This window comes from Citrobacter sp. Ct235, assembly GCF_030332305.1.
Lineage (GTDB): Bacteria > Pseudomonadota > Gammaproteobacteria > Enterobacterales > Enterobacteriaceae > Citrobacter_A > Citrobacter_A telavivensis.
The window spans coordinates 1-57,671 of record NZ_JAOWIC010000036.1 but is presented as its reverse complement, the minus strand read 5'-3'; the positions used below and the strand labels follow the sequence as shown (position 1 = coordinate 57,671).

Annotated in this window: 51 protein-coding genes and 2 pseudogenes (1 of these 53 running past the window's edge); 32 read left to right on the top strand and 21 right to left on the bottom strand. The window is 55.4% G+C overall.

The window, feature by feature from the left end; all coding sequences use genetic code 11:
• The 6 genes from adiA to pmrB all read left to right on the top strand — a co-directional run.
• On the top strand, positions 1–1,935 hold the 3' portion of the coding sequence (gene adiA / locus OGY35_RS03375) for an arginine decarboxylase (RefSeq protein WP_286631456.1). The gene continues 333 nt to the left of window position 1, outside the view; 1,935 of the gene's 2,268 nt are visible here — the last part of the coding sequence; its start codon lies off the left edge, out of view; the stop codon is at positions 1,933–1,935.
• 335 nt (positions 1,936–2,270) lie between these two features.
• A complete protein-coding gene (locus tag OGY35_RS03370) occupies positions 2,271–3,032 on the top strand; it encodes an AraC family transcriptional regulator (protein WP_286631416.1) in 762 nt (253 codons plus the stop codon).
• A gap of 128 nt (positions 3,033–3,160) precedes the next feature.
• Positions 3,161–4,498, top strand: a complete 1,338-nt coding sequence (gene adiC / locus OGY35_RS03365; protein WP_046494030.1) for an arginine/agmatine antiporter — start codon at positions 3,161–3,163, stop codon at positions 4,496–4,498.
• A 101-nt stretch (positions 4,499–4,599) separates the two neighbouring features.
• Positions 4,600–6,243: a phosphoethanolamine transferase EptA gene (eptA, locus tag OGY35_RS03360; protein ID WP_286631415.1), complete on the top strand. Its 1,644-nt coding sequence runs from the start codon at positions 4,600–4,602 to the stop codon at positions 6,241–6,243.
• Positions 6,240–6,914 (top strand): two-component system response regulator BasR, encoded by a 675-nt coding sequence (basR, locus tag OGY35_RS03355; RefSeq protein ID WP_125370199.1) that lies wholly within the window; start codon positions 6,240–6,242, stop codon positions 6,912–6,914. Before eptA ends, basR begins: the two co-directional genes overlap by 4 nt.
• Positions 6,915–7,997, top strand: coding sequence for a two-component system sensor histidine kinase PmrB (gene pmrB, locus OGY35_RS03350; protein ID WP_286631414.1), 1,083 nt, complete (start codon positions 6,915–6,917; stop codon positions 7,995–7,997).
• On the opposite strand, the gene pmrR is transcribed toward pmrB, so the two are convergent.
• Together pmrR and proP are read right to left on the bottom strand one after the other, a co-directional pair.
• The gene (gene pmrR, locus OGY35_RS03345; RefSeq protein WP_152401524.1) at positions 7,994–8,083 is read right to left on the bottom strand and encodes an LpxT activity modulator PmrR; all 90 of its coding nucleotides are present in this window, start codon (positions 8,081–8,083) and stop codon (positions 7,994–7,996) included. The genes pmrB and pmrR overlap by 4 nt on opposite strands.
• 62 nt (positions 8,084–8,145) lie before the next feature.
• Complete coding sequence (gene proP / locus OGY35_RS03340; protein WP_286631413.1) at positions 8,146–9,648, bottom strand: glycine betaine/L-proline transporter ProP; 1,503 nt, start codon at positions 9,646–9,648, stop codon at positions 8,146–8,148.
• Between the two features lie 701 nt (positions 9,649–10,349).
• On the opposite strand from proP, the gene kdgT reads away from it, so the two are divergent.
• The gene (kdgT, locus tag OGY35_RS03335; RefSeq protein ID WP_286631412.1) at positions 10,350–11,348 is read left to right on the top strand and encodes a 2-keto-3-deoxygluconate transporter; all 999 of its coding nucleotides are present in this window, start codon (positions 10,350–10,352) and stop codon (positions 11,346–11,348) included.
• Between the two features lie 17 nt (positions 11,349–11,365).
• Here kdgT and OGY35_RS03330 read toward each other — a convergent pair whose 3' ends face one another.
• Together OGY35_RS03330 and crfC are read right to left on the bottom strand one after the other, a co-directional pair.
• A complete protein-coding gene (locus tag OGY35_RS03330; RefSeq protein ID WP_286631411.1) occupies positions 11,366–12,256 on the bottom strand; it encodes a diguanylate cyclase regulator RdcB family protein in 891 nt (296 codons plus the stop codon).
• On the bottom strand, positions 12,253–14,607 hold the full coding sequence (gene crfC, locus OGY35_RS03325; protein ID WP_152401516.1) for a clamp-binding protein CrfC: 2,355 nt from the start codon (positions 14,605–14,607) through the stop codon (positions 12,253–12,255). Before crfC ends, OGY35_RS03330 begins: the two co-directional genes overlap by 4 nt.
• A gap of 525 nt (positions 14,608–15,132) precedes the next feature.
• On the opposite strand from crfC, the gene OGY35_RS03320 reads away from it, so the two are divergent.
• The 16 genes from OGY35_RS03320 (at position 15,133) to phnP (ending at position 27,092) form a co-directional block, all read left to right on the top strand.
• Complete coding sequence (locus OGY35_RS03320; protein ID WP_042321205.1) at positions 15,133–15,468, top strand: zinc ribbon domain-containing protein YjdM; 336 nt, start codon at positions 15,133–15,135, stop codon at positions 15,466–15,468.
• 81 nt (positions 15,469–15,549) lie between these two features.
• Complete coding sequence (yjdN, locus tag OGY35_RS03315; protein WP_178828204.1) at positions 15,550–15,996, top strand: VOC family metalloprotein YjdN; 447 nt, start codon at positions 15,550–15,552, stop codon at positions 15,994–15,996.
• Positions 15,997–16,128: 132 nt separating this feature from the next.
• Positions 16,129–16,917 (top strand): phosphonate ABC transporter ATP-binding protein, encoded by a 789-nt coding sequence (gene phnC / locus OGY35_RS03310; protein ID WP_286631410.1) that lies wholly within the window; start codon positions 16,129–16,131, stop codon positions 16,915–16,917.
• 55 nt (positions 16,918–16,972) lie between these two features.
• A complete protein-coding gene (phnD, locus tag OGY35_RS03305) occupies positions 16,973–17,989 on the top strand; it encodes a phosphonate ABC transporter substrate-binding protein (protein ID WP_286631409.1) in 1,017 nt (338 codons plus the stop codon).
• Between the two features lie 144 nt (positions 17,990–18,133).
• Positions 18,134–18,913: a phosphonate ABC transporter, permease protein PhnE gene (gene phnE, locus OGY35_RS03300; protein WP_152401509.1), complete on the top strand. Its 780-nt coding sequence runs from the start codon at positions 18,134–18,136 to the stop codon at positions 18,911–18,913.
• A 20-nt stretch (positions 18,914–18,933) separates the two neighbouring features.
• Positions 18,934–19,659 carry a phosphonate metabolism transcriptional regulator PhnF gene (gene phnF, locus OGY35_RS03295; protein WP_152401507.1) on the top strand — a complete coding sequence of 242 codons (726 nt, stop codon included), beginning with the start codon at positions 18,934–18,936 and terminating at the stop codon, positions 19,657–19,659.
• Positions 19,660–20,112: a phosphonate C-P lyase system protein PhnG gene (phnG, locus tag OGY35_RS03290; protein WP_286631408.1), complete on the top strand. Its 453-nt coding sequence runs from the start codon at positions 19,660–19,662 to the stop codon at positions 20,110–20,112.
• Positions 20,109–20,693 (top strand): phosphonate C-P lyase system protein PhnH, encoded by a 585-nt coding sequence (gene phnH, locus OGY35_RS03285; RefSeq protein WP_286631407.1) that lies wholly within the window; start codon positions 20,109–20,111, stop codon positions 20,691–20,693. The genes phnG and phnH overlap by 4 nt, the downstream gene beginning before the upstream one ends.
• The gene (locus tag OGY35_RS03280) at positions 20,693–21,760 is read left to right on the top strand and encodes a carbon-phosphorus lyase complex subunit (protein ID WP_286631406.1); all 1,068 of its coding nucleotides are present in this window, start codon (positions 20,693–20,695) and stop codon (positions 21,758–21,760) included. Before phnH ends, OGY35_RS03280 begins: the two co-directional genes overlap by 1 nt.
• A gap of 46 nt (positions 21,761–21,806) precedes the next feature.
• Positions 21,807–22,598 (top strand): alpha-D-ribose 1-methylphosphonate 5-phosphate C-P-lyase PhnJ, encoded by a 792-nt coding sequence (gene phnJ, locus OGY35_RS03275; protein ID WP_286631455.1) that lies wholly within the window; start codon positions 21,807–21,809, stop codon positions 22,596–22,598.
• Positions 22,595–23,353, top strand: coding sequence for a phosphonate C-P lyase system protein PhnK (phnK, locus tag OGY35_RS03270; RefSeq protein ID WP_152401496.1), 759 nt, complete (start codon positions 22,595–22,597; stop codon positions 23,351–23,353). Before phnJ ends, phnK begins: the two co-directional genes overlap by 4 nt.
• A gap of 119 nt (positions 23,354–23,472) precedes the next feature.
• Complete coding sequence (phnL, locus tag OGY35_RS03265; protein ID WP_286631405.1) at positions 23,473–24,159, top strand: phosphonate C-P lyase system protein PhnL; 687 nt, start codon at positions 23,473–23,475, stop codon at positions 24,157–24,159.
• Entirely contained in the window at positions 24,156–25,292 is a 1,137-nt protein-coding gene (phnM, locus tag OGY35_RS03260) for an alpha-D-ribose 1-methylphosphonate 5-triphosphate diphosphatase (RefSeq protein WP_286631404.1), read from the top strand. Before phnL ends, phnM begins: the two co-directional genes overlap by 4 nt.
• 2 nt (positions 25,293–25,294) lie before the next feature.
• The gene (gene phnN / locus OGY35_RS03255; RefSeq protein ID WP_286631403.1) at positions 25,295–25,849 is read left to right on the top strand and encodes a ribose 1,5-bisphosphokinase; all 555 of its coding nucleotides are present in this window, start codon (positions 25,295–25,297) and stop codon (positions 25,847–25,849) included.
• Positions 25,836–26,270 carry an aminoalkylphosphonate N-acetyltransferase gene (gene phnO, locus OGY35_RS03250; protein ID WP_286631402.1) on the top strand — a complete coding sequence of 145 codons (435 nt, stop codon included), beginning with the start codon at positions 25,836–25,838 and terminating at the stop codon, positions 26,268–26,270. The genes phnN and phnO overlap by 14 nt, the downstream gene beginning before the upstream one ends.
• Positions 26,271–26,333: 63 nt before the next feature.
• Positions 26,334–27,092 carry a phosphonate metabolism protein PhnP gene (phnP, locus tag OGY35_RS03245; protein ID WP_152401485.1) on the top strand — a complete coding sequence of 253 codons (759 nt, stop codon included), beginning with the start codon at positions 26,334–26,336 and terminating at the stop codon, positions 27,090–27,092.
• A 21-nt stretch (positions 27,093–27,113) separates the two neighbouring features.
• Here phnP and yjdP read toward each other — a convergent pair whose 3' ends face one another.
• On the bottom strand, positions 27,114–27,443 hold the full coding sequence (gene yjdP / locus OGY35_RS03240) for a DDRRRQL repeat protein YjdP (RefSeq protein ID WP_286631401.1): 330 nt from the start codon (positions 27,441–27,443) through the stop codon (positions 27,114–27,116).
• Positions 27,444–27,786: 343 nt separating this feature from the next.
• Between yjdP and fdhF the strand changes: the two genes are divergently transcribed.
• On the top strand, positions 27,787–29,934 hold the full coding sequence (gene fdhF / locus OGY35_RS03235) for a formate dehydrogenase subunit alpha (protein ID WP_286631400.1): 2,148 nt from the start codon (positions 27,787–27,789) through the stop codon (positions 29,932–29,934).
• 102 nt (positions 29,935–30,036) lie between these two features.
• Positions 30,037–30,726: a Sel1 family TPR-like repeat protein YjcO gene (gene yjcO / locus OGY35_RS03230; protein ID WP_286631399.1), complete on the top strand. Its 690-nt coding sequence runs from the start codon at positions 30,037–30,039 to the stop codon at positions 30,724–30,726.
• A gap of 105 nt (positions 30,727–30,831) precedes the next feature.
• Here yjcO and gltP read toward each other — a convergent pair whose 3' ends face one another.
• The 8 genes and pseudogenes from gltP to nrfA all read right to left on the bottom strand — a co-directional run bounded on the left by gltP (position 30,832) and on the right by nrfA (position 39,067).
• Complete coding sequence (gene gltP, locus OGY35_RS03225; protein WP_152401477.1) at positions 30,832–32,142, bottom strand: glutamate/aspartate:proton symporter GltP; 1,311 nt, start codon at positions 32,140–32,142, stop codon at positions 30,832–30,834.
• 334 nt (positions 32,143–32,476) lie between these two features.
• Entirely contained in the window at positions 32,477–33,097 is a 621-nt protein-coding gene (gene nrfG, locus OGY35_RS03220) for a heme lyase NrfEFG subunit NrfG (protein ID WP_286631398.1), read from the bottom strand.
• Positions 33,094–33,576 carry a heme lyase NrfEFG subunit NrfF gene (gene nrfF / locus OGY35_RS24525; RefSeq protein ID WP_371895984.1) on the bottom strand — a complete coding sequence of 161 codons (483 nt, stop codon included), beginning with the start codon at positions 33,574–33,576 and terminating at the stop codon, positions 33,094–33,096. Before nrfF ends, nrfG begins: the two co-directional genes overlap by 4 nt.
• A pseudogene (locus OGY35_RS03215) lies at positions 33,558–35,317 on the bottom strand (heme lyase CcmF/NrfE family subunit); the annotation flags it as partial. The gene nrfF and the pseudogene OGY35_RS03215, both read right to left, overlap by 19 nt.
• A gap of 26 nt (positions 35,318–35,343) precedes the next feature.
• Complete coding sequence (gene nrfD / locus OGY35_RS03210) at positions 35,344–36,300, bottom strand: cytochrome c nitrite reductase subunit NrfD (protein ID WP_152401469.1); 957 nt, start codon at positions 36,298–36,300, stop codon at positions 35,344–35,346.
• Positions 36,297–36,968, bottom strand: a complete 672-nt coding sequence (gene nrfC, locus OGY35_RS03205; protein ID WP_042999063.1) for a cytochrome c nitrite reductase Fe-S protein — start codon at positions 36,966–36,968, stop codon at positions 36,297–36,299. Before nrfC ends, nrfD begins: the two co-directional genes overlap by 4 nt.
• Positions 36,965–37,528: a cytochrome c nitrite reductase pentaheme subunit gene (nrfB, locus tag OGY35_RS03200; RefSeq protein WP_046493984.1), complete on the bottom strand. Its 564-nt coding sequence runs from the start codon at positions 37,526–37,528 to the stop codon at positions 36,965–36,967. Before nrfB ends, nrfC begins: the two co-directional genes overlap by 4 nt.
• A gap of 102 nt (positions 37,529–37,630) precedes the next feature.
• Positions 37,631–39,067 carry an ammonia-forming nitrite reductase cytochrome c552 subunit gene (nrfA, locus tag OGY35_RS03195; RefSeq protein WP_178826287.1) on the bottom strand — a complete coding sequence of 479 codons (1,437 nt, stop codon included), beginning with the start codon at positions 39,065–39,067 and terminating at the stop codon, positions 37,631–37,633.
• 432 nt (positions 39,068–39,499) lie between these two features.
• On the opposite strand from nrfA, the gene acs reads away from it, so the two are divergent.
• The 3 genes from acs (at position 39,500) to actP (ending at position 43,660) form a co-directional block, all read left to right on the top strand.
• Positions 39,500–41,458, top strand: a complete 1,959-nt coding sequence (acs, locus tag OGY35_RS03190; protein WP_286631397.1) for an acetate--CoA ligase — start codon at positions 39,500–39,502, stop codon at positions 41,456–41,458.
• A gap of 241 nt (positions 41,459–41,699) precedes the next feature.
• Positions 41,700–42,014 carry a DUF485 domain-containing protein gene (locus OGY35_RS03185; RefSeq protein ID WP_042321140.1) on the top strand — a complete coding sequence of 105 codons (315 nt, stop codon included), beginning with the start codon at positions 41,700–41,702 and terminating at the stop codon, positions 42,012–42,014.
• Complete coding sequence (gene actP / locus OGY35_RS03180; protein WP_286631396.1) at positions 42,011–43,660, top strand: cation/acetate symporter ActP; 1,650 nt, start codon at positions 42,011–42,013, stop codon at positions 43,658–43,660. The genes OGY35_RS03185 and actP overlap by 4 nt, the downstream gene beginning before the upstream one ends.
• A 42-nt stretch (positions 43,661–43,702) precedes the next feature.
• Here actP and OGY35_RS03175 read toward each other — a convergent pair whose 3' ends face one another.
• Both OGY35_RS03175 and OGY35_RS03170 read right to left on the bottom strand, forming a co-directional pair.
• Positions 43,703–44,392 (bottom strand): LrgB family protein, encoded by a 690-nt coding sequence (locus OGY35_RS03175; protein WP_286631395.1) that lies wholly within the window; start codon positions 44,390–44,392, stop codon positions 43,703–43,705.
• On the bottom strand, positions 44,385–44,795 hold the full coding sequence (locus tag OGY35_RS03170; RefSeq protein ID WP_178823771.1) for a CidA/LrgA family protein: 411 nt from the start codon (positions 44,793–44,795) through the stop codon (positions 44,385–44,387). The genes OGY35_RS03175 and OGY35_RS03170 overlap by 8 nt, the downstream gene beginning before the upstream one ends.
• A gap of 103 nt (positions 44,796–44,898) precedes the next feature.
• Here OGY35_RS03170 and OGY35_RS03165 point away from each other — a divergent pair, with 103 nt between their 5' ends.
• Entirely contained in the window at positions 44,899–45,792 is an 894-nt protein-coding gene (locus OGY35_RS03165; RefSeq protein WP_286631394.1) for a LysR family transcriptional regulator, read from the top strand.
• A gap of 419 nt (positions 45,793–46,211) precedes the next feature.
• Here OGY35_RS03165 and OGY35_RS03160 read toward each other — a convergent pair whose 3' ends face one another.
• From OGY35_RS03160 to soxR, 4 genes are all read right to left on the bottom strand, one after another.
• Entirely contained in the window at positions 46,212–47,858 is a 1,647-nt protein-coding gene (locus tag OGY35_RS03160; RefSeq protein WP_152401454.1) for a Na+/H+ antiporter, read from the bottom strand.
• Between the two features lie 148 nt (positions 47,859–48,006).
• Positions 48,007–49,356 carry a guanine/hypoxanthine transporter GhxP gene (gene ghxP / locus OGY35_RS03155; RefSeq protein ID WP_152401452.1) on the bottom strand — a complete coding sequence of 450 codons (1,350 nt, stop codon included), beginning with the start codon at positions 49,354–49,356 and terminating at the stop codon, positions 48,007–48,009.
• Between the two features lie 346 nt (positions 49,357–49,702).
• Complete coding sequence (locus OGY35_RS03150) at positions 49,703–50,371, bottom strand: glutathione S-transferase family protein (RefSeq protein WP_152401450.1); 669 nt, start codon at positions 50,369–50,371, stop codon at positions 49,703–49,705.
• Positions 50,372–50,625: 254 nt separating this feature from the next.
• Complete coding sequence (gene soxR / locus OGY35_RS03145; RefSeq protein WP_042321119.1) at positions 50,626–51,090, bottom strand: redox-sensitive transcriptional activator SoxR; 465 nt, start codon at positions 51,088–51,090, stop codon at positions 50,626–50,628.
• 85 nt (positions 51,091–51,175) lie between these two features.
• Between soxR and soxS the strand changes: the two genes are divergently transcribed.
• A complete protein-coding gene (gene soxS, locus OGY35_RS03140; protein WP_042321117.1) occupies positions 51,176–51,499 on the top strand; it encodes a superoxide response transcriptional regulator SoxS in 324 nt (107 codons plus the stop codon).
• 2 nt (positions 51,500–51,501) lie between these two features.
• On the opposite strand, the gene pdeC is transcribed toward soxS, so the two are convergent.
• On the bottom strand, positions 51,502–53,088 hold the full coding sequence (pdeC, locus tag OGY35_RS03135) for a cyclic di-3',5'-guanosine monophosphate phosphodiesterase PdeC (RefSeq protein WP_152401448.1): 1,587 nt from the start codon (positions 53,086–53,088) through the stop codon (positions 51,502–51,504).
• Positions 53,089–53,682: 594 nt separating this feature from the next.
• Here pdeC and OGY35_RS03130 point away from each other — a divergent pair.
• Positions 53,683–53,964: a YjcB family protein gene (locus tag OGY35_RS03130; protein ID WP_042999048.1), complete on the top strand. Its 282-nt coding sequence runs from the start codon at positions 53,683–53,685 to the stop codon at positions 53,962–53,964.
• A 555-nt stretch (positions 53,965–54,519) separates the two neighbouring features.
• On the top strand, positions 54,520–57,228 hold the full coding sequence (locus OGY35_RS03125) for a cation-transporting P-type ATPase (RefSeq protein ID WP_286631454.1): 2,709 nt from the start codon (positions 54,520–54,522) through the stop codon (positions 57,226–57,228).
• Positions 57,229–57,284: 56 nt separating this feature from the next.
• Here the strand turns inward: OGY35_RS03125 and OGY35_RS03120 are convergent.
• Positions 57,285–57,671: pseudogene (locus OGY35_RS03120) on the bottom strand (IS4 family transposase); the annotation flags it as partial.

Below are 57,671 nucleotides of genomic sequence, written 5' to 3'. Positions count from 1 at the left end.
TTCGCCTGGATCCTCGAAGACACCGCTGACTTTATCGCAGGCCGCGCCGTTGCGGCGATGACCCGTTATCGCCAACAACTATTACCGCCGCTGTTCAATGCGCTGATGAAGTACAGCGATATCCACGAATACTCCTGGGCCGCGCCGGGCCACCAGGGCGGTGTGGGTTTTACCAAAACGCCTGCCGGTCGCTTCTATCATGATTATTACGGCGAAAACCTGTTCCGCAGCGACATGGGGATTGAGCGTGCATCGCTGGGCTCCCTGCTCGATCACACCGGTGCCTTTGGCGAAAGTGAAAAGTACGCCGCACGGGTATTTGGCGCAGACCGCTCCTGGTCCGTAGTGGTCGGGACCTCCGGTTCTAACCGTACCATTATGCAGGCCTGTATGACCGATAACGATGTGGTGGTACTGGACCGTAACTGCCATAAATCGATCGAACAGGGGCTGATCCTGACCGGGGCGAAACCGGTGTATATGGTGCCGAGCCGTAACCGCTACGGCATCATCGGCCCTATCTACCCACAGGAAATGCAGCCGGAAACGCTACAGCAAAAAATCAGCGAAAGTAAACTAACCAAGGATAAAGTGGGACAAAAGCCCTCTTACAGCGTCGTAACCAACTGCACTTATGACGGTGTCTGCTATAACGCGAAATCCGCACAGGCGTTACTGGCGCAAACCACCGACCGTATCCACTTCGATGAAGCCTGGTACGGGTATGCTCGCTTCAATCCGATTTACGCCGATCACTATGCAATGCGCGGCGAACCGGGCGATCACAGCGGTCCTACCGTTTTTGCCACCCACTCCACGCACAAACTGCTGAACGCGCTCTCTCAGGCCTCTTACATTCATGTGCGGGAAGGTCGCGGCGCAGTGAATTTCTCCCGCTTCAACCAGGCATACATGATGCATGCCACCACCTCGCCGCTGTATGCCATTTGCGCATCCAACGACGTCGCGGTCTCGATGATGGACGGCAACAGCGGCCTGTCGTTGACTCAGGAAGTGATCGACGAAGCCATCGACTTCCGCCAGGCCATGGCGCGTCTGTATAAAGCGTTCAGCGCCGACGGCGACTGGTTCTTCAAGCCGTGGAACAAAGAGGTGGTCACCGATCCACAGACCGGTAAAACATTCGATTTTGCTGATGCTCCGGCGAAACTGCTGGCCACTGACCAGAACTGCTGGGTGATGCGTCCAGGCGAATCCTGGCACGGCTTTAAGGACTTACCCGATAACTGGAGTATGCTCGACCCGATCAAGGTCAGTATCCTTGCACCGGGTATGGGCGACGATGGCGAACTGGAAGAGACGGGTGTGCCTGCTGCTCTGGTCACCGCCTGGCTTGGACGTCACGGTATCGTACCGACCCGTACCACCGATTTTCAGATTATGTTCCTGTTCTCGATGGGCATCACCCGTGGGAAATGGGGGACGCTGATCAATACGCTGTGCTCCTTCAAACATCACTACGATGCCAACACCCCGCTGGCGCAGGTCATGCCGGAACTGGTGGAGGAACATCCCCAAACCTATGCCAACATGGGGATCCACGATCTGGGCGACCAGATGTTTGCCTGGCTGCGTGAGAACAACCCAGGCGCGCAACTGAACGCCGCCTATTCCGGGCTGCCGGTTGCCGAGATCACGCCGCGTGAGGCTTATAACGCCATCGTTAACGACAACATCGAAATGGTTGCCATTGAGAATTTGCCGGGACGTATCGCGGCGAACTCCGTCATCCCTTACCCGCCGGGAATTCCGATGCTGCTCTCCGGCGAGAACTTTGGTGATGAAAACAGTCCGCAGGTTGCTTATCTTCGCGCTCTGCAATCCTGGGATCATCACTTCCCTGGCTTCGAGCATGAAACCGAAGGCACTGAAATCATTGATGGCGTCTATCACGTGATGTGCGTGAAAGCGTAAGTCTATTCCGACGACTGCGTCATGAAATGGCCATCCTGATGCAGCCTGGTTTTGGCCACAAGGTGATGACGTGCGTTTCCTGAGTATTGCTGAAAAAAACTAACATTGTCATACCTTTTTGCGCGGGTGCCCCCCGCGCTTTTTTTTATCCACAATGCAGGGTTTCCACCGCGTAAAAATTTCTGTACATAGTATTTAGCTGGCGCCTATTGTAATTTTAACCAAAACCATTATTTTATTGTGGACTTCATTCGTCATACAAATCAAAATATCTGTTTTATCTCTCCCCTTTGGCGAGAACGGGTATTTTATGTTCATATTTCGGGAGTTGGGGTATGAGAATTTTCAGCAATAATCCTTGCATCATAGTGTTAACTGAAAAAGACGTCTGGCTACGTGTAAATGGTAAAGAGGCTATCAATTTAAAAGCTAATCATATGGCACTCATCGCCTGTGAAAATAACATCGTCGATATATCATCAATTAATAACGCACTGGTCGCACATATTAACCGCGATATAATTAAAGACTACCTTCGTTTCTTAAATAAAGATCTCACGGCTATTCCACTCTGGCAACGGAGCGCCTCCCCGGTATTAACCGCCGATTGTCTGACCCCCGATGTTTTTCGGGTAGCGGCGCAACACAGCATTGCGCATACCGACAGTCCAGGTGAAGAGGAACGCACGCGCGCCCTGCTGTTCACCGTGTTATCACGTTTCCTCGACAGTAAGAAGTTCATGCCCCTGCTCATGTATATGCTGCGAAGTCGCGTCAGCGACAGCGTTTATCATATTATTGAGAGTGATATTCATAAAGCCTGGAATCTTAACCAGGTCGCCCGTTGCCTCTGTCTTAGCCCGAGTTTGCTAAAGAAGAAACTCAAAAGCGAAAATACCAGCTACAGTCAAATCATCACCACTTGCCGCATGCGCTACGCCGTTAATCAGCTCCTGATGGATGGCAAGAATATATCCCAGGTCTCCGAACTGTGTGGTTATAACAGTACATCTTACTTTATCTCTGTGTTCAAAGAGTATTATGGCATGACCCCATTGCATTATGTCAGCCAGTTTAAAGACCGTGCAGTAGCGTGATTTTTGATCGCTTTACAATGAGCCACGATAATATCAGCATTAGCGATAACCCGTACCGGACATAATTCAACCGACTCCTGAAGGCGTATTATAGAACATCATTTGTTGTTCCTTTCAGGAGTCTATTTATGTCCTCGGATGCTGATGCTCACAAAGTGGGCTTAATCCCCGTCACCTTAATGGTGTCGGGGAATATAATGGGTTCAGGGGTTTTCCTGCTGCCTGCTAACCTGGCCGCCACCGGCGGGATTGCAATCTACGGATGGTTAGTCACGATTATTGGCGCGCTGGCGCTGTCGATGGTCTACGCGAAAATGTCGTCCTTAGATCCCAGTCCCGGCGGTTCTTACGCTTACGCACGCCGCTGCTTTGGGCCGTTCCTCGGTTATCAAACCAACGTGTTGTACTGGCTGGCCTGCTGGATCGGTAACATCGCGATGGTCGTTATCGGCGTCGGTTACCTAAGCTACTTCTTCCCGATTCTGAAAGACCCGCTGGTGCTGACGCTGACCTGCGTGGTGGTACTGTGGATCTTCGTTCTGCTCAATATTGTCGGTCCGAAAATGATCACCCGCGTTCAGGCCGTCGCCACCGTGCTGGCGCTGGTCCCCATCGTCGGTATCGCGGTGTTTGGCTGGTTCTGGTTTCGTGGCGAAACCTATATGGCCGCCTGGAACGTGAGCGGTATGAACACCTTTGGTGCGATTCAGAGCACCCTTAACGTCACACTATGGTCGTTCATCGGGGTCGAAAGCGCTTCGGTCGCGGCAGGGGTGGTCAAAAACCCGAAACGCAACGTGCCGATTGCCACCATTGGCGGCGTGTTGATTGCTGCCGTGTGCTACGTGCTCTCCACGACCGCCATCATGGGGATGATCCCCAACGCTGCGCTGCGCGTCTCCGCATCACCGTTCGGTGACGCGGCACGCATGGCGCTGGGCAATACCGCCGGCGCGATTGTCTCCTTCTGCGCGGCAGCAGGTTGTTTAGGCTCACTGGGTGGCTGGACGCTGCTGGCCGGGCAGACCGCAAAAGCCGCCGCCGATGACGGTCTTTTCCCGCCCATTTTTGCCCGCGTGAATAAGGCCGGTACGCCGGTTGCCGGGCTGATTATCGTCGGTATTCTGATGACGGTCTTCCAGTTCAGCAGCATGTCGCCCAACGCCGCGAAAGAGTTTGGTCTCGTCTCCTCGGTGTCCGTCATCTTTACGCTGGTGCCGTATCTGTACACCTGCGCTGCGCTGCTGTTGCTCGGCCACGGACACTTCGGCAAAGCGCGTCCGCTCTATCTGCTGGTGACCTTTGTCGCCTTTATCTACTGCATCTGGGCGGTGGTCGGTTCCGGCGCGAAAGAGGTGATGTGGTCGTTTGTGACCCTGATGATCATCACCGCGCTGTACGCCCTGAACTACAACCGGATCCACAAAAACCCCTTCCCGCTGGATGCGCCGGTTAACCGGAACTAACCCCCGTCATTTTCCCCCCATTAAGCCAACCTTAAGTTCTTAAGGTTGGCTTAACTTTACTTTGCGAGGATCGGCGCTACTTAGTCTACGGAAGCTCCACCATGTTAAAGCGCATTATCAAAAGACCCATTCTCAGCCTGTTGGCCTGGTTACTACTGGTTTCATTCTATTTGTCTGTTTGTCTGAACATCGCATTCTACAAGCAGGTTGTGCAGGCCCTGCCGCTGGATTCCCTGCGTAACGTACTGGTCTTCTTATCAATGCCGGTGGTGGCGTTCAGCGTCATCAATATTGTCCTGACGCTGGCCTCTTTCCTGTGGCTAAACCGCCTGCTGGCCTGCCTGTTTATTCTGATGGCCGCGTCGGCGCAGTACTTCATCATGACCTACGGCATCATCATCGACCGCTCGATGATTGCCAATATGGTGGATACCACGCCTGCCGAAACGTTTGCCCTGATGACGCCGCGAATGGTTCTCACACTCGGTCTTAGCGGCATTCTGGCGGCGTTCGTCGCCTGCTGGATCAAAATCAAACCGACCACGCCGGCCCTGCGCAGCGTGCTGTATCGCGCCGCCAACGTGCTGGTGTCGGTATTATTGATTGTTCTGGTGGCGGCCTTTTTCTATAAAGATTACGCCTCGCTGTTTCGCAACAATAAGGAACTGGTCAAAGCCCTCAGCCCGTCAAACGGCATTGTCGCCAGTTCGTCCTGGTACTCCCATCAACGCCTCGCGCACCTGCCGCTGGTACGTATCGGTGAAGATGCACATCGCAATCCGCAGATGCCGCAAGAGAAGCGTAAAAATCTGACCATCCTGATCGTCGGTGAAACCTCACGTGGCGAAAACTTCTCGCTTGGCGGTTACTCACGTGAAACCAACCCATTGTTAGCAAAAGATAATGTGGTCTACTTCCCGCGCACCACGTCGTGTGGTACCGCCACGGCGGTGTCTGTGCCATGCATGTTCTCCAACATGCCGCGCAAGCACTACGACGAAGAACTGGCGCAGCATCAGGAAGGCATGCTCGATATTATCCAGCGCGCGGGGATTAACGTGCTGTGGAACGACAACGACGGCGGCTGTAAAGGCGCTTGCGATCGCGTACCGCATCAGAATATGACGGCGCTAAACCTGAAAGGTGAATGCATCGACGGCGAATGCTATGACGAGGTGCTGTTCCACGGTCTGGAGGAGTACATCAACAGCCTGAAGAGCGACGGGGTGATCGTGCTGCATACCATTGGTAGCCACGGCCCCACCTATTACAACCGTTACCCGCCGCAGTTCAGGAAATTTACCCCGACCTGCGATACCAATGAAATCCAGACCTGTTCACAGGAACAATTAGTGAACACGTACGATAATACCGTGCTGTATGTCGACTATATTGTTGATAAAACGATTAATCTCCTGAAAGCGCATCAGGACAAATTTACCACCAGCCTGGTTTATCTTTCCGACCACGGCGAGTCGCTGGGCGAAAACGGCGTCTATCTGCACGGCCTGCCGTATGCCATTGCGCCAGATGCGCAGAAGCATGTGCCGATGCTGCTGTGGCTGTCAGAGGATTATCAGCAGCGCTACCAGGTTGATGCAAACTGCCTGCAAAAACAGGCGCACGATCGGGACTACTCGCAGGACAATCTTTTCTCGACCATGCTGGGACTGACCGGCGTACAGACCACGCAATATCAAGCCGCAGATGATATTCTGCAGCCTTGCAGGAGAACCACTGAATGAAAATATTGATTGTTGAAGACGATACGCTGCTTTTGCAGGGCTTGATTCTGGCGGCGCAAACCGAAGGGTATGCCTGCGATGGCGTGTCGACCGCCCGCGCGGCTGAGCAATGCCTGGAGACCGGTCATTACAGTCTGGTGGTGCTGGATCTCGGCCTGCCTGACGAAGATGGCCTGCATTTTCTTACCCGCATCCGGCAGAAAAAATATACCCTGCCGGTGCTGATCCTCACCGCGCGCGACACGCTCGGCGATAAGATTTCCGGGCTGGACGTCGGCGCGGATGATTATCTGGTGAAGCCTTTTGCGCTGGAAGAGTTGCACGCCCGTATTCGCGCGCTGCTGCGTCGTCACAATAACCAGGGCGAGAGCGAACTGGTCGTCGGCAATCTGACGCTGAACATGGGCCGTCGGCAGGTGTGGAAAGAGGGAGAAGAGTTAATCCTCACCCCCAAAGAGTACGCGCTGCTGTCACGCCTGATGTTGAAATCGGGAAGTCCGGTGCACCGGGAAATTCTCTATAACGACATCTATAACTGGGATAACGAACCGTCGACCAACACCCTGGAAGTGCATATCCACAACCTGCGCGATAAAGTTGGAAAGTCACGTATTCGTACCGTGCGCGGTTTTGGCTACATGTTGGTGGCGACCGCGACTGAGGAAAGCTAATTGAATCTGAAGCGTTTTCTGCGCCAGCCAATGACCCTGCGTCGGCGGTTGATGATAACCATCGGCATGATTTTGCTGGTTTTCCAGCTTATCAGCACCTTCTGGCTCTGGCACGAAAGCACTGAGCAGATCCAGTTGTTTGAACAGGCGCTGCGGGATAACCGCAATAACGATCGCCACATCATGCATGAAATCCGCGAGGCGGTCGCCAGTCTGATCGTCCCCAGCGTGTTTATGGTGGGGTTAACGCTGTTCATTTGCTATCAGGCCGTTCGCCGCATCACCCGTCCGCTCGCCAATCTGCAACAAGAGTTAGAGACCCGCACGGCGGATAATCTCTCCCCCATCGAAATTCACAGTTCGACGGTCGAAATTGAAGCGGTTGTTTCCGCACTCAACCAGTTGGTGAATCGACTGACCGCAACCATCGAGAACGAACGCCTGTTTACCGCCGACGTCGCACACGAGTTGCGAACGCCGTTATCGGGTGTTCGCCTGCATCTGGAGCTGTTGTCAAAGGCGCATAACGTGGATGTCACCCCGCTGCTTGGCCGTCTGGATCAAATGATGGACAGCGTCTCGCAGCTCCTACAACTCGCCCGCGTGGGCCAGTCCTTTTCATCGGGAAATTATCAACAGGTCAGGCTGCTGGAAGATGTTGTCCTGCCGTCTTACGATGAGCTGAGCACAATGCTGGAACAGCGCGAACAAACGCTGTTGCTGCTGCCCGATCGTCAGGACGATGCCATCGTGCAGGGCGATGCGACGCTGCTGCGAATGCTGCTGCGCAATCTGGTAGAGAACGCCCATCGCTACAGTCCGGAAGGAACTACCATCACCATTACGCTAAATGTTAATGATCGGGCAACCATGGCGGTAGAAGATGAAGGACCGGGGATCGACGAGAGCAAGTGCGGCGAACTCAGCAAAGCCTTCGTACGCATGGACAGCCGTTACGGCGGAATCGGCCTGGGGTTAAGCATTGTCAGCCGCATTACGCAGCTGCATCACGGGCAGTTTTTCCTGCAAAATCGCAGTGGAACAACCGGAACCCGCGCGTCGGTGATATTGAAGAAGGCTTAGTAGGTTGAGACCCAAATGTACAGGAAGCTACTGACAATCACTACGCTGAACACGGTCATTACACTTTCATAAACACGCTGTTTCATCACACTCTCCTCCAGGGTATGGAGGAGAGTGTGCCAGTCAGAGATTAAGCGAACCTTAAGGCTTACTCGTCAATCCGTGGATGCTGCTGCACCAGGCGCGTACGCTTCATCTGCAGGTCAGCAATCTCCTGATCGATATCCTCAATTTTCTGCTCAATGTTATCGTAGTGCTCGCCGAGAATTTCTTTCGCTTCCTGAATATCCGAGGCCGCAGGCGTTGCCCCTTTCAGCGGCTGGTTCGCGGTCTCTTTCATGGTGATACCCGTAATGAAACCAATCACGGCGATCGCCATCAGGTAGTAGGCTGGCATCATCAGATTCTGCGAACTTTCCACCAGCCAGGCCGCCAGCGTTGGCGTCAGACCGGCAATCAGTACCGAAATGTTAAAGGCCGCCGCCAGCGCACTGTAACGAATGTGCGTCGGGAACATGGCCGGCAGCGAAGAGGCCATCACCCCGGTGAAGCAGTTGAGGATCACCGCCAACATCAGCAAACCAGCAAAAATCAGGCCGATGATATTGCTGTTAATCAGGATAAAGGCCGGAATGGCCAGCGCAAACAGCGCGATACTGCCCATGATTACGAACGGGCGACGGCCAAAGCGGTCACTCAGCAGCCCCATCACCGGCTGAACAAACAGCATCCCGATCATAATAGCGATGATAATCAGCACGCCGTGATCTTCAGAGTAATGCAGGTTATGCGACAGATAGCTCGGCATATAGGTCAGCAGCATGTAGTAGGTGACGTTGGTGGCAATCACCAGGCCAATACAGGCCAGCAGGCTGCGCCAGTGCTTAGTGGCAATCTCTTTAAAGGAGATTTTTGGCCCGTCCTGCAAACCTTCGCGATCGCCCTGCTCCAGCTTATCAACGTGCTGCTGGAACGCCGGCGTCTCTTCCAGCGCATGACGCAGATAGAGTCCGATAATCCCTAACGGCAGGGCGATAAAGAACGGAATACGCCAGCCCCATTCCAGGAAGTTCTCTTCCCCGACAACCGTCGAAATCAGCACCACCACGCCCGCCCCCAGCACGAACCCGGCAATGGAGCCGAAATCCAGCCAGCTTCCCATAAAGCCGCGTTTACGGTCCGGGGAATACTCGGCCACAAAGATCGACGCGCCGGTGTACTCACCGCCGACAGAGAAGCCCTGTGCCATCTTACACAACAGCAGCAGGACAGGTGCCCAGATGCCTATCGAGGCGTAGGACGGTATCAGGCCGATACAGAAAGTACTGATCGACATAATCACAATGGTGATGGCAAGAATCTTCTGGCGACCATATTTATCGCCAAGCATACCGAAGAACAAACCGCCAAGCGGACGAATCAAAAAGGGAACAGAGAAGGTGGCAAGGGCGGCAATCATCTGCACGCTGGGGTCAGCCCCCGGGAAGAACACTTTACCTAATGCGTAAGCAACAAACCCATAAACCCCAAAATCAAACCACTCCATCGCGTTACCCAGCGACGCTGCGGTAATCGCCTTGCGCAATTTACCGTCATCAATAATCGTGACATCGCGAAGCGTAATCGGTTTTACTTTTTTCCTTTTCAGCATAGCTGTCCTCGTAGACTAAGCCCTGTCTCGCTGCATACCGACGCCATTGGCGCAGTGAGCGCAAACGTCGTCGTCGAGCGCGGAGTTACTCAGGTGCAACTCCTGTAACAAGCGTAGCAGGTTTACTTACACGGACTGGTTAAGGCCTGTACAACCGAACCTGTTGACGCCTGATTTGGGCGGTTAATGAGCTATCTACCCTACCAGTGTTTAAAATTGTGATCAACTTCACATATATGTTTAGGTTTCGTCAACGGAGGTAAATAAGGTGATTCTGAGTCTCTTTTTTTAAAGCGCAGAGTTGTTCTTTTTTACGCTTTCAATCTCTATTTTATTGCGCTTCCTTAATAAAAAGTCACTGTCGTTATTATTATTCTGCCAGGTAATTCTCTCTCATTTTTCACAAATTCTTTACGGTAATTTTAAATATTCAGATCGCACTGGAATGTTTAGATTGATTATGTGACAAAGATAACTAAAACACTGTTTCGTTTTGATTGAATCAGCATTCCGATGAATGCAAGATAATAGCCGATGTCATACCACCGGGAAGCGAAAGACGCCGTTCCCAGGCGCAATCGCTACGTACAACATAAAGAGAATGCAGGTTAATTTGCTTTCTTTTTAGATATAACAATCTGAATTTTAATATTTTTTGCCACCTTACCCGTTTGTTCCACGGGCAAGAAGTGAGGACATTTATGAGAATTAAAGCCACCATTGAACGCATCCCTGGTGGGATGATGTTGATTCCATTGCTGCTGGGTGCGGTTGTAAATACCCTTGCACCGAATACCGGTGCTTATTTTGGTTCCTTTACAAAAGGCATGATTACCGGCACGGTACCGATTCTTGCTGTGTGGTTTTTCTGTATTGGGGCATCGATTGATTTACGCGCTACCGGTACGGTCTTGCGTAAATCCGGCACGCTGGTGATTACCAAAATTGCCGTAGCGTGGGCAGTGGCAATGATTGCTGCATCGTTTATTCCGGATACCGGTATTCAGACCGGTTTCTTTGCCGGTCTTTCCGTACTGGCGATTGTTTCCGCGATGGATATGACCAACGGCGGTCTGTATGCCAGCCTGATGAACCAGTACGGTACGAAAGAAGAGTCTGGTGCGTTCGTCCTGATGTCTCTGGAATCCGGTCCGTTGATGACGATGGTCATCCTTGGCGCGGCGGGTCTGGGCTCCTTTGAACCCCATCACTTTATCGGCGCGGTGCTGCCGTTCCTGGTCGGCTTCGCGCTGGGCAACCTTGACCACGATCTGCGTGCATTCTTCAGTAAAGCGACGCCGGTACTGATTCCGTTCTTCGGCTTTGCGTTGAGTAACACCATCAACCTGGGCGTGATTGTTGATACAGGTCTGTTGGGTATCCTGCTGGGTGTGGCGGTCATTATCATCACCGGTATTCCGCTGATTATTGCTGACCGCGTGATCGGTGGCGGTAATGGTACTGCGGGTGTCGCGGCGTCCTCTGCGGCAGGTGCCGCCGTCGCCAACCCGGTGATCATCGCGCAAATCAACCCGGCGTTTGAACCGGTCGCCGCCTCCGCAACGGCGCTGGTCGCCGCAAGCGTAGTGGTCACGGCGATTCTGGTGCCCATTATTACGGCGCTCTACGCCAAACGTTTCGCCAGGCTTCCGGCACCAGCGACGGTGGAAGAAACGACAGCGGAATCCGCAAACCACTAATCATCACCCCTCTCCTCTCAGCGCATGAGGGGAGAGGGTGGAAACACCTCTTCAACCATCGCATCCACCAGTCGTTTTGCCGAACAGAGTCGCGGCATACCCAGCGCAACCGTCTGCCAGCGCTGCGTCACAGACCAGCACACCGGATGTTTATCCGCCTCACACCAGTCTCCCAGCCAGCTCAGCATGTCGCTGTAGTCGCCTGAACCGGTGGTCGCGGGGGTATTTAGCCACTGGTGATAGTAGTGACGCGTCGTGGGTGCGGCATTGATACTGTGGGCCAGATAGTTTGTCGCCATCGCCCGGAGATTATCTTTCAGCATCGCCGCCACGTCCGGATTCGCCAGACGGCAGGCATCGCCAAACGGTCCCCAGCGCAACTCTTCCAGCGCAATAAAACAGCGCCCCGGTAACGACCACCCCTCATACGCGCCCGCCAGCCAGCGGGTAAACACCTGCTCGCTGTGTTCCCCGGCCTGGACCGTAAGACCACGCTGGCTCAGCGCCTTCTCCTTCCAGGCGCTACGCTGGCGAAACCATTCGCTCAGCGAAGTAAGCTGTTGAGCCAGTCCAGGGATGGACGGCCCGCGAGAGAGGTCAGTCTGTTGTAAAACATGCAATCGTGCAGAGATTCGCGTCAGCGCCAGATGCCCCGGATCGAGCATGCCCGCCAGTTTTTCCACCAGCTTCAGGCGCATCATCAGATGTTCACTGAACATTCCGGCCATGGCCCACGCCCGCAACTGCGTCCGGGAGAGGATCTCCAGCGTCAGGCGTTCGCGAAACTGCTGCTGTTGCAGCGTGCCGCCTGCCCGTTTCGGTTCTTCTCCCTGAACCAGATCGACCATAAACTTCGGGTGGATACATTCCAGCGTCCGTCCGGGGCCTTCCAGTAACGCGTTTGTCATGTGTGTTCGGCCGCAAAAAGGGTTTGAATGTCGTCACGGAGCAGACGGGAGTCTTCATAAATCCAGGCGGAGGCGGCAATACTGTGCTGCAACTGCTGACTCAGACTCTGGACAGCCGATTCATTTTGCTGACGAACCAGCAAACTCTCACGCAGGCTCTCCTGCAATCCCGCCAGGCACAATGAGAAATCGGCAAAAAATGTTGCCATACCTGCCGTAACTGAAACATCGACCTGCGCGGCTAAAGCTTTACGAATTTGTTGGCAGAAATGGCTGACGTACTCCACCAGACTTTGGTGCAGCGCATTAATATCAATCAGATAGCGCGTCTTCGCTTCAACATAGTCATTCCAGCGCCAGTTCGGCTGATTCAGCCAGCGGGAGAACGTCTCACGCACCCCGCCCACCCGGGGTTCATCGCTTTCGACGTGGTCCTGCTGGGCAATCGCGTCGCTGAACAACTGCCGCGTCGTGAAGTTAAACATGGCGGCGTGAAAGGCCGGGAAGCTTATCCTGGGACTGAATCCCGCATGACTCAACTCCGCTTTCACCCGCATTTCGATGGGGCGCATCGCCTCATTCAGCGAACGGCTGAGGGTCACTTCCAGTTGTTCAAAACGTATTCCCAGGTCACGGCTGATGTTTTCCTGCGCCGCCAGCAGGACGCCCTCACAGGCGGCACGCAGCTTACTGAGGATCACCTGCGCCTGCGCTTCGTCGTGCAGCACCAGCATCTCTGCGTCAAACTCCGCCTGCGGTAGCGGCGACCAGCTATCGCCACGCGACAGTTTCAGTATCTGCTCGCGGCTGAAAAAGGTCTCGATACTGCGCAAGATCGTGGCCTGCTGCTGGTTGAGAAAGCCGTTGGCCGACGTCAGCGCCAGCCCGACCTCATGGTGGACTTCATCGCTGACGCTGTCCTGACTCACCTTCAACTGCTGCATGTCCTCTTCCAGACGCACGATATTTTGTTGCAGCGTGTCAAAAGCCACCGTCAGACAGTGATAGCGGAAATCCAGATATTCGCGGGCGCTGTGGGCGTAATTCAGCAATTTATGCGAGGCGGAGCGCAATGCATACAGCGATGCATTGGCATAAGCGGCATGAATTAAGGTCCGGATCGGCTGTTCAAACAGCGAATCTTCCCACAGCAAGTCCGCGGCGTGGCGAAGGTGTTCAATATCATCGAGGTCGGCGCTTCGCCAGCGCCGCCCGAGCGCCGCTTCGGCAAAGTCCTGCACCCAACGCTGCTCCTCGTGATCCGGCAGATGACCGCGGCTTGCCAGTTCATGACGCGCCCGGTTGGCCAGATATCCCCACATCGAAGAGACCGGATAAATCTGCGCCGGGTTAATACAGCCCTTCATCAGGGTGCCGGAAATCAGCGCCCTCACCTGCTCTTCGTCATCGCTGTTGCGATCTTTCTGGTCAAATTTATTCACCAGCGCATACAGCGGCACCGATTTTCCGACCGCGGCGATGGCCTGGCGGACCTCTTCATCGGAAATCGATTTCAGCTGTGTATAGTCCATCACCGCCAGCACGGCGGAGGCACGGGCCAGTTGCTCATTGAGCATTTTTTGCAGGTGCGGCTGCCCGGCTTCATTTGGCCCCGGCGTATCCAGCAACGTCAGTTGGCCAGGATAGTTCTCCAGCCCCGCCAGGTGTACAAACTCCACCTCAATCACTGGAATATGTTCAATAGCCGCATAGGCAGAAAAAGGAAAATCGACCTCCAGCGCTTTCGATAAGCGCACCAAATCGTTGAGGCTTTTCAGACAGTGAAAGATCGGCTGCGCGCCGAGATAATGGCGCTCAAACGCTTCCCCTCTTTCGATGCGCTGCATGAGACCATTCATGTCTTTATCAATTTCCAGCACCTGAGTCAGACTCTGCCGATCGCAAGCATGCATGCTCTCCTGGAGGGTCTTCATCAGCGCCTCGATGGGCGCAACGTGGGAAAAATGCAGCACCGGTTCTTTCTGACCGGGTGTATGGCGGATCAGCGTCGGCAATGCCGTCATCGGACGATTGCGATTGGGCAGTACTTCCGTCCCGACAATGGCATTGATCGTTGTCGATTTTCCCGCTTTCATGGTACCGACGATCGCCAGCACCATTTCCAGTCGCGAGATTTTTCGCAACTCATTGTTCAGCGTGGCCTGTTGGGTTTCGATCCCACGGGCGCTAAAATGCATGGGCTGAACGTTAAGGTCGTCCTCTCTCTTTAATGAGGAAGCGCCCTCCAGCGTTGCCGTTGGCATTTTTTTTACCGTTTTAAGATGTTCTAAAGAGAGCATCAGCAAGCGTTCCGCTTCCTGGCTCAATTCATATATTGTCTGTGTGTACATAAAAAATGTTTCCTTAACGCAAATTTTATTGCTTTTATTTAGCCGTTTCATTTTATTAGTGAATATTCGGCTTTAATAATTACGTATGGAAAAGAATTTATTAATTAATCTACTGATATTATTGAAATTATTATTTTAATTACTGTCTTTTGAATGACGTTCAGTGACGTAAAGAAGTAAAAAAGCGTAGTTCAGTTTTATAAAAAACCAGACCAGTTTAGGTTAATTTCACCTACCAAAAATAAGGGGTAAAGCGCTGAAAGAACCCAGACTGAAAATCGACCAGCCAATTATTTAGGATATTTCTCGCCACCTTATCTCAAATAACAAACGGTAGCAATTTCCCTTAAAAATATTACCTCGATTTTTTGGCCTGGCCGTCCGGTTACGGTCACAGTTCGGCATTTACGTTAAAAACAGAGTAGTCCCGACAACGTTAAGGATTTTGTGTATAATTGCGTCCTTTTTCGGCAATCTGCCATTTTTTGGGCGCTTTTGCCCTTGCTGACTTTTGAGGAAATCGACATGTCATTACCCCACTGCCCACAATGCAACTCCGAATACACTTACGAAGATAACGGCATGTACATCTGCCCGGAATGTGCCCACGAATGGAACGATGCGGAATCGGCGCATGAAGACGATTCGCTGATTGTGAAAGATGCCAACGGTAATCTGCTGGCTGACGGCGACAGCGTCACCGTGGTGAAGGATCTGAAAGTGAAAGGCAGCTCCTCGATGCTGAAAATCGGTACGAAAGTAAAAAACATTCGTCTGGTGGAAGGCGACCACAACATCGATTGCAAAATTGATGGATTTGGCCCGATGAAACTGAAATCAGAGTTCGTGAAAAAGAACTGATTTTAATTGCCCGGTGGCGCTTCGCTTACCGGGCCCGGGGTAACTACACTTAAGTGGCTTCTCTTACCTGAGGTAAAGATTATGCCGTTAAGTCCCTACATCTCTTTTGCCGGAAACTGTGCTGACGCCATCGCGTATTATCAAAAGACGTTGGGTGCAGAACTCCTTTATAAAATCAGCTTCGGTGAAATGCCCAAATCGGCGCAGGACAGCGAAGACGGTTGCCCGTCCGCAATGACATTCCCCGATACCGCTATCGCCCATGCCAACGTGCGTATCGCCAATAGCGACATCATGATGAGTGATGCCATTTCATCGGACAACGCCCACTATTCTGGATTCACGCTGGTCCTCGACACGCAAAATGTCGATGAAGGGAAGCGCTGGTTTGACCATCTCGCCGCTGAGGGTCAAATCGAAATGGACTGGCAGGAAACCTTCTGGGCACATGGCTTTGGCAAAGTCAGCGATCGCTACGGTATACCGTGGATGATCAATGTCGTCAAACAACCCCAGCCAACCGAGTAACACAGCGGGGGGCGTGCCTCCCGTCTTGTCATCAAACTCACCTTAACTCTTCATCGGCAGGTAACGCCCCCTTAACCCAAACGTCATATTGATCCGCCACGATGGGGCCACTTTTTTTAGAGAGGCCGCATCATGGAAACGATCATTCGCGTCGAGAAACTCTCCAAAACGTTTAATCAGCATCAGGCGCTGCATGCGGTTGATCTGAACATCGGTTCCGGTGAGATGGTGGCTCTGCTTGGGCCGTCAGGCTCCGGCAAATCCACCCTTTTACGTCATCTGAGCGGCTTAATTACCGGCGATAAATCGCCAGGCAGCCGCGTCGAACTGCTCGGTCGCACCGTTCAGCATGAAGGCCGACTGGCGCGCGATATCCGCAAGAGCCGCGCGCATACCGGTTACATCTTCCAACAGTTCAATCTGGTGAATCGCCTGACGGTGCTGGAGAACGTGCTGATTGGCGCGCTTGGCAGTACACCGTTCTGGCGCACCTGTTTTAGCTGGTTTAGCGCAGAGCAGAAACAGCGCGCGCTCCAGGCGCTGACCCGCGTCGGGATGGCGCACTTTGCGCACCAGCGCGTCTCAACGCTCTCCGGCGGTCAGCAGCAGCGTGTGGCAATCGCCCGGGCGCTGATGCAACAGGCCAAAGTGATCCTCGCCGACGAACCGATTGCCTCACTGGACCCGGAATCGGCGCGCATCGTGATGGACACCCTGCGCGACATCAACCAGACCGACGGCATTACCGTCGTCGTCACGCTGCATCAGGTGGATTACGCCCTGCGCTACTGCGAACGCATTGTCGCGCTGCGTCAGGGACACGTCTTCTATGACGGCAGCAGCCAGCTCTTTGATAACGAAAGATTTGACCATCTCTACCGCAGCATGAACCGCGTCGAACCGAACGCACAGGCTGCTTAATTCAAAAAGACCAGGCGGACAAGTGAAACAGCCTGGAACAATATGAGGAATGGAAATGAGCTATAAAACGGTAGCCGCGCTGGCCTTTACCAGCATGTTCAGCGTCAGTACTCTGCTCAGTCCCGCCTTTGCCGAAGAGCAGGAAAAAGCGCTGAACTTTGGCATTATTTCAACCGAATCACAGCAAAACCTGAAACCCCAATGGGACCCGTTCCTGAAGGACATGGAGAAGACGCTGGGCGTAAAAGTGAACGCCTTCTTCGCCCCGGACTACGCCGGGATCATCCAGGGTATGCGCTTTAATAAAGTCGATATCGCCTGGTACGGCAACCTCTCGGCAATGGAAGCCGTGGATCGCGCCAACGGCCAGGTCTTCGCCCAGACCGTCGCCGCCGATGGATCTCCGGGTTACTGGAGCGTGCTGATCGTGAACAAGGACAGCCCGATCAACAACCTCGACGAACTGATCGCCAAACGCAAAGAGCTCACCTTCGGTAACGGCGATCCCAACTCCACCTCCGGTTATCTCGTCCCGGGCTATTACGTCTTCGCAAAAAACAACATCGCCGCCAGCGACTTCAAACGCACCGTCAACGCCGGTCATGAAACCAATGCCCTCGCGGTCGCTAACAAACAGGTAGACGTTGCCACTAACAATACCGAGAACCTCGATAAGCTGAAAACCTCCGCGCCGGACAAGCTGAAAGCGCTGAAGGTTATCTGGAAGTCGCCGCTGATCCCGGGCGATCCGATCGTCTGGCGTAAGAACCTCTCAGAAACCACCAAGGACAAGGTGTACGACTTCTTCATGAACTACGGCAAAACAGCGGAAGAAAAAACCGTGCTGGAACGTCTGGGCTGGGCACCGTTCCGTGCCTCCAGCGACCTGCAACTGGTACCGATTCGCCAGCTCGCGCTGTTTAAAGAGATGCAGAGCGTGCAGGACAACAAAGGACTGAACGCTGAAGAGAAAACCAGTAAATCTTCCGCGATTAAAGCGCAACTGGACGATCTCGACCGTCTGACCGCCGCGCTCGGCGCCATGACCAGCGTGAACAAAGCAGTGCAGTAATGCTATGCCCGGTGGCGCTGTGCTTACCGGGCCTACATTCCACCTGTAGGCCGGATAAGCGTAGCGTCATCCGGCAATGACAGTAATGTGTAGGCCGGATAAGGCAACGCCGCCATCCGGCAATGACAGACCACGGAGAACTTCATGCAAACCATCACCGTCCCACCTCCGAAACGTAGCTGGTTCTCGCTCGTGAGTTGGGCCATTCTGCTCGCCGTGCTGGTCGTGTCGTGGAAAGGCGCCGAAATGGCCCCGCTCACGCTGATTCAGGATTCCGGCAACATGGCGACCTTCGCCGCCGATTTCTTCCCACCGGACTTCAGCCAGTGGCGGGACTACCTCGGCGAAATGGCAGTAACCCTGCAAATTGCCGTCTGGGGCACCGCGCTGGCCGTGATCCTCTCCATTCCCTTCGGCCTGATGTGCGCCGACAACCTCGTGCCCTGGTGGATCTACCAGCCAATGCGAAGGGCGATGGACGCCTGCCGCGCCATCAACGAAATGGTGTTTGCCATGCTGTTCGTGGTCGCCGTCGGTCTCGGTCCCTTTGCTGGCGTCATGGCGCTGTTTATCCACACCACCGGCGTACTTTCCAAACTGCTGTCCGAAGCGGTGGAAGCCATTGAACCCGGTCCGGTTGAAGGCATTCGCGCCACCGGCGCCAACAAAATCGAAGAGATTCTTTACGGCGTGCTGCCCCAGGTGATGCCGCTGCTGATCTCCTACTCACTGTATCGCTTTGAATCCAACGTCCGCTCGGCAACCGTAGTGGGGATGGTGGGCGCAGGCGGCATTGGCGTCACGTTGTGGGAGGCGATTCGCGGTTTCCAGTTCCAGCAAACCTGCGCCCTGATGGTGTTGATCATCGTCACCGTCAGCCTGCTGGATTTTCTCTCCCAGCGTTTACGTAAGCACTTTATCTGATTAGCGAGGCATTGATTGCTATGCACTTGTCTACACATCCGACCAGTTATCCGACGCGTTATCAGGAGATTGCCGCGAGACTTGAGCAGGAGCTACGCCAACACTACCGCTGCGGCGATTACCTGCCCGCCGAGCATCAGCTTGCCGCGCATTATGAGGTTAACCGTCACACCCTGCGCCGCGCCATCGACCAGTTGGTTGAGCGCGGATGGGTACAGCGTCGTCAGGGCGTTGGCGTGCTGGTGCTGATGCGCCCGTTCGATTATCCGCTTAACGCCCAGGCACGCTTCAGTCAAAACCTGTTGGATCAGGGAAGCCATCCCACCAGCGAAAAACTGCTGGCGGTGCTGCGCCCGGCTTCCCGTCACGTTGCCGATGCGCTCAGCACGCAGGAGGGCACTAACGTCATCCACCTGCGCACCCTGCGACGGGTGAACGGCATTGCCCTGTGTCTGATTGACCATTACTTTTCCGACCTCACCCTCTGGCCGCTGCTGCAGGGCTTTAACCACGGCTCGCTGCACGACTATTTGCGCGAGCAGTCCGGCCTCACGCTCAAACGCACGCAGACACGCATCAGCGCCCGCCGTGCGCAGGCGAAAGAGAGCAAGGTCCTGGAAATCCCCAACATGGCGCCGCTGCTCTGCGTGCGCACCCTGAACCACCGTGAAGGCGAAGAACGTGCGATGGAGTACTCCGTCAGCCTGACCCGCGCCGACATGATCGAATTCACTATGGAGCACTGAATGCATTTCGATACCGCCACCCGCCAACGCTGGATGCGCGCGTTGGCTTTCAGTAAGGCCGATACCCTGAATGCGCGGCTCCAGGCGTTAAAGCTGGCGCCGGAATATGAGCTGATTCGCGCCCCGGAAACCGGGCTGATGCAAATTCAGGCGCGCATGGGCGGCACCGGTAACCGCTTCTTTGCCGGAGACACCACGCTGACCCGCGCAGTAGTACGCCTGAAAAGCGGCACGCTGGGCTACAGCTACCTGCTGGGACGCAACAAACATCACGCCGAGCAGTGCGCCGTCATCGACGCCTTACTGCAGGAACAGACGCATTTCCAGAACCTGATGGAAACCTTAATTAGCCCGCTGGAGGCAGAACGCGAGGCGGAAATTACCGCCCGTCGCGCCGAAGTCAACGCCAGCCGGGTCGACTTCTTTACGCTGGTACGCGGAGATAACGAATGACCCTACAGACCGCCTTTACCCTGCCCGTCCAGGACGCCCAACAAAGCTTTCGCCGCCTGCTGAAAGCGATGAGCGAACCGGGGGTGATTGTTGCCCTGCATCAACTGAAACACGGCTGGCAGCCGTTGAATCTGGCAACCACCAGCGTTCTGCTGACGCTGGTCGATGGCGATACGCCGGTCTGGCTGTCGCCTGCGCTTAATAATGACGTCGCCAGCCAGAACCTGCGTTTTCACACCAACGCGCCGATGGTCGAACAGCCGCAACTGGCAACCTTTGCCGTGGCCGACGAGCAGATCAGCAGCGAACAGCTTAATGCCCTCTCCGCCGGTTCTGCCGTCGCGCCGGAATCCAGCGCCACGCTGATCGTGCAGGTCTCCAGCCTTAGCGGCGGGCGGATGCTACGTCTGACCGGCGCGGGGATCGCCGAAGAGCGGATGATCGCGCCGCAGTTGCCAGAGTGCCTGATTCACGAACTCACCGAGCGCCCGCACCCGTTCCCGCTGGGCGTCGATCTTATCCTCACCTGCGGCGAACGGCTGCTGGCCATTCCGCGAACCACTCATGTGGAGGTGTGCTGATGTACGTAGCCGTCAAGGGGGGCGAGAAGGCAATAGCCAATGCCCATGCGTTACAGGAGCACCGACGCCGGGGCGACGATGCGGTTGTCGAACTGAGCGTGGCGCAGATCGAACAGCAGATGAATCTGGCTGTCGACAGGGTAATGACCGAAGGCGGTATTGCCGATCGCGAACTGGCGGCGCTGGCGCTCAAGCAGGCCAGCGGCGATAACGTCGAAGCCATCTTTCTGCTGCGCGCCTATCGCACCACGCTGGCGAAGCTGGCGGTGAGTGAGCCGCTGAACAGCGCGGAAATGCGCCTGGAACGCCGTATCTCCGCCGTCTATAAAGATATTCCGGGTGGACAGCTGTTAGGGCCAACCTATGACTACACCCATCGTCTGCTCGATTTTACGCTGCTGGCGAATGGCGAAACGCCACCGTTGCGGACCGCAGAGAGTACACAGGAAGCCGCCCCGCACGTCTTTTCGCTGTTGGCGAATCAGGGGCTGGCGAAGCCCGAAGAAGATAACGGCATCGCGCCGGATGACATCACCCGCACGCCGCCGGTTTATCCCTGCTCCCGCGCCTCGCGCCTGCAACAGCTGATGCGTGGCGATGAGGGCTATCTGCTGGCGCTGGCCTACTCTACCCAGCGCGGCTACGGGCGCAATCACCCGTTCGCAGCCGAGATCCGCAGCGGTTACGTTGCACTGGAAACGGTGCCGGAAGAGCTGGGATTTGCGGTCAACGTTGGCGAACTGCTGATGACCGAATGCGAAATGGTCAACGGCTTTGTCGCCCCGGAACACGACGCGCCCCACTTTACTCGCGGCTACGGGCTGGTGTTCGGCATGAGCGAACGCAAAGCGATGGCAATGGCGCTGGTGGACCGCGCCCTACAGGCACCCGACTACGATGAAACGGTCACGGGACCGGCACAGGACGAAGAGTTCGTGCTGGCGCATGCGGATAACGTCGAGGCGGCGGGTTTTGTTTCGCACCTCAAACTCCCCCACTACGTCGATTTCCAGGCCGAGCTGGAACTGCTCAAACGCCTGCAACAGGAGGCCGCCCGTGACCACTAACCTCTCCGGCTACAACTTTGCTTATCTGGATGAACAGACCAAACGCATGATCCGCCGCGCGATCCTCAAAGCGGTGGCGATCCCAGGCTATCAGGTGCCGTTCGGTGGTCGCGAAATGCCGATGCCCTACGGCTGGGGAACCGGCGGGATCCAGATTACCGCCAGCGTGATTGGTGAACCGGATGTGCTGAAAGTCATCGATCAGGGCGCGGATGACACCACCAACGCCGTATCGATCCGCAACTTCTTCAAACGCGTCACCGGCGTTAATACCACCGAACGCGCGGAAGACGCCACGCTTATCCAGACCCGTCACCGGATCCCGGAAACGCCGCTGGGGGAAGATCAGATCATTATCTTCCAGGTGCCGATCCCCGAACCGCTGCGCTTTATCGAGCCGCGCGAGACAGAAACCCGCACTATGCATGCGCTGGAGGAGTACGGGATCATGCAGGTAAAACTGTATGAAGATATCGCCCGCTTCGGCCACATCGCGACCACCTACGCCTACCCGGTGAAGGTGAATGGCCGCTATGTGATGGACCCGTCGCCAATCCCGAAATTCGATAACCCGAAGATGGACATGATGCCCGCCCTCCAGCTGTTTGGCGCGGGACGCGAAAAACGCATCTACGCCGTGCCGCCGTATACCCGCGTGAAAAGCCTCGACTTCGACGATCATCCGTTCACCGTGCAGACCTGGGATGAGCCCTGCGCCATCTGCGGTTCAACACACAGTTATCTTGACGAAGTGGTGCTCGATGACACCGGCAAACGGATGTTTGTCTGCTCCGACACCGACTACTGCCGCCAACAGAGCGAGGCACTCAGCCAATGACGCAACCGCTGCTTTCGGTTAATAACCTGACCCATCTCTACGCACCGGGCAAAGGCTTCAGCGAGGTCTCTTTTGACCTGTGGCCTGGCGAAGTGCTGGGCATTGTCGGGGAGTCCGGTTCCGGCAAAACCACCCTGCTGAAATCGATCTCTTCACGCCTGACGCCGCAGTCGGGCGAGATTCAGTACCAGAACCGTTCGCTGTACGCCATGAGCGAGGCCGACCGCCGTCGCCTGCTGCGCACCGAATGGGGCGTGGTGCATCAGCATCCACTGGACGGCCTGCGTCGTCAGGTCTCTGCGGGCGGCAATATCGGCGAACGCCTGATGGCGACCGGTGCGCGCCACTACGGCGAGATCCGCGCCACGGCGCAGCGCTGGCTGGAAGAGGTCGAAATTCCGGCCTCACGTATCGACGACCTGCCGACCACCTTTTCCGGCGGCATGCAGCAACGTCTGCAGATCGCCCGCAACCTCGTCACGCATCCGAAGCTGGTGTTTATGGATGAACCGACCGGCGGCCTGGACGTCTCCGTACAGGCGAAGCTACTGGACCTGCTGCGTGGACTGGTGGTGGAACTGGATCTGGCAGTGGTGATTGTCACCCACGATTTAGGCGTCGCGCGCCTGCTGGCAGACCGTCTGCTGGTGATGAAACAGGGTCAGGTGGTGGAAAGTGGATTAACCGACCGCGTGCTCGACGATCCACATCATCCGTATACCCAACTGCTGGTGTCGTCGGTTTTACAGAATTGATGTCGTTGTTTTGCCGGATGACGACGCTAACGCGTCTTATCCGGCCTACACATTTCGTAGGCCTGATAAGCAAAGCGCCATCAGGCAATTGAATGCACAAATGCTTAAAGAGGCTAAAAATGAACGCGATCCGCGTTGAAAACGTCAGTAAAACCTTTGTGCTCCACCAGCAAAACGGTGTGCGCCTGCCGGTGCTGCAAAACGCCTCGCTGGAGGTAAAAAACGGGGAATGCGTCGTACTGCACGGTCACTCCGGCAGCGGGAAATCCACGCTGCTGCGTTCGCTGTATGCCAACTATCTGCCCGACGAAGGGCAAATCCATATTCGCCATCGCGACGAGTGGGTGGATCTGGTGCAGGCACCGGCGCGCAAAGTGCTGGAAGTGCGCCGTGCGACGATCGGCTGGGTGAGTCAGTTTCTGCGGGTGATCCCACGCGTCTGCACGCTGGATGTCGTCATGCAGCCGCTACTGGATCTCGGCGTACCGCGCGAGGCGTGCGCCGCTAAAGCCGCAAACCTGCTGACCCGTCTGAACGTGCCGGAACGCCTGTGGCATCTCGCCCCGTCAACCTTTTCCGGCGGTGAACAACAGCGCGTCAACATTGCGCGCGGTTTTATCGTCGATTACCCGATTTTGTTACTCGACGAACCGACCGCATCGCTCGATGCCAAAAACAGTGCCGCCGTGGTGGCGCTGATTGAAGAGGCAAAAGCGCGCGGCGCGGCCATTGTCGGCATTTTTCACGATCAAACTGTGCGCGACCGCGTAGCGGATCGTTTGCACCTGATGGGAACAACACCATGATTATCAACAATGTAAAGCTGGTGCTGGAAGATGAAGTGGTGCAGGGATCGCTGGAAATGCAGGAGGGTGTGATTCGCGCGTTTGCGCAAAGTCAGAGCCGTCTGCCACAGGCGCTGGACGGTGAAGGCGGCTGGCTGCTGCCGGGACTGATTGAGCTTCACACCGACAATCTCGACAAATTCTTCACCCCCCGCCCGAAGGTGGACTGGCCCGCCCATTCGGCGATGAGCAGCCACGACGCGCTGATGGTCGCCAGCGGTATCACCACCGTGCTGGACGCGGTAGCGATTGGCGATGTCCGCGACGGCGGCGATCGCCTGGAAAACCTGGAGAAGATGATCAACGCCGTGGAAGAGACGCAAAAGCGTGGGGTGAACCGCGCCGAACACCGCCTGCATCTGCGCTGCGAACTGCCGCACCACACCACGTTACCGCTGTTCGAGAAACTGGTGGGTCGTGAACCGGTCACGCTGGTTTCGCTGATGGATCACTCGCCGGGCCAGCGCCAGTTCGCCAACCGCGAGAAGTACCGTGAGTATTATCAGGGCAAGTATTCGCTGACCGATGAACAGATGGCGCGTTACGAAGAGGAACAGCTTCAGCTTGCCGCACGCTGGTCACAGCCCAACCGGACGGCCATCGCGCAGTTGTGCCGTGAGCGCAACATTGCGCTGGCGAGCCACGATGACGCCACCGCCGGACATGTGCTTGAATCACATCAGCTTGGCAGCGTGATCGCCGAATTTCCCACCACCTTCGAAGCCGCAGAAGCCTCACGCCAGCACGGCATGAACGTGCTGATGGGCGCACCGAACATCGTGCGCGGCGGCTCTCACTCCGGCAACGTCGCGGCGCATACGCTGGCGGAGTTGGGCCTGCTGGATATTCTCTCGTCGGATTACTACCCTGCCAGCCTGCTGGATGCGGCGTTTCGCGTCGCGGACGACGCGGCCAACCGCTTCACCCTGCCGCAGGCGATCCGCCTGGTCACCGCCAACCCGGCACGGGCGCTCAGTCTCAGCGATCGCGGCACGATCGCCGAAGGGAAACGCGCCGATCTGGTACTGGCACACCGCAAGGGCGATCACATCCACATCGACCACGTCTGGCGTCAGGGAAAGAGGGTGTTCTGAGTATGGGAAAACTGATCTGGCTGATGGGGCCGTCCGGCTCCGGAAAGGACAGTTTGCTGACGGCACTCCGTCAGCAGGAACATGCGCAACTGCTGGTGGCGCATCGTTACATCACCCGCGCGGCGAACGCCGGGAGCGAGAATCATGTTGCCCTGAGCGAACAGGAGTTTTTCACCCGCGCCGGGCATAACCTGCTGGCGCTAAGCTGGCATGCTAACGGCTTTTACTATGGCGTCGGCGTGGAGATCGATCTCTGGCTCAACGGCGGCTTCGACGTAGTGGTCAACGGCTCCCGGGCGCATCTTCCCCAGGCGCAGGCGCGCTACGGTACGGCGCTGCTGCCGGTCTGTTTGCAGGTCTCCCCCACGATTTTGCGCCAGCGTTTACAGGCGCGCGGGCGGGAAAGCGAAACGGAGATCGCCGCGCGTCTCGAACGCGCCGCCCGCTATGCCCCGTTTGACTGCCATACGTTGAATAACGACGGCAGTTTGCGCCAGTCCGTCGATACACTGTTAACGTTAATGGGACGCAAGGAGCCACGCCATGTCTGCCTGTGAACTTCGTCGCGCCACGGTACAAGACACCGAGGCCGTGTACGCGCTCATCTGCGAACTGAAACAAACCACGTTTGATTACCCGGCCTTTCGCGCCGGATTCACCGCCAATTTGCAGGATACCCGATTGCGCTATCAGTTGGCGCTGCTTGACGGTGAGGCGGTTGGGTTGATTGGCCTGCATTTGCAGTATCATTTACATCACGCCAACTGGATTGGCGAGATTCAGGAGCTGGTGGTGATGCCGCAGGCGCGGAGTCTGAAAATCGGCAGCCAGTTGTTGGCATGGGCGGAACAGGAAGCCCGCGAGGCGGGAGCGGAGATGACGGAGCTGTCCACCAGCGTGAAGCGTCATAACGCCCACCGTTTTTATCTGCGCGAAGGCTACGAACAGAGCCATTTTCGCTTCACAAAAGCATTGTGAGGTACGTAGCCCGGATAAGGCGCTCGCGTCGCCATCCGGCACGATACGACAAGGGGAGTCACGATGAGCCTGACCATTACGCTGAGCGGCACGGGCGGCGCGCAAGGGGTGCCGGCGTATGGCTGCGACTGCGCCGCCTGTCGTCGCGCACGCTTGCAGGAACAGTATCGCCGACGCCCGTGTAGCGGCGTGGTCAAATTCAACGATGCGGTGACGCTGCTGGATGCGGGCATACCGCACCTGATGGACGACTGGCCGGCGGGCAGTTTCCGACAGTTTTTACTCACCCACTACCACATGGACCATGTACAGGGATTGTTTCCGCTGCGCTGGGGCGTTGGTGCGTCTATCCCGGTGTATGGCCCGCCGGACGAACAGGGTTGCGACGATCTGTTTAAGCACCCCGGCATTCTGGACTTTAGCTACACCGTCGAGCCGTTTGTGGTGTTTGAGTTACAGGGATTACAGGTCACACCGTTGCCGCTGAATCACTCAAAGCTGACGTTGGGTTATCTTCTGGAGACGGCGCACAGTCGCGTGGCGTGGCTATCCGACACCGCCGGACTGCCCGATAAAACGCTCACCTTTCTGCTCAACAATCAGCCGCAGGTTATCGTCATCGACTGTAGCCATGCGCCGAGTCCGGAACCCCCGCGCAACCACGGTGATTTAACCACGGTGATGGCGATGAATGAGGTGATCCACTGCCCGCAGGTGATCCTCACCCATATTAGCCACCAGTTCGACGTCTGGCTGATGGATAACCCGCTCCCGGACGGATTTGAAGCGGGCTATGACGGAATGCAGATTGTGGTGGATTAGGGCATTTTGTGCACGACTGCGTTAACGTTCGTCGTCCTCTTCCATTCGACGCTCTTCATCTTCCAGTTGGCGGCGCTCGCGATCGAGCTGGCGCTGGCGTTCATCCAGTTGACGACGTCTGTCCTCAAACTGACGGCGACGGTCGTCATACTGCCTGCGGCGATCGTCGCTCATTTCGTTCTGCCACCTGTCGTCACGCGAATCCTCGTAGTCCCGCCCGCTGTCAGGCGTATAGGCATCGTTGATCGCCTGCTGAATGTTGCCGATGGCATCATCAATAATATCGGCCTGCGCCGGCACGGTAGCCAGCGACAGCAGACTGAATAAAAAGAGCGTCGGAGTGCGTTTCATAAAACCAGCCTCAAAAGGGGACGTTTTCTACGTTAGTCAACGCAACCTGATGCAACCAGAGGAGGAATCCCAAATTCAGTCTGGGTCAGCAGCGTCCCTCCATGGGTGTACCGGGTTCAAAGCCTTAGCCAGCCAACACGACTCTGCCGCTGCGCGGGGTCGATATGTTGTCATTCACTGGAAATCGTCACGTCAAATATGACGACAGCCTGCTTTTCGTCAGGGTTTTGACCAAAAATTACCCGTAATATCAGGGAAAGTCCCCAATTAAAATGTGGCATAAAAGATGCATACTCAGGGCGACAAGCGTGTATGCGCGATTTGATTAACTGGAGCGAAACCGATGAAAAAAGTCGTCACGGTTTGCCCGTATTGCGCATCAGGTTGCAAGATAAACCTGGTGGTCGATAACGGCAAAATCGTCCGGGCTGAGGCGGCGCAGGGGAAAACCAATCAGGGTACTCTGTGTCTGAAGGGCTATTACGGCTGGGATTTCATTAACGATACCCAGATCCTGACCCCGCGCCTGAAAACCCCTATGATTCGTCGCCAGCGTGGCGGCAAACTGGAATCTGTTTCCTGGGATGAAGCGCTGAACTACGTCGCCGAGCGCCTGAGCGCCATCAAAGCGAAATACGGCCCTGATGCCATCCAGACGACCGGCTCGTCTCGTGGTACCGGGAATGAAACCAACTACATCATGCAAAAATTTGCGCGCGCCGTTATTGGTACCAATAACGTTGACTGCTGCGCTCGCGTCTGACACGGCCCATCGGTTGCAGGTCTGCACCAGTCGGTCGGTAACGGCGCAATGAGTAATGCAATTAACGAAATTGATAACACCGATTTAGTGTTTATCTTCGGCTACAACCCGGCGGATTCCCACCCTATTGTGGCGAATCACGTGATTAACGCTAAACGTAACGGGGCGAAAATTATCGTCTGCGATCCGCGCAAAATTGAAACCGCGCGCATTGCCGACATGCACATCGCATTGCGAAACGGCTCGAATATCGCGCTGTTGAACGCAATGGGTCATGTCATTATTGAAGAAAACCTCTACGACCAGGCGTTTGTGGCCTCGCGTACGGAAGGCTTTGAAGAGTACCGCAAGATTGTCGAAGGCTATACGCCGGAGTCCGTTGAGGAGATAACCGGCGTCAGCGCGAGTGAAATTCGCCAGGCGGCGCGGATGTATGCCGGAGCGAAAAACGCGACCATCCTGTGGGGCATGGGCGTAACCCAGTTCTATCAGGGCGTGGAAACCGTGCGTTCACTGACCAGCCTCGCGATGCTGACCGGCAACCTCGGTAAGCCCAGCGTGGGCGTTAACCCGGTACGTGGTCAGAACAACGTTCAGGGCGCGTGCGATATGGGTGCGCTGCCGGATACCTATCCGGGCTATCAGTATGTGAAAGAACCGGCCAACCGCGAGAAATTCGCCAAAGCCTGGGGCGTGGACAGTCTGCCCGCGCACACCGGCTATCGCATCAGCGAGCTGCCGCACCGTGCGGCGCATGGCGAAGTGCGTGCGGCATACATCATGGGTGAAGATCCGCTGCAAACCGATGCGGAACTCTCTGCGGTGCGCAAAGGTTTTGAGGATCTGGAGCTGGTCATCGTGCAGGACATCTTTATGACCAAAACCGCCTCGGCGGCGGATGTTATTTTACCGTCGACGTCATGGGGTGAGCATGAAGGGGTCTTTACCGCGGCTGACCGTGGCTTCCAGCGCTTCTTTAAAGCCGTTGAACCGAAGTGGGATCTGAAAACCGACTGGCAAATCATCAGTGAAATTGCCACACGGATGGGGTATCCGATGCACTACAACAACACCCAGGAGATCTGGGATGAGTTGCGTCATCTGTGCCCGGATTTCTACGGTGCCACTTACGAGAAGATGGGCGAACTGGGGTATATCCAGTGGCCTTGCCGCGACACGGCGGACGCCGATCAGGGGACGTCTTACCTCTTTAAAGAGAAGTTTGATACCCCGAACGGCATGGCGCAGTTCTTCACCTGCGACTGGGTTGCACCTATCGATAAACTCACCGAAGAGTACCCGATGGTACTGTCAACGGTGCGTGAAGTCGGCCACTACTCCTGTCGTTCGATGACCGGTAACTGTGCGGCCCTGGCCGCGCTGGCAGACGAACCGGGCTATGCGCAAATCAACGCGGCCGACGCGGCGCGTCTGGGCATTGAAGATGAAGCGCTGGTCTGGGTTCACTCGCGCAAAGGCAAAATCATCACCCGCGCACAGGTCAGCGAACGCCCGAACAAAGGGGCGATTTATATGACCTACCAGTGGTGGATTGGCGCCTGTAACGAGTTGGTGACGGAGAACTTAAGCCCGATTACTAAAACGCCGGAGTACAAGTATTGCGCCGTGCGCGTGGAGCCGATTGCCAATCAATCCGCCGCCGAGCAGTACGTGATTGATGAGTACAACAAGCTGAAGGCCCACCTGCGCGAAACCGCAATGGGTTAACCACAACGTTGATGCATCTCAACAGCCTCCTCCCGGAGGCTGTTTTTTTATCCATACGATCTCTTTATACTGTCCATTCCGTACCCTAATTAAAATTTAATAATGAAACCACTTCTTGCATTGATGTTATTGATGACATTCTTTGCCCGTGCTGCCAATCCTGAGCCTGGAAGCCAGTATTTGCAGGCCGCAGAGGCAGGTGACAAACGCGCGCAATATTACCTTGCTGACAGCTGGTTTAGCTTCGGCGATTTGAGCAAAGCCGAGTACTGGGCACAGAAATCCGCTGATAATGGCGATGCGGATGCTTGTGCGCTGCTGGCGCAAATTAAAATCACTAACCCGGTCAGTCTGGATTATCCGGAAGCGAAAATGCTGGCGGAAAAGGCTGCCCAGGCGGGCAGTAAAGCGGGTGAAATTACGCTGGCGCGAATTCTGGTCAATACTCAGGCCGGTAGACCCGATTACCCCAAAGCCATTTCCCTGCTGCAAAACGCTTCTGAAAATCTGGAGAGCGATGTTGCTGTAGACGCGCAGATGTTGCTCGGTCTGATTTACGCCAACGGCGTCGGGATTCAGGCCGATGATGATAAAGCGACCTGGTACTTCAAGCGCAGTTCCGCCATCTCTCGTACCGGATATTCCGAATACTGGGCGGGAATGATGTTTCTGAACGGCGAACAGGGCTTTATTGAGAAGAATAAACAGAAGGCGCTGCACTGGTTAAATCTGAGCTGTAGCGAAGGGTTTGATACCGGCTGCGAAGAGTTTGATAAGTTAACCAATGGGTGAATCAGATTGGCGGATTGCCTGATGACGACGCTCACGCGTCTTATCAGGCCTACACATCCTTTGTAGGCCTGATAAGCGAAGCGCCATCAGGCAACTCGCTAACCGTTACTGGGCGGTCTTATCGAATTTGCCCAGTACTTCGCGCTCATACGCCAGCGCTTTTTTGCGGTCAAACTTGTGTTCCCATTTGGCGATAACCAGCACCGCCAGCGCATTCCCCACCACGTTCAGCGCCGTACGCGCCATGTCGAGAATACGATCCACACCCGCGATAAAGGCCAGGCCTTCCAATGGAATGCCTACGCTACCAAGCGTTGCCAGCAGTACCACGAAGGAGACGCCCGGTACGCCGGCAATCCCTTTCGATGTCACCATCAGCGTCAGCACCAGCACGATTTCCTGCCACAGCGACAGATCGATACCGTACAACTGCGCGATGAAGATCGCGGCAATACTCTGGTACAGGGTCGAACCATCGAGGTTGAACGAGTAACCGGTCGGCACCACAAAACTGGTGATCGAGGCCGGCGCGCCATAGGCTTCCATCTTCTCGATAATCCGCGGTAGAACGCTTTCGGAGCTGGCGGTAGAGTACGCCAGAATCAACTCGTCTTTCAGAATGCGGATCAGGATCCAGATGCTCAGCCCGCAAATGCGCGCGACGATACCCAGCACCACCAGCGCGAAGAACAGGATCGCGAAATGAACCAACAGTACCAGCTTCGCCAGCGGCCACAGTGAGGCAAAACCGAAGTTCGCCACGGTCACGGCAATCAGCGCGAATACCCCGATCGGCGCATAGCGCATCACCATGTGCGTCACTTTAAACATGGTTTCGGAAATGGAACGGAACACCGTCACCAGCGGCTCACGATGCGTTGCCGGCAGTGAGGAAAGCCCCAGACCAAACAGCACCGAGAAAAAGATAATGGGCAGCATGTCGCCCTTCGCCATCGAGGCGACGATGTTCGTCGGGACCAGCGACAGAATCGTGCCCATCAGGCCATGCGCGTGGCTCTGCACTTCTGCCGTCGTGTTCTGGTATTTCGAAATGTCCACGGTCGCCAGTTGCGACATATCAATGCCGGACCCCGGCTGAAACACATTCGCCAGCGTAATCCCGAGGATAATGGCGATGGTCGTGATCACTTCGAAATAGAGAATCGTTTTCGCGCCGATACGTCCCAGTTGTTTCGCATCGCCGACACCGGCAATGCCGACAACCAGCGTAGAGATCACAATCGGCACAACGATCATTTTAATCAGATGAATAAAGATATCCCCTGCCGGAGAGAGCAGGTTTGCAATCAGCCACTCGCGGCTATCGCTGTGATAATGCAGATAACTGCCGAGTAAAATGCCCAGCACCATGGCAATCAGGATCTGCCAGGCCAGGCTGAGTTTAAAACTTTTCATAACGACGGACTTCCTCAATGGAGCGCCATTCCGGTTAAAAAAACAGGAATGGTTACATACTGAAAGGGTATGAATTGTGTTGCGTTGGTTTGTAGAGTTTTTTAACGCACATAATCAGTACCATTTGCAGGGCATCTTACGCAACCCTTTAAGAACAGGGCTTTTCGCTGAAATAATGCATAATAACGCGAATTTATCGGGATTGAGTTGCATAACTATTTGTTATGGAAAGATTTTTAAATCTGCATTTTTGAATTATAACTTTCAGGAATTATTTTGACCGCGAGGTTCATTTGCTTGTTTTTTAAACAGATAAATGACGCAAATCACAAAATTATTTCTGCCGATTCTGTAACAATTTCGCCATATTAATCGACTCTATCAGTTGTACACGATTCACCCGCGGCGAATTTAAATCCAGGACTTTTTGCCACTGCAAAATCGCCTGTTTGTAATCCGCCTGCATAAATGCATCCGACGCCAGCAGCATTAATGCGGTGACTTCCGAAGCATCCAGCGCCAGCGCCTTGTCAATCATCTCGCGAGTCGCCGGCGTCATATGCTGCCCGGCCTGGTAGTAGAGCACGGTCGCCAGCGCCGAATAGATCTCCGCATTCTCTCCACGGCTACGCAGCGCCTGACGATAAGCCAGTAGCGCATTATCGTAATCATTACGCCACAGATAATACTCGCCGAGCAGCGCCCACTTTTCGCTGTCCTGCGGGTTGGCGCGAATCTGTTTTTGCAGGGCTAACAACTGGGCTTCCGGCGTCGATGTTTCAGCAAATTCATGCAGCGGATCGGCCAGTCGTCGTTGTTCGTCACGCACGGCCTGCCATTTTGGCGACAGCAGGTAGCCACTGAGGCAAACGCTAATCATCAGCCCAACGGCCAGCGCCAGCCACTTCAGCGGCAGCGGACGAAAAGACGCGTCTGAACGTTCGGGCAGGCTCATGGCTCGTCCTCCTCTTTACGTTGACGCGTACTGACCCGCCAGAGCACCCCGCCCACCAGCAGCAACAGCAGGCACGGAAGCGCCCACAGCAGCATGGTCTGTCCGTTGAGCGGCGGGTTATAGCGGACAAAATCACCATACCGTTCGGTCATCCAGGCGGTGATTTCGGCTTCATTTTTCCCTTCTGCCACCATCGTATAGACCTGATGGCGCATACTGACGGCAACCGGCGCGTTGGATTCCAGCAAGTTTTGATTCTGACACTGCGGGCAGCGTAACTGACTGGCGATCGACAACGCCTTTTCCTGCTGCTGCGGGTTATCAAAGGCCCAGGTATCCACCACCTGAGCATGAGCGGAAAAGGAGATAACCAACAGTAAGATAAACGCCATGAGAGTGCCTGATAACGCTGTGCCTATCAGGCCTGCGCAGCGCTTAAATCGTAGGCCGGATAAGGCGTGTGCGCCGCCATCCGGCACATTGCAGATAAGACTACGCATCGCGCTTTCTCCCCCGCCAGCCGCTGAGCAGCGCCCCGGCAATCATCAACAGCCCGCCGCCCCAGATCCAGCGCACACCGCTCTGCACGTACAGGCGCATGGCATAACGCTCCTCGCCGGTTTTTTCGCCCATCACCGCATACCAGTCGTGAAGCAGATCCCAGCGGATGCCAGGCTCCATCATCTGCTGGCGGCGGGCGGAATAAAAGCGCCGCTCGGGCGTCAGGCTGCCTATCCGTTTGTCACCCTGCCACAGCGTAATAAGCGCCTTTTCGGTGGTGTAGTTCCCTTTCGCGGCCAGCTCCAGCCGTTCAAAACGGAAGGTGTAACCTGCCAGTTCAACCTGCTGACCCGGGCTCAGGTTGAGGCTTATCTCCTGGCGACTGCCGCTGGAGAAGAGAATCCCCGCGGCAAAAACCAGCACGCCAGCGTGCGCCAGCAGCGCCGGAAGCTGTCGGCGTACGGACCGCTTCCGGCTTCTGACCATCGAAATAGCGATCGCTACCAGCATCAACAGCCCAAACGGCAAGGTAGCACGGTTGAAGTAAGGTGCGCCCACGGAGAGTCGCCCCCAACCCAGCAGGCCATAAATCATCGGGTAGAGTGTACCCATCAGCACAATCAGCAGCACCGCGCAAAAGAGCAGCAGCGCTGCCAGAATCAACATCTCGCGCGACCATACGCCTAAACGGACTGTCTGTTGGCAGGCTCGCGCCCGCCAGCCGTACAAGCCGAGCGAGACCAGACTCAGAATGGCAAAGAGGGCAAACAGCGGTACAGCGCGCACGTTATCCAGCGCAAAGGCGTGTACAGAAACAAGAATGCCGGAGCGGACTATCAGCGTTCCCAGCAAAGAGAGGATCAGCGTGACGATCGCCAGCAACAGCGACCAGTGGCGGAAACTGCCGCGTTCGCGCGACACAGACAGGCTGTGCAGCAGCGCACTGGCGGAAAGCCAGGGTAATAAAGAGGCGTTTTCCACCGGGTCCCAGAACCACCAGCCGCCCCACCCCAGTTCGCAATACGCCCACCAGGAACCGAGAATGATACCGAGCGTCAGCGCGCACCAGCCGGGTAGCGCCCAGCGCCAGCATACCCAGGCCGTCATCTTCGTGAAATCGCCATGCAGCAGGGACGCCAGCGCCACACCGGCGGCGACCATCAAACCACCGTAGCCGAGATACAGCAGCGGCGGATGCAGGATCAGCCCCAGATGTTGCAGCATCGGGTTGAGATCGCGCCCTTCTATCGCCGGCGGAAAAATGCGGATAAACGGATCGGACCAGAACACGATGAACAGCAGCAGAAAGGCGACGATCGCGCAGAGCACGCCGAGCGTCAGCGGGAACAGGGGATCCGATTCGCGGCGATAACGCCAGGCAAACAGCGCGCTCCAGCCGGACAGGAAGAGTACCCACAACAACAGCGACCCTTCGTGACCACCCCATACCGCCGCCAGTTTGAGTCCCCACGACAACAGGCTGTGGCTGTGTTGTGCCACATAGAGAACCGAGAAGTCGCTGGTCAGAAAGCAGAATACCAGAATCGAAAAGGCGAGCAGCAGGCACGCAAATTGCGCCCAGACGCCTGCGCTCGCCAGACGCATTACGCCCTGCCAGCGCAGGCGTTCACCTGCCAGTACGGCAAGCGGGGTCAACACGTTGACCCCGAGACTGAATAGCAGCGCCAGAAAACCGGCTTCAGGAAGGAGTACGTCCAGAAATCACCTTTCCCTCACAGCCAGGCCTATGCAACCGTGAGCTGTCCAGCATAAAGAATGAAAAAGCGCAGCAACAGTACGCCCGTCAGGCTGGCACCACATACCGCCAGCACACCGTGAAACGTCGAACCACGACTGGCCCAGGGTTTCAGTAGCATCGGAACGATCAGTCCCAGCCCCGCGACGCCGATCCAGAACCACCAGGTCCAGAAGCCTCCGCCCAGCGCCGCCGACAGCGCGCGCATTTTGCCGTCATCCCCCAGAGCCAGCCCCACAAAGAAGGCGGCCAGCAGGAAGATCTCCAGCCACACCACCGGGGTTTCCACGCGGTGAATAAAGTGCGCCTCGGTACTGTGCGGGTTACCGCGCTGGCGTAACGCCATCGCGATCAGCGCCACCGCCGCACCGGAAGAGATCCCGGAGAACAGGAACAATACCGGCAGGATCGGGTTATTCAGGAACGGATAGGATTTCAGTACCGAAAGCAGGAAACCGGTATAAGCCCCCAGCAGCACGGCCAGCACCAGCATCAGCGTTTCGAGTCCACGGTTGAACGGCGTTAACAGCGTCAGCCCCTTCTGCACCACCTCCAGACGGGGGAACCAACGCTGTTGCAGGGCAATGACCTCTTTTTGAAAGATGATGGCCAGCCACACAATCAGCACGACCATATACAACTGGAACAGCAGAACCCCCATCGACATCACCGACGTAAAGCTGTAGTGGAACATCAGCTTCCAGAAGGTCCAGGGACGCGTCAGGTGGAAGATCAGAATCAGCAGACCGAGAATAATCGCCCCTGGCCCCACCACCAGCGTGGTGCGCAGCAGTGTACTGTCCGCTCCGCCCGCCTCCGGATGGTAACGGCGCAGCAGGATCGACAGCGTCACCAGTCCGGCAGAGATACCGATCAGAAACAGATAGATGGCGATAGGCCAGTCCCACACCAGCGATTCAAAGTGGAAAGCAGATGCGTTTGTCATTGGCTCACCTCCCCATATTTAAAGGGAACGCGGTAGACCTTCGGTTTGGTACCCAGCGCCAGCTTGTAGCGATACGTGGTTTTCTGTCGCAGCAGCCGGGAAATATCGCTGTCAGGATCGTCCAGATTGCCAAACGTCAGCGCCTTCGTCGGGCACGACTCGACGCAGGCCGGCAATTTGCCCGCTTTCAGGTTGGTTTTGCGGCAGAAATCGCATTTATCCGCCGTTTTCGTGACCGGATGGATAAAGCGCACGCGGTACGGACACGCGGCGATGCAGTACTGGCAGCCGACGCAGAGATCCGGGTTCACGTCCACGATGCCATTCGCGGCATCGCGATACGATGCCCCGGTCGGGCAGACGTCAACACACGGCGCATGATCGCAGTGCTGGCACGAATGACGGAAGAAGCGGTACTTCACATCCGGAAACGTGCCCAGCGGTTCGCTGCGAATGATGGTGAGTCGCGACACCCCTTCCGGTACGTTGTTGACTTCCCGACAGGCATCCATACAGGCGGTACAGCCGATGCATAATGATTCATCATGCACCATGCCGTATCGCACGCCATTAATATTCAACGTTTTCGCCACCACGCGTCCTGCAGTACCGCTGACGGCCACCAGCGCGCCGACGCCGGTGATGAACTGGCGACGAGAGCAACTCATGGATGCTCCTTAAGCAAAGGAACAGACGCCGGATTAAAGTTCGGATTGTTACGCTGATCGCTATGGCAATCGACGCAAATCTTAACCCGTCCTTTATCGCTTAACGTCTGCATCGTGTCTTGCTTCGGATGCAGTGAGTGACAACTGGCGCAGGCCACTTTAGTCACGTGGACATCGTGCGGCCAGAACGCTTTTTGCAACTGCTCAGGCAAGTGACAGGACAGACAAACGCTGTTCTGCTGCTCCACGTTGTACATCGGCTCGTTGAAGCGCATCACATCCTTCGCCCCTTCACGGTGCTGAGGCGATGGCTTGCCATGACAATTGGTACAGGTGACCGGCAGTTTGTTGTTCGGATTGGTCACGGATGCATGCTTACCATGCATCCCTTCGGTATCCGGCTTGTGACAGTCCAGACACGCGGCATCCGGGCTACGCTGTTGGGTGACCGTCCAGCGTTCAGACTCCTGCGGCGTTGGCGTGGCGGTTATCCCACTCAGGCTCCATAACAGACCTGACGCCAGCACCCCAGCAGTTAATAACGAACGGAATACGCTCATATTCACTCCGTTGCATAATGCCTGATGGCGCTACGCTTATCAGGCCTACAAGACTTCCGTAGGCCGGATAAAGCGCTGGCGCTGTCATCCGGCAAATTGAGGTTATTGGCTTAACAAACCGTTTTTACGCGCCTGTTCTTCCCATTGCGGAATCACCGTTTTGATAAAGTCCTGCTTATCGGCGTTAATCTGCTGCATGTTCAGACCAATGGCCGCCTGGGCTTTCTCTTTGGTGGAGATATCCGGTATCGCGATTTCATGGGTGATGCCTTTGGTTGCCAGCAGACGCGCCAGTTTCGTCCGGGCATCGGCGGCTTTGTCCATCGCGATGCCTAACATCCGCAGACCTTCTTCCGGAGCGTGCATATGGATACCGTGAGAAGCAATGGCCAGATCCCAGCGCCACTGCGCGTGACGGATATCGCTCAGAATCGGTTTCATTTCCGCTTCCGTTGCGCCCGCATCCCAGGCCGCTTTCGCTTCGAAGTGAGCACGCACCAGCTGATCTTCAACCTTGATTTTCAGCCCATTGATCGCCTTCTTACGCTCAGCAACAACATTTTGCAGGGCGGCTTTGTCCTGGGTATGGCAGTTCGCGCAGGTCTGTGGGAAGTTGTCGAACGGGTTGCCAATCTTATGATCGGTATAGAGTTTGCCATCGGCGTTCTGCACTTTCGGCATGTGACAGTCGATACAGGTCACATTGTTTTTGCCGTGAATGCCCACACTCCAGGTTTCATATTCCGGATGCTGCGCTTTCAGCATCGGGGTTTTTGACAGCGAGTTGGTCCAGTCAGCGAAGGTAATGGCGTCATAATATTTCTCCATGTCTTCGACCTTCATGCCGTCATCCCACGGGAACTTAACGGCTTTGTTTTTGCCGTCAAAGTGGTATTCCACATGACACTGCGCGCACACCATCGACTGTTGGTCGAAACGACCGGCTTTATCGAACGGCTTGCCGATGGTCTCCATCGCGCGTGCAGCGTACGGACGAGACAACGTCAGCTCAGGTTTGCCTTTCGCGAAGTCAGGTGACGCCGTGTTATGGCAATCGCCGCAGCCCAGGTTGTTAACGACTTCCGGACCGCCGCGCGCCCACATACCGTGGAAGTAGCCGTCTTCACCGTCTTTCTGGATAAGACGCGCCACGTCCGGGCTTTTGCAGCTCCAGCAGGCCATCGGTAATGGACCGTCTTCAGCCGTCTTTGGTGCGCCGGTACGTAACGTTTCGCGTACATCGGTCACCGCATAGGCGTGCCCACGCGGTTTGTTGTAATCACGGGAGAACGGATATCCCGCCCACAAGATCACCAGACGGGGATCTTCCGCTAATGCGTCTTCACGTTTTGATTGCTCTGAGGTGGCTTTCCATGAAAGGTATTGATCGGGGTGCTGAGGGGCGAAGACTTCATTCTTCGCTTCAACGGTAACAGTCTTTGCGGGTTCGGGCGTTTGCTCAGCATAAACCGCAGAAATGAAAAACAGCGGTACGACCAGGCTGAAGAAACGGCGTGCGCGTAGTGTAATCCTTGCCATAGAGGTCTCATCCAGATTGCGCCATTGTGTTCAATGACGGTTCTTTTTTTATTCTATCCATGACGATAACCACACACACCGCCATGACATTGCCCTAATCTAGATGTAACAAAAAACCACACACAAAATGTTGTCTTTAATCAATTGTAAGTGTATGTAAAATACCACTTTAGAGTTAGTCAGGCCGTTTTCTCTCTACTCCTTTCCCCTTTTTCGACCCCGATCGCCTTTCTGGAAAAATTAACATAACCCTCTGTAACGGAAAGATTTTGGCAACTTTTGTTGGTTTCCTTCAAAAAACGTATTGCCGCTAATTTGCACAATTCCCGTATTGCGTGATCTGTCGCGCAAAACCTAAACAAAACTGTCAAAGCCCCTACATTTAACGTTTGTGAGACATATTATTAACATCCTACAAGGAGAACAAAAGCCATGAGCCAAATTCACAAACACGCTATTCCCGCAAACATTGCGGATCGTTGCCTGATAAATCCGGAGCAGTACGAAGCGAAGTACCAACAATCTATTAACGAACCAGATACCTTCTGGGGCGAGCAGGGAAAGATTCTCGACTGGATCAAGCCGTACCAGAAAGTGAAGAACACCTCTTTCGCGCCGGGCAATGTGTCCATTAAATGGTACGAAGACGGTACGCTGAACCTGGCGGCAAACTGTCTCGACCGTCACCTGCAGGAAAATGGCGATCGTACCGCCATCCTCTGGGAAGGCGATGACGCCTCGCAGAGCAAACAGATTAGCTATCGCGAACTGCATCGCGATGTCTGCCGTTTCGCCAACACGCTGCAGGATCTGGGCATTAAAAAAGGCGATGTGGTTGCTATCTATATGCCGATGGTGCCAGAGGCCGCTGTCGCGATGCTGGCCTGCGCCCGCATTGGTGCCGTCCATTCGGTGATCTTCGGTGGCTTCTCACCAGAAGCCGTTGCCGGGCGCATCATTGATTCCAGTTCGAAGCTGGTGATCACCGCCGACGAAGGCGTACGTGCCGGTCGCAGCATTCCGCTGAAGAAAAATGTCGACGATGCGCTGAAAAACCCGAACGTAAAAACCATCGAACATGTGGTTGTCCTCAAGCGCACCGGCGGCAACATTGAGTGGCAGGAAGGTCGCGACCTGTGGTGGAGCGACCTGATTAATAAGGCCAGCGCCGAGCATCAGCCTGCGGAAATGAACGCCGAAGATCCGCTGTTCATCCTCTATACCTCTGGCTCCACCGGTAAACCGAAGGGCGTGCTGCACACCACCGGCGGCTATCTGGTGTATGCCGCAACCACCTTTAAGTATGTATTTGACTACCATCCGGGCGATATCTACTGGTGTACCGCCGACGTGGGTTGGGTCACCGGACACAGCTACCTGCTGTATGGCCCACTGGCCTGCGGCGCCACCACGCTGATGTTTGAAGGGGTGCCAAACTGGCCAACTCCGGCGCGTATGAGCCAGGTGGTGGATAAGCATAAAGTTAACATTCTCTATACCGCGCCGACGGCGATCCGCGCCCTGATGGCGGAAGGCGATAAGGCGATTGAGGGCACTGACCGCTCATCGCTGCGCATTCTGGGTTCGGTTGGCGAGCCCATCAACCCGGAAGCATGGGAGTGGTACTGGAAGAAGATCGGTAATGAAAAATGCCCGGTGGTGGATACCTGGTGGCAGACCGAAACCGGTGGCTTCATGATCACCCCGTTGCCCGGCGCGACCGAACTAAAAGCGGGTTCTGCCACGCGTCCGTTCTTCGGCGTGCAACCGGCGCTGGTGGATAACGAAGGCCATCCGCAAGAAGGGGCCACCGAAGGCAACCTGGTGATCACCGACTCCTGGCCGGGACAGGCGCGTACGCTGTTCGGCGATCACGAACGCTTTGAGCAAACCTACTTCTCAACCTTTAAAAACATGTACTTCAGCGGCGATGGCGCGCGTCGTGACGAAGACGGTTACTACTGGATCACCGGCCGCGTCGACGACGTGCTGAACGTCTCCGGTCACCGTCTTGGCACGGCGGAAATTGAATCCGCGCTGGTCGCACATCCGAAGATCGCCGAAGCGGCGGTGGTCGGCATCCCGCACAACATCAAGGGGCAGGCGATTTATGCCTATGTGACGCTGAATCACGGCGAAGAGCCGTCCCCTGAGCTGTACGCCGAAGTGCGCAACTGGGTACGTAAAGAGATTGGCCCGCTGGCGACGCCAGACGTGCTGCACTGGACCGACTCACTGCCGAAAACCCGCTCCGGCAAAATCATGCGCCGCATATTGCGCAAGATCGCGGCGGGCGATACCAGCAATCTGGGCGATACCTCGACCCTCGCCGATCCTGGCGTGGTAGAGAAACTGCTCGAAGAGAAGCAGGCCATCGCGATGCCATCATAACCACCACCGTGAAATGCCCGATGGCGCAAAAGCTTATCGGGCCTACAGGTTCAGCAACCCTTGTAGGCCCGATAAGGCTTTAGCCGCCATCCGGCAAAATAAACAATACCCCCTACCCTTTCTCTACATGAGAGAGGGAAATGATAAAACCTCCCCAAAGGATTTCGCGTTGCAGGACTACGACAGCAGTCAGGTCTTGCCTGCGGCGTGAAAGACGAAGGGAACCTCTGGAGACTCTGTGATGAATGACACCATTTATCAGCGGATAGAAGACAATGCGCGTTTCAGGGAGTTAGTTGAAAAAAGGCAACGGTTTGCCACGATACTGTCGATCATCATGCTGGTGGTCTATATCAGCTTTATTCTACTGATTGCCTTTGCGCCTGGCTGGCTGGGAACCCCGCTTCACGAGGGAACCAGCGTCACCCGGGGTATTCCGATTGGCGTGGGGGTGATTCTGATCTCCTTCGTTCTGACCGGCATCTATATCTGGCGGGCGAACGGCGAATTCGACCGTCTGAACAATGCAGTACTGCGCGAGGTTAACGCATCATGAAGAGAGTCCTGACGGCGCTTGCCGCCACACTACCCTTCGCGGCCAACGCGGCGGATGCCATTAGCGGTGCGGTACAACGCCAGCCGACCAACTGGCAGGCGATTGTCATGTTCCTGATTTTCGTCGTGTTTACACTGGGTATTACGTACTGGGCTTCCAAACGTGTACGTTCACGTAGCGACTACTATACGGCGGGCGGGAATATCACCGGCTTCCAGAACGGACTGGCGATTGCCGGCGATTATATGTCGGCAGCGTCGTTCCTCGGGATCTCCGCACTGGTGTTTACTTCCGGCTATGACGGGTTGATCTACTCGCTGGGCTTCCTCGTGGGCTGGCCGATCATTCTGTTTCTGATCGCCGAACGTTTGCGTAACCTCGGGCGCTATACCTTTGCCGATGTGGCCTCCTATCGCCTCAAGCAAGGCCCGATCCGTATTCTGTCGGCCTGTGGTTCGCTGGTGGTCGTTGCCCTTTATCTGATTGCCCAGATGGTCGGCGCGGGCAAACTGATTGAACTGCTGTTCGGTCTGAACTACCACATCGCGGTGGTGCTGGTCGGCGTGCTGATGATGATGTACGTGTTGTTCGGCGGCATGCTGGCAACCACGTGGGTGCAAATCATCAAAGCCGTGCTGCTGCTGTTCGGCGCCAGTTTTATGGCCTTTATGGTCATGAAGCACGTGGGCTTTAGCTTCAATAACCTGTTCACCGAAGCGATGGCGGTGCACCCGAAAGGTTCTGCGATTATGAGTCCGGGCGGGCTGGTGAAAGACCCGATCTCTGCGCTCTCACTGGGGCTCGGCCTGATGTTTGGTACGGCGGGTTTGCCACACATCCTGATGCGTTTCTTCACGGTCAGCGATGCCCGCGAAGCGCGTAAGAGCGTGTTCTATGCCACCGGCTTTATGGGTTACTTCTACATCCTGACCTTCATCATCGGTTTTGGCGCCATTATGCTGGTCGGTGCGAATCCGGCGTATAAAGATGCGGCGGGCGCGCTGATTGGCGGGAACAACATGGCGGCGGTACACCTGGCGAATGCGGTGGGCGGCAACCTGTTCCTCGGCTTTATTTCAGCGGTGGCGTTCGCCACTATTCTGGCGGTCGTCGCCGGTCTGACGCTGGCGGGCGCCTCTGCGGTCTCTCACGATCTGTACGCGAACGTGTTCCGCAAAGGTGCGACCGAACGTGACGAGTTGCGGGTGTCGAAAATCACCGTGCTGGTGCTGGGCGTCATCGCCATTATTCTTGGCGTGCTGTTCGAGAATCAGAACATCGCTTTCATGGTAGGTCTGGCGTTTGCTATCGCCGCGAGCTGTAACTTCCCGATCATCCTGCTTTCCATGTACTGGTCGAAACTGACCACGCGTGGCGCAATGCTGGGCGGCTGGTTAGGCCTGTTGACTGCCGTGGTGTTGATGGTGCTTGGCCCTACCATTTGGGTACAAATCCTCGGCCACGAAAAGGCTATCTTCCCGTATGAATACCCGGCGCTGTTCTCCATTACCGTGGCATTCCTTGGGATCTGGTTCTTCTCTGCCACCGATAACTCGGCAGAAGGGAATCGCGAACGCGAGCAGTTCCGTGCTCAGTTCATCCGTTCCCAGACGGGCTTCGGGGTCGAGCAAGGCCGCGCCCACTAATCAACGTACTCATCCCCGGTCAATCTGGCCGGGGATCCTTTATCAGAACATCAGCTTCGCTACCAGCGGGGCAACCAGTACCATCACCACACCGGAAAGCATCATCACCAGGCTGGCGACCACGCCCTCCTGCTGGCCAAGCTCATACGAGCGCGCCGTCCCTGCCCCGTGCGAAGCCGCACCAAATCCCGCGCCTTTCGCCATCCCTTCACGAATCGACAGACGCAAAAACAGCGCATCGCCGACCGCCATGCCAAATACGCCGGTTACCACCACGAATAGCGCCACTAAATCTGGCTGCCCACCCAGCGGTTCAGCCGCCGCCAGGGCAAACGGCGTAGTCACCGAACGCACCGCCAGGCTGCGTTGAATGTCGTCCGACAGGGTAAATAAACGGGCCAGCCAGACTGAACTGGTCACCGCGACCACCGTTGCCGTTACCACGCCTGCGGTAAGCGACATCCAGTGACGTTTGATAATGGCAAAATTGTCGTAAACCGGCACCGCAAAGGCGATCGTTGCCGGACCAAGCAGCCACAGCAGCCAGTGTGATTCACCGATGTAGCTTTGCCAGGAGATATGACCAAATACCAGCATCAGCACCAGTAGCGCGGGCGTGAGTACCAGCGGCATCAGCGGCAGCTTACGAAAACGACGGTACAGGCGTTTATTGGCGAAATAGATAATCAACGTGATCGCCAGACAAAGCACGCTGAGCTGGAGATTAGTCACGGTTTACCCTGCTTATTTCATAACGATAGACTTTATCCACTACCCACGCCGTTGCACCAAGCACCATTAGCGTGCTGATCGCAATGACCGAAAAAATCCGCCAGCCGTCCACCAGTAGCAGATGGGCATAGTTCACTACCGCCACCACCGCCGGAACAAAGAACAACAGCATCTCCGCCAGCAGCCAGCGCGCCCCGGCGCGAACCCAGCGCAATGGAAGGATGCGACAAACAATCAGCGCCAGCATCAGCATCATCCCCACCAGATTGGCCGGTAGCGGCAGATGCAGCCAGGAAACCAGATATTGCGCAACGATAAACAAACCTGCATACAGCAGTACCTGAACCGGAACCTGGAGTCGTTGCATAACGGCAGGCGTAACGCGGCTTATCGCCACAGCCATGAGGGAACATCCTGCAAAATAATACGGAACGCCAGTATAGAGAGACCCCGTCGATGCCTGAAATGAATTAAAATCATTACAGGCATAGTCGGAAGGAATACTCATGGATATCAGAACGCTGCGTTATTTTGTTGAAGTGGTGCGCCAACAGAGCTTCACCCGCGCAGCGGAGAAGCTTTTCGTCACCCAACCGACCATTAGCAAAATGCTGAAAAACCTGGAAGATGAGCTGAGCTGTACGCTGCTGATCCGCGATGGTCGCAAACTGTTGCTCACCGACACCGGTCGCGTCGTGTTCGAACGCGGGCTGGCGATTCTGGCCGAGTTTCGCCAACTGGAAGCCGAACTGGGCGACATCAATCACCTCAATAAAGGGCTGCTGCGTCTCGGCATCCCGCCGATGGTTGGCATGCTGATGGCCGGACCGATCGGCTTGTTTCGCCAGCGCTACCCCGGCGTGGAGCTTAAGGTTTCTGAGTTTGGCGGCCTGACGGTGCAGCAGGCGGTGATGAACGGGGAACTGGATGTCGCGATGACCGCACTCCCCGTGGAGGAAGAGAGCGGTCTGGCGACATTACCGGTATTCAGCCATCCTCTTTGCGTACTGGTGCCGCGCTCCGGTCAGTGGACCACCTGCCTGTCCGTGTCGCCGGAAGCGCTGGCCGAGCATCCACTGCTGATCTACAACGAGGATTTCGCCCTGAGCCGCCAACTGATGCAACTGTTTAGTGAGCATGAGGTGAAACCGCGTATCGCAGTGCGCAGCGGTCAGTGGGACTTTCTTGCGGCAATGGTGCAGGCAGGCGTGGGGATCGCCATTTTGCCGGAGCCTATTTGCGAGCGGCTGGATAAGAATACGCTGCGCTGGATCCCGCTGGAAAGTGAGTTACGCTGGCAGCTAGGAATGATTTGGCGCGAAGGGGTGTATCTCTCACACAGCGCCAAAGCCTGGCTGTCCTGTTGTGAAGGGTTTTGGTTAACCTCGGCTGACCGATAAACATCGTACCGCCGGATGACGGCTAACGCCTTATCCGGCCTACAACATGCACGAACCGTAGGCCTGATAAGCGCAGCGCCATCAGGCAACACGACAAATATGTCCAGACAGACCAACGCCGGATGGCGGCTGGCACCTTATCCGGCCTGCAACATGCACGAACCGTAGGCCTGATAAGCGCAGCGCCATCAGGCAACACGACAAATATGTCCAGACAGACCAACGCCGGATGACGGCTGGCGCCTTATCCGGCCTACAACATGCACGAACCGTAGGCCTGATAGCGCAGCGCCATCAGGCAACACAACAAATATGTGCAGACAGACCCATGCCGGATGACGGCTGGCATCTTATCCGGCCTACAACATGCACAAACCGTAGGCCTGATAAGCGCAGCGCCATCAGACAACACGACGGTTTTACTGATTTTCGATCAGCAACGCTTCCAGCAGGTCGAGATCGTGCAGTAATTTTTGCAGGGTTTCATTGCTGATTTCGCGGGTGGCGCGCAGATGATACAACTCCGCCCGCTCTGATCGCAGCGCCGCGAGGCGGAAGCGGCGTTCCAGGTTCTCTTCCTGGAGCGAACTCTCGACATCGTTACGCCCGTCAGCACGACGACGCAGGTTACCGATGACGCGGGAGCTCACTTCGGTCAGGAGTTGATTATCGATATTCTCCTCGGTATCCGCCGCCAGACGCTCTTCCATTTTCTGGATAGCGACAATCGCCACTTCCGCCGTCGCCGCACGAGCAATCCGTTCCTCTTTCAACTGCTGAGAATGATCGGCCACTTCCAGATGTTGCAGCAGAATCGGCAGCATCACTACGCCGACAAACAGCGAGAACAGAATCACCCCAGCGGCGAGGAAGACCAGTTCGTAGCGCGCCGGGAAGACGTTGCCATCCGGCAGCAGCAGCGGGATAGACAGAACACCCGCCAGGGTGATGGCCCCGCGAACCCCCGCAAAGGAGGCAATCAGCAACTCACGCGTGGACCAGGAGCCAAACTCCATCGGCTTCTTGTGCAGAAAACGCACGCTGAATTTTTTCATCGTCCACAGCCAGCCGAAACGCACCAGCATCAGCGCCGCATAAATCAGCACGATGTCGGTAAACAGCATCCAGGTTTCAACGTTCGGGTCGGCTTCTGCCGCCACCAGAGAGGACTCCAGAATGCCCGGCAACTGCAGGCCCAACAGCAGGAACACCATGCCGTTAAAAACAAACTCCAGCATTGCCCAAGTGCTGTTGGCGCGCAGACGCATCGCCAGCGGCGCACGGCGCATCACGCCCGCACGGGTGATGGTCATCCCCGCCGCGACGGCGGCCAGGATGCCCGACACGCCGATATGTTCGGCAATCAAATAAGAAGCAAACGGCAGCAGGAACAGCAGGACGATCTGCGTGGCGGGTTCGTCACCGCCCCAGCGGCTGAGGAACCCGAGCGAGCGACCGTACAGCCAGCTCACCACAAACCCGGCCAGGATGCCGCCGATCGCGACTTTGAAGAATTCCACGGTCGCGCCGCCGATGGTAAAAATCATCGTCCCCATCGCCACGGCAACGGCAAATTTCAACGCGACCAGGCCGGAGGCGTCGTTCATCAGCGCCTCGCCCTGCAGGATGCCCATGATTTTCTTCGGTATACGGCCTTCGCCGACAATACCGGAAAGGGCCACCGCATCGGTGGGTGACAGCACGGCGGCCAGCGCAAAGGCGGGTATCAGCGGAATACCCGGCACCACCCAGTAAATCAGGAACCCTATCCCGACCACCGTGACGACGACCAGCGCCAGCGCGAGGCCAAATATCTCTCGCCCATGTTCAAGAAATTCTCGCGTTGGCGTCTTCCAGCCATCGGCAAACAGCAGCGGCGGGATAAACAGAACCAGAAACAGTTCGGGGTCAAACTCGACGTGCAGACCAAACGTGGGCCACGCCAACAGCGCGCCGATCGCAATCTGCATGAGGGGTAAGGGGAGCTGGAAGGGCAATACGCGCGTAAATACCCCGGACAGCGAGACCACAAGGGTCATGATGAGTATTGTGAAGAAGATTTCCATGCGTTCCCTGTTTGCGATGTTTCTTATGTGTTTGAGAGGCGTCGTGCCTTGATTTTACCTTTTTCAGAGTATCGCAAAAGACAACAAGTGTGTGCTGAAAATAAAAATGGGCGGCAAAAGCCACCCGTTTTCACAGTCCCTTTCGCAATCAGATGGCCCAGCCGCCGGCATAGAACGCCACCAGCGCCACGGCAATCACCACGGTGCCGATGTTCAGCTTGCGCCACTCACCCGAAACCACGCGGCCAATCACCAGCGTGGCAAAGCCAATCATAATACCGGTCACGATGTTACAGGTCAGTACGATGAATACAGCTGTCACCAGACCCGCCATTGCATCAACAAAGTCAGCAAAATCGATTTTCGCCACGTTGCTCAGCATCAGCAGACCGACGTACATCAGCGCAGGCGCCGTTGCATACACCGGAACGAGATAAGAGAGCGGAGAGAGGAACAGGATCAGCAGGAACAGTACGCCAACAGTGATGGCGGTCAGACCGGTTTTACCGCCCGCTGCCGTACCAGCCGCTGACTCGATATAGACCGCTGCCGGCGCCGCGCCCACCAGACCGGAGAACACGCTGCTCAGGGAGTCGGTGGTCAGCGCTTTACCGCCGTCGATGATCTGCCCGTCTTTATCCAACAGATTCGCCTGACCCGCCACGGCGCGGATGGTGCCAGTGGCATCAAACACGGCGGTCATCACCAGCGCCAGGACGCTTGGCAGTACAACCGGGTTCAGCGCACCCATGATATCCAGGCTGCCAATCAGCGATTTGCCATTTTCATCGCTCAGCGACGGCATGGCGAAAATGCCGGAGAATTTCACGGCCGGATCGAAAAGCAGGCCGACGATAGAAATGCCGATAATCGTCAGCAGAATACCCCCCGGCACTTTCAGTTTCTCCAGACCGATAATCACCGCCAGACCAACCAGCGACATAATCACCGGGAAGGTCGCGAAATGACCGAGGGCTACCGGCAGACCGTCCAGCGGGTTCTTGATGACCAGACCTACGCCGTTCGCCGCGATCAGCAGTAAAAACAGGCCGATACCGATGCCGGTGCCGTGCGCGATGCCCTGCGGTAAATTGCGCAGGATCCAGCTACGGATCCCGGTCGCGGAGATAATGGTAAACAGCACACCCATCAGGAATACCGCGCCCAACGCGACCGGAACGCTAATCTGCTGGCCCAGTACCAGGCTGAACGCCGTGAAAGCGGTCAACGAGATGGCGCAACCAATCGCCAGCGGCAGGTTTGCCCACAGCCCCATGACGATAGAACCCAAACCAGCCACCAGACAGGTCGCAACGAACACCGCTGCGGGCGGAAATCCGGCTTTGCCCAGCATGCCAGGCACGACGATAACGGAGTACACCATCGCCAGAAACGTTGTTAAACCTGCCACCACTTCCTGACGGACAGTGCTTCCACGTTGTGAAATTTTAAACCAGGCGTCAAGCGAACCGCCGGTACGCGCTGAAGGCGTAGACATAGAAAACATCCCCTGAGAGTTTATTATTCGTTCTTATGCGTGGTGGACAATCCACTGCCAGCGCAACGTCAACTCCCTGTGCTCTGATCGCGACAAAAGGGGTGTCGCAAAAAGCAAACGTTTAGCTCCGCGCATAAAAAAACGGGTAGTAAAAAAAAGCAAACGATTATCCAGCGATCATACGGGGATTTTCAACTGAACTTTGCCGCTTTTTACTCATTTCTTGCGCTAACGCTGAAGAAATCATCAACTGATGCGCAAACGTTATCGTCAATGCGCAATCCGGCAACATCATTTTCCCGGCCATATTGCAGATGCACAGCTGAAGACGGCTAAAAACCCGCCATCAGCCGCCGGGAATTTCAAAAGGTCCCCCCTGCTGGATGGCACGTTGCCAGGCGGGACGCATCTCCACACGTTTTTTCCACTCTCGGATATGGGGAAGATCGGCAATACCACCGCGCGCCAGCAGTGCAAACAGGGGGAAACTCATCTGAATATCCGCCATGCTGAGATGCTCCCCGGCAAACCATGGTCGCTCAGCAAGATGCGCGTCAATAAAGCGCGCATGGGTTTCCAGTTGCGGATTGAGATACGCTTTTTGCACGCCCTGCCCCAGCGCGCCGCCCAGCGTGCGCAAACCAAAGGGCATCGGCGGTTTACCCAGACTGACGAAGACCAGCTTCATTAACAGCAACGGCATCAGTGAACCCTCGGCGTAGTGCAACCAGAAGCGATACTGGCGCTTTGGCTCCGCTTCATTCGGTTTAAATCGCCCTTCGCTGTCGTAGGTGTCCTGCAAATAGTCGAGAATGGCTCCTGATTCCGCGAGGATTGCACCGTTATCTTCAACTACCGGGGATTTACCCAGCGGATGGATTTTCTTCAGGGCAGGCGGGGCGAGCATACTCTTTTCACGCTGATAGCGAACAATCTGGTAAGGCAGCGACAACTCCTCCAGCGCCCAGAGAATGCGCTGTGAGCGGGACTGGTTTAAATGATGCACCGTCAGCATGATGTTCTCCCGTTATTTCCTCTTACTCACTCTAGTAAATTATGGGAGATGACGAAAAAAATTCGCCTAAAAAAACGCCAGATTAGCTGGCGAACGGGATGATGCGGCTTACACTTACAGTATCAACACAAACCGGAACCTCCACCACGTGCTCGAATGAGGGGTGTTGACGTCGGGGGAAACCCTCCCGTGAACCAGCGGGATAGAGAGAAAGACAAAGACCGGAAAACAAACTAAAGCGCCCTTGCGGCGCTTTAGTTTTGTTCATCCTCCAGCAGGCGTGCGCCCGTGCCCTCTTCGCCCAACCGATCCCCTGGGTTACGCAACGGACAGTCTTTACGCGATAAACAGCCACAGCCGATACAGCCATCGAGTTCGTCACGCAGCGCCACCAGCGTATGAATGCGCCGGTCCAGCTCCTCGCGCCATTGCGAAGAGAGTTGCTTCCACTCTTTAGCGCTGAGGGTATGGCCCTCCGGCAGCACGCCCAACGCTTCGCTGATGGTCGCCAGCGGGATGCCGATCCGCTGGGCAATCTTGATAATCGCGACATAACGCAGCACATCACGCCGATATCTGCGCTGATTGCCGCTGTTGCGGATACTGCTGATCAGCCCTTTGCTTTCATAGAAATGCAGTGCGGAAACCGCCACGCCGCTGCGCTTTGCCACTTCGCCCGGCGTGAGCATCGCTTTTATACGGGGTAATTTCTTTTCCATAAATCGCTTTACCTCAAGTTAACTTGAGGAATTATACTCGCCCGCAGACAAAAGACGAATCGAACACTGAGAAGGAGGCAGCAATATGTCCCATCAGCAAATTATTCAAACCCTTATTGAATGGATTGATGAACATATCGACCAACCGCTGAATATTGATGTGGTCGCAAAAAAATCAGGTTATTCAAAGTGGTATTTACAGAGGATGTTCCGCACGGTGATGCGCCAGACGCTGGGTGACTATATCCGTCAGCGCCGACTTCTGTTAGCCGCCGTTGAACTGCGCAACACCGAAAGACCGATATTCGATATTGCGATGGATTTAGGCTATGTGTCGCAGCAGACGTTTTCCCGCGTGTTTCGCCGGGAATTTGATCGCACCCCCAGCGACTACCGTCACCGCCTGTAGTGTTACTGTCCGCGCTGCATCAGGAGTGCGGGCGGTTGTTGCAACCAGTGAATGAAGTCCTGCGGCGGCAGCGCCTTCGCGAAGTGCCACCCCTGACAGTACTGCACCCCGCGTTTAAGTAACCAGCTCACCTGATCCGCCGTCTCCACGCCTTCCGCGATGGTTTTAAGACGCAGGCTTTGCGCCATCTCAATGATATGTTCCGCAATCAGATGGCTGGTACTGTTAGTGGTCAGCGTATCGATAAAGGACTTGTCGATCTTAAGAATATCGACGTTGAGTGAATAGAGGTTGTGCAGGTTAGAGTAGCCGGTGCCGAAATCATCAATCGCCACTTCATAGCCCGCCTGGCGAAATGCCTGGATCACCGGCGTGGTTTTCGGCACATCGATAAATCCTCGTTCAGTCACTTCCACTTTAATTTGTTGTGCAAGCACGGCGTGTTCGCGCGCTTTATCCGCAATCATGGCAATCAGTCGCGAAGAGTGGAAATCCGACGCGGAAAGGTTGATAGAGATATACAACTGCGGGTTGGCAGCCAGAAATGTCCCCATATCGCTGAACACTTCTTCCACCACATAGTCGGTTATCTGCGCGATCATCCCCTCTTTTTCCGCCAGCGGGATGAACTCGGCCGGACTCATGACCTGACCCTTGCAGCCCGGCCAGCGCAGCAGCGCTTCCGCCCCCACGCATTTCTCATTTTTGATATCAATGATCGGCTGATAGTGCAGGCAGAGCTGGCGTTGCTTAAGCGCGCGCTGGAGCATACGACGCGGGGAGTAGTATTGCCGACGCGCCCGCGACCAGAACATTAACAACAGAATGCTACTGATGACCGCCAGCGGAAGGGTGATCAGCAACTGCTGATACAGGTTCTGATAAAACCGCTGCATCGAGGTCGACACAATCACGGCAATGGGCCGTTTATCCGAGTGGGCGATGGTATAAAAGTGACCGTCCTGCTGAAAGACAGATTGATGACGCTGGACCAGTGGCAACAGCTGTGCCACCCAGGCCTGTTCGCTGACGGAGAAAAAGGTATTGGTCACGGTGTCATATACCCCCCAGGCCATTTCGGGGTCTTCGGACATCACTTCACTATATGACAGCGGATTGATCACCGCGACATAGTTTCCGCGTTGCATATACGTCATTTTATAACCGGTAAAAAAAGGCGTATCGCGAAAGTAATAAATGGAGATATTAGGTTTTCGTTTATAGTCTGCCGTTGGCATAATATAGGGCTCTGACGGTGCCATTACCGTAGAGCATAAAAAACGATCGCCCTGTGCATAAATTAACTCGTTGATATACAGGCGCCCACGGATAATATTCAACATCCGTTGTTGATGCGCCGGTGTACACGCCTGCCCCTGGTACTGTTCAGCGGCATCACGCGCTAAATCAGCCTGTAAAACAACCAGTTCTGTTTTATCTAAAGCCAAATGGGCAAAGGTGCTCAGTTGCCTACTGGTTTGAGAGGTGGCTCGCAACTGGGCAAACCATAGCGCCAGCATCACGGGGAGCAAAACCACCATGATTATCCCGAGGAACCTCAGCATCTTGCGTCGCGCCCGATGATTCATTTAAGCCCTATATCCCTGCATTTTATGTGCCTTTATCATCAAGGCAGGATGCTAAATCACACAGGTGATTACGTTGCATGAATCTATCGATATTAGCAACAGACTTTTATTAGCAAAAGTCTGATATTGCAGGATGGTGATAATATTCGACCGTAAAGCAAACCTACAGTGACGATTAATTTTATTAAGGGTAATCCATTCTCCGAAAGGGGTAGTTTTTTATGAAAGTTTTGTCGGTTCATACACAAAATGAAATTAAGTTAAATTTCCCTGTATGCTTATTTAGGACAAAACAGAAAGGGTAGAATAAATACATCTTTTTACATCGCCTCCCTCCAGTTACGCCACGATCAAAACGTGTTCATTATCGCCCAATAACCCTTTTTAAAATGTGGTTAAAAAGCAAACAAAAAAGAGGCGTACAGGCTGGCGAACGAATGACTAAACGTGATATAGTTCACAAATATTCTGAAACAGAAACAACGTTTCATTCGGTATTGATGTGAATGCCCGTCGATAGCCAGGAGTGTGCCACGCTTCCCGTGAAAACGCCACGCTGTCCAGGGCACCTGCTACTCTCAGAGGAAATGTTTCATGGCTACCCTAACCACTGGCGTGGTTCTTCTCCGCTGGCAACTGCTGAGCGCTGTGCTCATGTTTTTAGCCAGCACGTTAAATATTCGTTTTCGTCGCTCAGATTACATTGGTCTGGCTGTGATCAGCAGTGGACTCGGGGTTGTCGCCGCCTGCTGGTTTGCGACGGGGTTACTCGGCATCACCCTGATGGATCTCTCCGCCATCTGGAACAACATTGAATCCGTGATGGTCGAAGTGATGAGTCAGACCCCGCCGGAATGGCCGATGGTCTTGACCTGATTTCACCTGAGCCTCCCTGACGGAGGCTTTTTTATTGTTTCCAGAAAATCCCGACCTATCTCTTGCGGACAAATTCGTCCCGTCTCGATTTCAGCAAGTCCGCGTCTATTATGCGTTCATCTGGCGCGGTCGGTCTACTCAACAGACCGCGGCTTAAAATATATTTTCTGCGCTGTGTTCGTTTCCCTATTGTCATTATTATTCAGGATTTAAAAGTTATGTAAGGAAGACTATTTTTATTATTCTCAACCCAGATATTTTACAAAGGCATAGGTTGAAATACCGCTAACAGCCGCTACAACAATTGCAAAAACAATCAATAAAATCAATTTCTTAGCATTATAAATTCCAAACATAAAACCTCCTTTCCTAAATTTACATTTCCATTTAACCCCATGACCCGCATGGAAAAATATCATCTTCATTCAAAGATAAAATAATAATTACAGAAACGCCATTGATTAATGTCAAATATCTGCAGGCATTATTCAAATAGTATGCCTGTGTTTCAAAATATTTAAATTTAATACTTCGAGGAATTTTACTTTGACCAGAATGCCGAACAGCAATCGTCTCCATTCTGCGCCATGCGCTGGAAAAAAGCCGTACCAGCTGACCGTTGATGAGGTTCTGAAAAATCAACAGAGCCAACCTTCCGGGCTGACTCATGATGAGGCCAGCGCACGTCTTGCCAGGGATGGTCTTAACGCACTGCCTGAAAAAGCCGGCAAACCCGCCTGGCTACGCTTTCTGGCCCATTTTCACGATGTCCTGATCTACGTCCTGATTGCCGCAGCGGCACTCACCGCCGTAATGGGGCACTGGGTGGATACTGCCGTCATCCTCGGCGTCGCAGTGATCAACGCCCTGATAGGTCACATTCAGGAAAACAACGCGGAAAAATCACTAAAAAGTATCCGCAACATGCTCTCCGCTTCTGCTGTGGTGGTACGAAACGGGCAACATGAGACGGTCGCGACCACCGATCTGGTCGTTGGCGATATCGTGGTGCTGCGCGCGGGCGACCGCATCCCCGCCGATCTTCGCGTCATGGAAGCCCATAACCTGCGGGTTGAAGAGGCCATCCTGACCGGCGAATCTACCGTTGTGGATAAAACGGCAGACGCGCTGGCAGGCGAGTTGCCGCTGGGCGATCGCAAAAACCTGCTGTTCTCTGGCACAACGATTAGCGCCGGTGCCGGGCTTGGCGTGGTGATCGCCACCGGGGAAGCGACGGAACTGGGCCATATCAACCAGATGATGACCGGGATCGAGAAGCACCGCACGCCGCTACTGGTGCAGATGGATAAGCTCGGCAAAGCGATTTTCTCCCTCATTCTCGCCATGATGGCCGGTCTGTTTATCTTCAGCCTGTTGCTACGCGATATGCCAATGAGCGAGCTGCTGCTTTCGTTAATCAGCCTTGCTGTCGCGGCCGTTCCGGAGGGTTTACCGGCGATTATCTCGATCATCCTGTCGCTGGGTGTGCAGACCATGGCCCGCAAACGCGCGATCATCCGCAAACTGCCTACCGTTGAAACGCTGGGGGCCATGTCGGTGATCTGTTCCGATAAGACTGGCACCCTGACCATGAACGAGATGACGGTCAAAGCCATCATCACGGCGGATAAAAATTACCGCGTGCAGGGCAACAGCTACGAGCCAACGGGCGAGATCCACGTCGAGGGAGATGACGCGCTGGCAGAGATTGCGCCAGGCAGCCTGCTTGAAAACTATCTGCGCACGATTGACCTGTGTAACGACAGCCAGCTGATTCGCGATGATCAGGGTCACTGGGGGATTACCGGCGGCCCCACGGAGGGGGCGCTGAAAGTGCTGGCCGCCAAAGCCATGCTACCTGCCGTCGAGTGCGAACTGCGCAGTAAAATTCCGTTCGATTCCCAGTACAAATACATGGCGACGCACTATCGCATCGGCAACGACGAGCGCGTGCTGGTGACCGGAGCGCCGGATGTGCTGTTTAAACTCTGCCAGTTGCAGCAAACCGCGAACGGTACGGAAGCCTTTACCCAGCCGCACTGGGAGGCCGAAATTGCCCGCTATGCCAAAGAAGGTCTGCGGATGGTGGCCGCCGCCTGGAAACCCGCGCGTGCCGATGCCAGTACGCTGACTCATGACTGTCTGAACGAGGGGCTCATTTTCCTCGGCATCGCCGGGATGATGGATCCGCCGCGCCCGGAAGCCATTGCGGCGATCGGCGCCTGCCAGCAGGCCGGGATCCGCGTCAAAATGATCACTGGCGATCACCCGCAAACCGCCATGAGCATCGGCGGCATGTTGGGTATCCATAACAGCGGCCACGCGGTGACGGGCTATGAGCTCGAGCAGATGGATGATGCTGAACTCGCCGAAGCGGCTGTCACCTACGATATCTTTGCCCGTACCAGCCCGGAACATAAATTGCGTCTGGTAAAAGCCCTGCAAGAGAAAGGCGAGATCGTCGGCATGACCGGCGATGGCGTGAACGATGCCCCGGCGCTGAAGCAGGCCGACGTGGGGATCGCGATGGGTATTAAAGGCACCGAAGTGACGAAAGAAGCCGCCGACATGGTGCTGACGGACGATAACTTCGCGACCATCGCCAGCGCGGTACAGGAAGGGCGACGCGTCTACGACAACCTGAAGAAAACCATTCTGTTTATCATGCCCACTAACCTGGCGCAGGGTCTGCTGATCGTCGTCGCGCTACTGGCTGGCAATTTGATCCCCCTGACCCCGGTACTGATCTTGTGGATGAACATGGCGACCTCTGCCACGCTGTCATTCGGTCTGGCGTTTGAAGCCGGTGAGCGCAACATCATGCGCCGCCCACCGCGTCAGAGTAACGAGAACGTGATGGATGGCTTTGCTATCTGGCGCGTCGGTTTTGTCGGCACGCTGATTGCCGCCTGTGCCTTTACGCTGGAAGCCTGGCTGCAGCCGCGCGGTCACAGCCCGGAATTCATCCGTACGGTCCTGTTGCAAACGCTGGTGACGGCGCAGTGGGTATACATGCTTAACTGCCGCGTCTCCGATGGCTTCTCTCTGGGTCGTGGACTGTTGATGAATAAAGGCATCTGGCTGGTCAGCGGTATTCTGTTGCTGCTGCAGTTGGCGATTATCTATGTGCCGTTCCTGCAAATGCTGTTTGGTACCGAAGCCCTGCCGCTGCGCTACTGGGGAATTACCTTTGCCATCGGCATCGCGCTATTCTTCATTGTTGAGATTGAGAAACCGCTCACCCGCAAATTCCGCCGGAAATAACCGGCGGTATCCGGCAATAAAAAGGCCTCCCACATATTGGGAGTAATGCCAGTCAGTTAAGCAACTGACTGGCCCTTTTTCGGGGCTGTGGGGTATTTCCAGGGCCTCTCCTTTACCACTCTCGGGAAGGCTCTTTCTCTTCTTGTCGGTAACTTTACCAGTTGCCCCATACTTTCAAGATCACGCATCAGTTCCGGGATTCGACCCGGTGAAGCACCCTGCAGCGTCATCAGCATCCTCATTACCATTCCGCATGATTCTGAGAAGCTCAGTTGATTCGGCCAGTATCCTTTCAGATGTCCCGCCATTTTAATCATCTGATATCTCACCAGATTATAAGCCAGTAAGACTCCCCATAACTCCTGCTCCACAAGCTCCGGCTTTTTACTTCGCAGTGTCAGCCTGCTCAGTTGCATCGTCTGCTTGATCTCCCGGTATCCCAG

Bases quoted from the DNA above. Each gene is read 5' to 3' on its own strand.
- ghxP (WP_152401452.1), bottom strand. From the start codon at position 49,356: ATGTCTACGCCTTCAGCGCGTACCGGCGGTTCGCTTGACGCCTGGTTT.
- soxR (WP_042321119.1), bottom strand. From the start codon at position 51,090: ATGGAAAAGAAATTACCCCGTATAAAAGCGATGCTCACGCCGGGCGAA.
- nrfB (WP_046493984.1), bottom strand. From the start codon at position 37,528: ATGAGCGTATTCCGTTCGTTATTAACTGCTGGGGTGCTGGCGTCAGGT.
- acs (WP_286631397.1), top strand. From the start codon at position 39,500: ATGAGCCAAATTCACAAACACGCTATTCCCGCAAACATTGCGGATCGT.
- OGY35_RS03165 (WP_286631394.1), top strand. From the start codon at position 44,899: ATGGATATCAGAACGCTGCGTTATTTTGTTGAAGTGGTGCGCCAACAG.
- basR (WP_125370199.1), top strand. From the start codon at position 6,240: ATGAAAATATTGATTGTTGAAGACGATACGCTGCTTTTGCAGGGCTTG.
- OGY35_RS03320 (WP_042321205.1), top strand. From the start codon at position 15,133: ATGTCATTACCCCACTGCCCACAATGCAACTCCGAATACACTTACGAA.
- adiC (WP_046494030.1), top strand. From the start codon at position 3,161: ATGTCCTCGGATGCTGATGCTCACAAAGTGGGCTTAATCCCCGTCACC.
- phnM (WP_286631404.1), top strand. From the start codon at position 24,156: ATGATTATCAACAATGTAAAGCTGGTGCTGGAAGATGAAGTGGTGCAG.
- phnK (WP_152401496.1), top strand. From the start codon at position 22,595: ATGACGCAACCGCTGCTTTCGGTTAATAACCTGACCCATCTCTACGCA.
- phnE (WP_152401509.1), top strand. From the start codon at position 18,134: ATGCAAACCATCACCGTCCCACCTCCGAAACGTAGCTGGTTCTCGCTC.
- phnO (WP_286631402.1), top strand. From the start codon at position 25,836: ATGTCTGCCTGTGAACTTCGTCGCGCCACGGTACAAGACACCGAGGCC.
- phnN (WP_286631403.1), top strand. From the start codon at position 25,295: ATGGGAAAACTGATCTGGCTGATGGGGCCGTCCGGCTCCGGAAAGGAC.
- nrfG (WP_286631398.1), bottom strand. From the start codon at position 33,097: ATGAGCCTGCCCGAACGTTCAGACGCGTCTTTTCGTCCGCTGCCGCTG.
- OGY35_RS03370 (WP_286631416.1), top strand. From the start codon at position 2,271: ATGAGAATTTTCAGCAATAATCCTTGCATCATAGTGTTAACTGAAAAA.
- phnF (WP_152401507.1), top strand. From the start codon at position 18,934: ATGCACTTGTCTACACATCCGACCAGTTATCCGACGCGTTATCAGGAG.
- yjcO (WP_286631399.1), top strand. From the start codon at position 30,037: ATGAAACCACTTCTTGCATTGATGTTATTGATGACATTCTTTGCCCGT.
- phnG (WP_286631408.1), top strand. From the start codon at position 19,660: ATGCATTTCGATACCGCCACCCGCCAACGCTGGATGCGCGCGTTGGCT.
- OGY35_RS03150 (WP_152401450.1), bottom strand. From the start codon at position 50,371: ATGCTGACGGTGCATCATTTAAACCAGTCCCGCTCACAGCGCATTCTC.
- OGY35_RS03170 (WP_178823771.1), bottom strand. From the start codon at position 44,795: ATGGCTGTGGCGATAAGCCGCGTTACGCCTGCCGTTATGCAACGACTC.
- OGY35_RS03185 (WP_042321140.1), top strand. From the start codon at position 41,700: ATGAATGACACCATTTATCAGCGGATAGAAGACAATGCGCGTTTCAGG.
- actP (WP_286631396.1), top strand. From the start codon at position 42,011: ATGAAGAGAGTCCTGACGGCGCTTGCCGCCACACTACCCTTCGCGGCC.
- OGY35_RS03280 (WP_286631406.1), top strand. From the start codon at position 20,693: ATGTACGTAGCCGTCAAGGGGGGCGAGAAGGCAATAGCCAATGCCCAT.
- nrfA (WP_178826287.1), bottom strand. From the start codon at position 39,067: ATGGCAAGGATTACACTACGCGCACGCCGTTTCTTCAGCCTGGTCGTA.
- phnH (WP_286631407.1), top strand. From the start codon at position 20,109: ATGACCCTACAGACCGCCTTTACCCTGCCCGTCCAGGACGCCCAACAA.
- phnC (WP_286631410.1), top strand. From the start codon at position 16,129: ATGGAAACGATCATTCGCGTCGAGAAACTCTCCAAAACGTTTAATCAG.
- OGY35_RS03130 (WP_042999048.1), top strand. From the start codon at position 53,683: ATGGCTACCCTAACCACTGGCGTGGTTCTTCTCCGCTGGCAACTGCTG.
- yjdP (WP_286631401.1), bottom strand. From the start codon at position 27,443: ATGAAACGCACTCCGACGCTCTTTTTATTCAGTCTGCTGTCGCTGGCT.
- soxS (WP_042321117.1), top strand. From the start codon at position 51,176: ATGTCCCATCAGCAAATTATTCAAACCCTTATTGAATGGATTGATGAA.
- pmrR (WP_152401524.1), bottom strand. From the start codon at position 8,083: ATGAAACAGCGTGTTTATGAAAGTGTAATGACCGTGTTCAGCGTAGTG.
- proP (WP_286631413.1), bottom strand. From the start codon at position 9,648: ATGCTGAAAAGGAAAAAAGTAAAACCGATTACGCTTCGCGATGTCACG.
- phnD (WP_286631409.1), top strand. From the start codon at position 16,973: ATGAGCTATAAAACGGTAGCCGCGCTGGCCTTTACCAGCATGTTCAGC.
- eptA (WP_286631415.1), top strand. From the start codon at position 4,600: ATGTTAAAGCGCATTATCAAAAGACCCATTCTCAGCCTGTTGGCCTGG.
- OGY35_RS03160 (WP_152401454.1), bottom strand. From the start codon at position 47,858: ATGGAAATCTTCTTCACAATACTCATCATGACCCTTGTGGTCTCGCTG.
- OGY35_RS03125 (WP_286631454.1), top strand. From the start codon at position 54,520: ATGCCGAACAGCAATCGTCTCCATTCTGCGCCATGCGCTGGAAAAAAG.
- gltP (WP_152401477.1), bottom strand. From the start codon at position 32,142: ATGAAAAGTTTTAAACTCAGCCTGGCCTGGCAGATCCTGATTGCCATG.
- yjdN (WP_178828204.1), top strand. From the start codon at position 15,550: ATGCCGTTAAGTCCCTACATCTCTTTTGCCGGAAACTGTGCTGACGCC.
- pdeC (WP_152401448.1), bottom strand. From the start codon at position 53,088: ATGAATCATCGGGCGCGACGCAAGATGCTGAGGTTCCTCGGGATAATC.
- kdgT (WP_286631412.1), top strand. From the start codon at position 10,350: ATGAGAATTAAAGCCACCATTGAACGCATCCCTGGTGGGATGATGTTG.
- phnJ (WP_286631455.1), top strand. From the start codon at position 21,807: ATGATCCGCCGCGCGATCCTCAAAGCGGTGGCGATCCCAGGCTATCAG.
- nrfD (WP_152401469.1), bottom strand. From the start codon at position 36,300: ATGACAAACGCATCTGCTTTCCACTTTGAATCGCTGGTGTGGGACTGG.
- phnL (WP_286631405.1), top strand. From the start codon at position 23,473: ATGAACGCGATCCGCGTTGAAAACGTCAGTAAAACCTTTGTGCTCCAC.
- nrfC (WP_042999063.1), bottom strand. From the start codon at position 36,968: ATGAGTTGCTCTCGTCGCCAGTTCATCACCGGCGTCGGCGCGCTGGTG.
- crfC (WP_152401516.1), bottom strand. From the start codon at position 14,607: ATGTACACACAGACAATATATGAATTGAGCCAGGAAGCGGAACGCTTG.
- phnP (WP_152401485.1), top strand. From the start codon at position 26,334: ATGAGCCTGACCATTACGCTGAGCGGCACGGGCGGCGCGCAAGGGGTG.
- OGY35_RS03330 (WP_286631411.1), bottom strand. From the start codon at position 12,256: ATGACAAACGCGTTACTGGAAGGCCCCGGACGGACGCTGGAATGTATC.